Source organism: Ruegeria sp. HKCCA4633, assembly GCF_013034605.1.
Lineage (GTDB): Bacteria > Pseudomonadota > Alphaproteobacteria > Rhodobacterales > Rhodobacteraceae > Ruegeria.
Genome location: NZ_WQGJ01000005.1, coordinates 115343 through 169859 on the forward strand (window position 1 = coordinate 115343; position 54517 = coordinate 169859).

The 54517-nt window shown below is 57.9% G+C and carries 61 protein-coding genes and 1 pseudogene (2 of these 62 cut by a window edge); 34 read left to right on the forward strand and 28 right to left on the reverse strand.

The window, feature by feature from the left end:
- Together pheT and GOV85_RS13565 are read left to right on the forward strand one after the other, a co-directional pair.
- Positions 1 to 1015, forward strand: the 3' end of a protein-coding gene (gene pheT / locus GOV85_RS13560; RefSeq protein WP_171179005.1) for a phenylalanine--tRNA ligase subunit beta. Its footprint begins 1382 nt before the window's first position; 1015 of the gene's 2397 nt are visible here — the last part of the coding sequence; its start codon lies beyond the left edge, outside the window; it ends in the stop codon at positions 1013 to 1015.
- Between the two features lie 82 nt (positions 1016 to 1097).
- Positions 1098 to 1544 carry a YtoQ family protein gene (locus tag GOV85_RS13565; RefSeq protein WP_171179007.1) on the forward strand — a complete coding sequence of 149 codons (447 nt, stop codon included), beginning with the start codon at positions 1098 to 1100 and terminating at the stop codon, positions 1542 to 1544.
- Positions 1545 to 1594: 50 nt separating this feature from the next.
- Here GOV85_RS13565 and GOV85_RS13570 read toward each other — a convergent pair whose 3' ends face one another.
- The gene (locus GOV85_RS13570; protein WP_171179009.1) at positions 1595 to 2293 is read right to left on the reverse strand and encodes a glutathione S-transferase family protein; all 699 of its coding nucleotides are present in this window, start codon (positions 2291 to 2293) and stop codon (positions 1595 to 1597) included.
- A 210-nt stretch (positions 2294 to 2503) separates the two neighbouring features.
- On the opposite strand from GOV85_RS13570, the gene GOV85_RS13575 reads away from it, so the two are divergent.
- The gene (locus tag GOV85_RS13575) at positions 2504 to 3316 is read left to right on the forward strand and encodes a mechanosensitive ion channel family protein (RefSeq protein ID WP_174836591.1); all 813 of its coding nucleotides are present in this window, start codon (positions 2504 to 2506) and stop codon (positions 3314 to 3316) included.
- Positions 3317 to 3502: 186 nt separating this feature from the next.
- Here GOV85_RS13575 and ald read toward each other — a convergent pair whose 3' ends face one another.
- Entirely contained in the window at positions 3503 to 4618 is a 1116-nt protein-coding gene (gene ald / locus GOV85_RS13580) for an alanine dehydrogenase (RefSeq protein WP_171179013.1), read from the reverse strand.
- 135 nt (positions 4619 to 4753) lie between these two features.
- Here ald and GOV85_RS13585 point away from each other — a divergent pair, with 135 nt between their 5' ends.
- Positions 4754 to 5212 carry an Lrp/AsnC family transcriptional regulator gene (locus GOV85_RS13585; RefSeq protein ID WP_171179015.1) on the forward strand — a complete coding sequence of 153 codons (459 nt, stop codon included), beginning with the start codon at positions 4754 to 4756 and terminating at the stop codon, positions 5210 to 5212.
- 3 nt (positions 5213 to 5215) lie between these two features.
- On the opposite strand, the gene GOV85_RS21785 is transcribed toward GOV85_RS13585, so the two are convergent.
- Complete coding sequence (locus GOV85_RS21785; RefSeq protein ID WP_171179017.1) at positions 5216 to 6094, reverse strand: CPBP family intramembrane glutamic endopeptidase; 879 nt, start codon at positions 6092 to 6094, stop codon at positions 5216 to 5218.
- Between the two features lie 251 nt (positions 6095 to 6345).
- Here GOV85_RS21785 and ppk2 point away from each other — a divergent pair, with 251 nt between their 5' ends.
- Positions 6346 to 7263, forward strand: a complete 918-nt coding sequence (ppk2, locus tag GOV85_RS13595) for a polyphosphate kinase 2 (protein ID WP_171179019.1) — start codon at positions 6346 to 6348, stop codon at positions 7261 to 7263.
- A 45-nt stretch (positions 7264 to 7308) separates the two neighbouring features.
- Here ppk2 and GOV85_RS13600 read toward each other — a convergent pair whose 3' ends face one another.
- Both GOV85_RS13600 and rpsU read right to left on the reverse strand, forming a co-directional pair.
- Complete coding sequence (locus GOV85_RS13600; RefSeq protein ID WP_171179020.1) at positions 7309 to 8310, reverse strand: CAP domain-containing protein; 1002 nt, start codon at positions 8308 to 8310, stop codon at positions 7309 to 7311.
- 293 nt (positions 8311 to 8603) lie between these two features.
- On the reverse strand, positions 8604 to 8810 hold the full coding sequence (rpsU, locus tag GOV85_RS13605) for a 30S ribosomal protein S21 (protein ID WP_005614280.1): 207 nt from the start codon (positions 8808 to 8810) through the stop codon (positions 8604 to 8606).
- A gap of 111 nt (positions 8811 to 8921) precedes the next feature.
- Between rpsU and GOV85_RS13610 the strand changes: the two genes are divergently transcribed.
- Together GOV85_RS13610 and GOV85_RS13615 are read left to right on the forward strand one after the other, a co-directional pair.
- The gene (locus GOV85_RS13610; protein WP_171179028.1) at positions 8922 to 9614 is read left to right on the forward strand and encodes a COQ9 family protein; all 693 of its coding nucleotides are present in this window, start codon (positions 8922 to 8924) and stop codon (positions 9612 to 9614) included.
- A gap of 61 nt (positions 9615 to 9675) precedes the next feature.
- Positions 9676 to 10662: an NAD(P)H-quinone oxidoreductase gene (locus GOV85_RS13615; RefSeq protein WP_171179030.1), complete on the forward strand. Its 987-nt coding sequence runs from the start codon at positions 9676 to 9678 to the stop codon at positions 10660 to 10662.
- A 30-nt stretch (positions 10663 to 10692) separates the two neighbouring features.
- Here GOV85_RS13615 and GOV85_RS13620 read toward each other — a convergent pair whose 3' ends face one another.
- Positions 10693 to 11550: a DUF2189 domain-containing protein gene (locus GOV85_RS13620; protein WP_171179032.1), complete on the reverse strand. Its 858-nt coding sequence runs from the start codon at positions 11548 to 11550 to the stop codon at positions 10693 to 10695.
- A 193-nt stretch (positions 11551 to 11743) separates the two neighbouring features.
- On the opposite strand from GOV85_RS13620, the gene GOV85_RS13625 reads away from it, so the two are divergent.
- Entirely contained in the window at positions 11744 to 12727 is a 984-nt protein-coding gene (locus tag GOV85_RS13625; RefSeq protein WP_171179034.1) for a quinone oxidoreductase, read from the forward strand.
- 51 nt (positions 12728 to 12778) lie between these two features.
- Here GOV85_RS13625 and GOV85_RS13630 read toward each other — a convergent pair whose 3' ends face one another.
- The 9 genes from GOV85_RS13630 to GOV85_RS13670 all read right to left on the reverse strand — a co-directional run bounded on the left by GOV85_RS13630 (position 12779) and on the right by GOV85_RS13670 (position 18894).
- On the reverse strand, positions 12779 to 13318 hold the full coding sequence (locus GOV85_RS13630; RefSeq protein ID WP_171179036.1) for an outer membrane protein: 540 nt from the start codon (positions 13316 to 13318) through the stop codon (positions 12779 to 12781).
- Positions 13319 to 13592: 274 nt separating this feature from the next.
- Positions 13593 to 14069, reverse strand: a complete 477-nt coding sequence (locus GOV85_RS13635) for a YHS domain-containing (seleno)protein (protein ID WP_171179037.1) — start codon at positions 14067 to 14069, stop codon at positions 13593 to 13595.
- A gap of 175 nt (positions 14070 to 14244) precedes the next feature.
- A complete protein-coding gene (locus GOV85_RS13640; RefSeq protein WP_171179039.1) occupies positions 14245 to 14520 on the reverse strand; it encodes a hypothetical protein in 276 nt (91 codons plus the stop codon).
- Positions 14517 to 15122: a glycerol-3-phosphate 1-O-acyltransferase PlsY gene (gene plsY / locus GOV85_RS13645; protein ID WP_171179041.1), complete on the reverse strand. Its 606-nt coding sequence runs from the start codon at positions 15120 to 15122 to the stop codon at positions 14517 to 14519. The genes GOV85_RS13640 and plsY overlap by 4 nt, the downstream gene beginning before the upstream one ends.
- Positions 15122 to 16402, reverse strand: coding sequence for a dihydroorotase (gene pyrC / locus GOV85_RS13650; RefSeq protein WP_171179043.1), 1281 nt, complete (start codon positions 16400 to 16402; stop codon positions 15122 to 15124). The genes plsY and pyrC overlap by 1 nt, the downstream gene beginning before the upstream one ends.
- On the reverse strand, positions 16399 to 16785 hold the full coding sequence (locus GOV85_RS13655) for a hypothetical protein (RefSeq protein WP_171179045.1): 387 nt from the start codon (positions 16783 to 16785) through the stop codon (positions 16399 to 16401). Before GOV85_RS13655 ends, pyrC begins: the two co-directional genes overlap by 4 nt.
- On the reverse strand, positions 16770 to 17288 hold the full coding sequence (locus tag GOV85_RS13660) for a hypothetical protein (protein WP_171179047.1): 519 nt from the start codon (positions 17286 to 17288) through the stop codon (positions 16770 to 16772). Before GOV85_RS13660 ends, GOV85_RS13655 begins: the two co-directional genes overlap by 16 nt.
- Positions 17285 to 18220 (reverse strand): aspartate carbamoyltransferase catalytic subunit, encoded by a 936-nt coding sequence (locus GOV85_RS13665; protein ID WP_171179051.1) that lies wholly within the window; start codon positions 18218 to 18220, stop codon positions 17285 to 17287. The genes GOV85_RS13660 and GOV85_RS13665 overlap by 4 nt, the downstream gene beginning before the upstream one ends.
- Before the next feature lie 59 nt (positions 18221 to 18279).
- On the reverse strand, positions 18280 to 18894 hold the full coding sequence (locus tag GOV85_RS13670) for a scavenger receptor class F, member 2 (RefSeq protein WP_171179053.1): 615 nt from the start codon (positions 18892 to 18894) through the stop codon (positions 18280 to 18282).
- An 83-nt stretch (positions 18895 to 18977) separates the two neighbouring features.
- Between GOV85_RS13670 and GOV85_RS13675 the strand changes: the two genes are divergently transcribed.
- From GOV85_RS13675 to GOV85_RS13700, 6 genes are all read left to right on the forward strand, one after another.
- The gene (locus GOV85_RS13675; RefSeq protein WP_171179054.1) at positions 18978 to 19745 is read left to right on the forward strand and encodes a uracil-DNA glycosylase family protein; all 768 of its coding nucleotides are present in this window, start codon (positions 18978 to 18980) and stop codon (positions 19743 to 19745) included.
- A complete protein-coding gene (locus tag GOV85_RS13680) occupies positions 19742 to 20341 on the forward strand; it encodes a metallophosphoesterase (RefSeq protein WP_171179055.1) in 600 nt (199 codons plus the stop codon). The genes GOV85_RS13675 and GOV85_RS13680 overlap by 4 nt, the downstream gene beginning before the upstream one ends.
- A complete protein-coding gene (locus GOV85_RS13685; RefSeq protein WP_171179056.1) occupies positions 20338 to 20958 on the forward strand; it encodes a LysE family translocator in 621 nt (206 codons plus the stop codon). The genes GOV85_RS13680 and GOV85_RS13685 overlap by 4 nt, the downstream gene beginning before the upstream one ends.
- A gap of 6 nt (positions 20959 to 20964) precedes the next feature.
- Positions 20965 to 21507 carry a molybdenum cofactor biosynthesis protein B gene (moaB, locus tag GOV85_RS13690; protein ID WP_171179057.1) on the forward strand — a complete coding sequence of 181 codons (543 nt, stop codon included), beginning with the start codon at positions 20965 to 20967 and terminating at the stop codon, positions 21505 to 21507.
- Between the two features lie 106 nt (positions 21508 to 21613).
- A complete protein-coding gene (locus GOV85_RS13695; protein ID WP_171179428.1) occupies positions 21614 to 23062 on the forward strand; it encodes an efflux RND transporter periplasmic adaptor subunit in 1449 nt (482 codons plus the stop codon).
- 5 nt (positions 23063 to 23067) lie between these two features.
- Positions 23068 to 26469 (forward strand): efflux RND transporter permease subunit, encoded by a 3402-nt coding sequence (locus GOV85_RS13700; protein ID WP_171179058.1) that lies wholly within the window; start codon positions 23068 to 23070, stop codon positions 26467 to 26469.
- Here the strand turns inward: GOV85_RS13700 and GOV85_RS13705 are convergent.
- Both GOV85_RS13705 and GOV85_RS13710 read right to left on the reverse strand, forming a co-directional pair.
- Complete coding sequence (locus GOV85_RS13705) at positions 26466 to 26933, reverse strand: NUDIX hydrolase (protein WP_371813597.1); 468 nt, start codon at positions 26931 to 26933, stop codon at positions 26466 to 26468. The two genes, GOV85_RS13700 and GOV85_RS13705, sit on opposite strands and share 4 nt — an antisense overlap.
- Positions 26890 to 27702, reverse strand: coding sequence for a protein-disulfide reductase DsbD domain-containing protein (locus tag GOV85_RS13710; RefSeq protein WP_171179060.1), 813 nt, complete (start codon positions 27700 to 27702; stop codon positions 26890 to 26892). Before GOV85_RS13710 ends, GOV85_RS13705 begins: the two co-directional genes overlap by 44 nt.
- A 144-nt stretch (positions 27703 to 27846) precedes the next feature.
- On the opposite strand from GOV85_RS13710, the gene GOV85_RS13715 reads away from it, so the two are divergent.
- On the forward strand, positions 27847 to 28401 hold the full coding sequence (locus tag GOV85_RS13715; RefSeq protein WP_171179061.1) for a YqgE/AlgH family protein: 555 nt from the start codon (positions 27847 to 27849) through the stop codon (positions 28399 to 28401).
- Here GOV85_RS13715 and GOV85_RS13720 read toward each other — a convergent pair whose 3' ends face one another.
- A complete protein-coding gene (locus GOV85_RS13720) occupies positions 28402 to 29352 on the reverse strand; it encodes an L-threonylcarbamoyladenylate synthase (protein WP_171179430.1) in 951 nt (316 codons plus the stop codon).
- 139 nt (positions 29353 to 29491) lie between these two features.
- Between GOV85_RS13720 and GOV85_RS13725 the strand changes: the two genes are divergently transcribed.
- From GOV85_RS13725 to GOV85_RS13755, 7 genes are all read left to right on the forward strand, one after another.
- Positions 29492 to 31195, forward strand: coding sequence for an acyl-CoA dehydrogenase (locus GOV85_RS13725; protein ID WP_171179062.1), 1704 nt, complete (start codon positions 29492 to 29494; stop codon positions 31193 to 31195).
- Positions 31195 to 32241: an MBL fold metallo-hydrolase gene (locus tag GOV85_RS13730; RefSeq protein ID WP_171179063.1), complete on the forward strand. Its 1047-nt coding sequence runs from the start codon at positions 31195 to 31197 to the stop codon at positions 32239 to 32241. Before GOV85_RS13725 ends, GOV85_RS13730 begins: the two co-directional genes overlap by 1 nt.
- 6 nt (positions 32242 to 32247) lie before the next feature.
- Entirely contained in the window at positions 32248 to 32700 is a 453-nt protein-coding gene (locus GOV85_RS13735; RefSeq protein WP_171179064.1) for a DUF6173 family protein, read from the forward strand.
- A 56-nt stretch (positions 32701 to 32756) separates the two neighbouring features.
- Positions 32757 to 34598, forward strand: a complete 1842-nt coding sequence (locus GOV85_RS13740) for a glycerophosphodiester phosphodiesterase (RefSeq protein ID WP_348540115.1) — start codon at positions 32757 to 32759, stop codon at positions 34596 to 34598.
- Positions 34585 to 35124 (forward strand): hypothetical protein, encoded by a 540-nt coding sequence (locus tag GOV85_RS13745; protein WP_171179066.1) that lies wholly within the window; start codon positions 34585 to 34587, stop codon positions 35122 to 35124. The genes GOV85_RS13740 and GOV85_RS13745 overlap by 14 nt, the downstream gene beginning before the upstream one ends.
- Before the next feature lie 89 nt (positions 35125 to 35213).
- Positions 35214 to 35348, forward strand: a complete 135-nt coding sequence (locus GOV85_RS13750; RefSeq protein WP_050604020.1) for an aa3-type cytochrome c oxidase subunit IV — start codon at positions 35214 to 35216, stop codon at positions 35346 to 35348.
- 17 nt (positions 35349 to 35365) lie between these two features.
- Positions 35366 to 35998 carry a hypothetical protein gene (locus GOV85_RS13755; protein WP_171179067.1) on the forward strand — a complete coding sequence of 211 codons (633 nt, stop codon included), beginning with the start codon at positions 35366 to 35368 and terminating at the stop codon, positions 35996 to 35998.
- On the opposite strand, the gene GOV85_RS13760 is transcribed toward GOV85_RS13755, so the two are convergent.
- The gene (locus tag GOV85_RS13760; protein WP_171179068.1) at positions 35987 to 36319 is read right to left on the reverse strand and encodes an AzlD domain-containing protein; all 333 of its coding nucleotides are present in this window, start codon (positions 36317 to 36319) and stop codon (positions 35987 to 35989) included. The two genes, GOV85_RS13755 and GOV85_RS13760, sit on opposite strands and share 12 nt — an antisense overlap.
- Positions 36316 to 37029, reverse strand: a complete 714-nt coding sequence (locus GOV85_RS13765; RefSeq protein ID WP_171179069.1) for an AzlC family ABC transporter permease — start codon at positions 37027 to 37029, stop codon at positions 36316 to 36318. Before GOV85_RS13765 ends, GOV85_RS13760 begins: the two co-directional genes overlap by 4 nt.
- On the opposite strand from GOV85_RS13765, the gene GOV85_RS13770 reads away from it, so the two are divergent.
- From GOV85_RS13770 to GOV85_RS13790, 5 genes are read left to right on the forward strand one after another with little or no spacing between them, the layout of a single operon-like run.
- A complete protein-coding gene (locus tag GOV85_RS13770; RefSeq protein WP_245223238.1) occupies positions 37028 to 37969 on the forward strand; it encodes a formate dehydrogenase accessory sulfurtransferase FdhD in 942 nt (313 codons plus the stop codon). The two genes, GOV85_RS13765 and GOV85_RS13770, sit on opposite strands and share 2 nt — an antisense overlap.
- Positions 37962 to 38618 carry a molybdenum cofactor guanylyltransferase MobA gene (gene mobA, locus GOV85_RS13775; protein ID WP_171179070.1) on the forward strand — a complete coding sequence of 219 codons (657 nt, stop codon included), beginning with the start codon at positions 37962 to 37964 and terminating at the stop codon, positions 38616 to 38618. Before GOV85_RS13770 ends, mobA begins: the two co-directional genes overlap by 8 nt.
- Positions 38615 to 39106 (forward strand): molybdopterin-guanine dinucleotide biosynthesis protein B, encoded by a 492-nt coding sequence (gene mobB / locus GOV85_RS13780; RefSeq protein ID WP_171179071.1) that lies wholly within the window; start codon positions 38615 to 38617, stop codon positions 39104 to 39106. Before mobA ends, mobB begins: the two co-directional genes overlap by 4 nt.
- 20 nt (positions 39107 to 39126) lie before the next feature.
- Positions 39127 to 41172 carry a gephyrin-like molybdotransferase Glp gene (glp, locus tag GOV85_RS13785; protein WP_171179434.1) on the forward strand — a complete coding sequence of 682 codons (2046 nt, stop codon included), beginning with the start codon at positions 39127 to 39129 and terminating at the stop codon, positions 41170 to 41172.
- Positions 41169 to 41762 carry a GNAT family N-acetyltransferase gene (locus GOV85_RS13790; RefSeq protein WP_253282890.1) on the forward strand — a complete coding sequence of 198 codons (594 nt, stop codon included), beginning with the start codon at positions 41169 to 41171 and terminating at the stop codon, positions 41760 to 41762. Before glp ends, GOV85_RS13790 begins: the two co-directional genes overlap by 4 nt.
- Here the strand turns inward: GOV85_RS13790 and GOV85_RS13795 are convergent.
- The 3 genes from GOV85_RS13795 to GOV85_RS13805 form a co-directional block, all read right to left on the reverse strand.
- Positions 41759 to 42754 carry a hypothetical protein gene (locus tag GOV85_RS13795; protein ID WP_171179073.1) on the reverse strand — a complete coding sequence of 332 codons (996 nt, stop codon included), beginning with the start codon at positions 42752 to 42754 and terminating at the stop codon, positions 41759 to 41761. The genes GOV85_RS13790 and GOV85_RS13795 overlap by 4 nt on opposite strands.
- Positions 42755 to 42768: 14 nt before the next feature.
- A complete protein-coding gene (gene greA / locus GOV85_RS13800) occupies positions 42769 to 43239 on the reverse strand; it encodes a transcription elongation factor GreA (protein WP_171179075.1) in 471 nt (156 codons plus the stop codon).
- A gap of 234 nt (positions 43240 to 43473) precedes the next feature.
- Positions 43474 to 43854 carry a VOC family protein gene (locus GOV85_RS13805; protein WP_171179077.1) on the reverse strand — a complete coding sequence of 127 codons (381 nt, stop codon included), beginning with the start codon at positions 43852 to 43854 and terminating at the stop codon, positions 43474 to 43476.
- A gap of 82 nt (positions 43855 to 43936) precedes the next feature.
- Between GOV85_RS13805 and soxR the strand changes: the two genes are divergently transcribed.
- From soxR to GOV85_RS13825, 4 genes are all read left to right on the forward strand, one after another.
- On the forward strand, positions 43937 to 44392 hold the full coding sequence (gene soxR / locus GOV85_RS13810) for a redox-sensitive transcriptional activator SoxR (protein ID WP_171179080.1): 456 nt from the start codon (positions 43937 to 43939) through the stop codon (positions 44390 to 44392).
- A 136-nt stretch (positions 44393 to 44528) separates the two neighbouring features.
- Positions 44529 to 46178: an electron transfer flavoprotein-ubiquinone oxidoreductase gene (locus tag GOV85_RS13815; RefSeq protein ID WP_171179081.1), complete on the forward strand. Its 1650-nt coding sequence runs from the start codon at positions 44529 to 44531 to the stop codon at positions 46176 to 46178.
- 104 nt (positions 46179 to 46282) lie between these two features.
- Complete coding sequence (locus GOV85_RS13820; RefSeq protein WP_371813598.1) at positions 46283 to 47995, forward strand: tetratricopeptide repeat protein; 1713 nt, start codon at positions 46283 to 46285, stop codon at positions 47993 to 47995.
- Positions 47985 to 48806, forward strand: a complete 822-nt coding sequence (locus GOV85_RS13825) for a 4-(cytidine 5'-diphospho)-2-C-methyl-D-erythritol kinase (protein ID WP_171179083.1) — start codon at positions 47985 to 47987, stop codon at positions 48804 to 48806. Before GOV85_RS13820 ends, GOV85_RS13825 begins: the two co-directional genes overlap by 11 nt.
- On the opposite strand, the gene GOV85_RS13830 is transcribed toward GOV85_RS13825, so the two are convergent.
- Positions 48799 to 49797 (reverse strand): polyprenyl synthetase family protein, encoded by a 999-nt coding sequence (locus tag GOV85_RS13830; protein WP_171179085.1) that lies wholly within the window; start codon positions 49795 to 49797, stop codon positions 48799 to 48801. The two genes, GOV85_RS13825 and GOV85_RS13830, sit on opposite strands and share 8 nt — an antisense overlap.
- A 56-nt stretch (positions 49798 to 49853) precedes the next feature.
- On the opposite strand from GOV85_RS13830, the gene GOV85_RS13835 reads away from it, so the two are divergent.
- From GOV85_RS13835 to GOV85_RS13845, 3 genes are all read left to right on the forward strand, one after another.
- Positions 49854 to 50069, forward strand: coding sequence for a DUF2007 domain-containing protein (locus tag GOV85_RS13835; protein WP_050604033.1), 216 nt, complete (start codon positions 49854 to 49856; stop codon positions 50067 to 50069).
- Positions 50066 to 50830 (forward strand): tRNA1(Val) (adenine(37)-N6)-methyltransferase, encoded by a 765-nt coding sequence (locus GOV85_RS13840; RefSeq protein ID WP_171179087.1) that lies wholly within the window; start codon positions 50066 to 50068, stop codon positions 50828 to 50830. Before GOV85_RS13835 ends, GOV85_RS13840 begins: the two co-directional genes overlap by 4 nt.
- A 132-nt stretch (positions 50831 to 50962) precedes the next feature.
- Complete coding sequence (locus tag GOV85_RS13845; protein ID WP_083445267.1) at positions 50963 to 51127, forward strand: YdcH family protein; 165 nt, start codon at positions 50963 to 50965, stop codon at positions 51125 to 51127.
- On the opposite strand, the pseudogene GOV85_RS13850 reads toward GOV85_RS13845, so the two are convergent.
- The 4 genes and pseudogenes from GOV85_RS13850 to GOV85_RS13865 form a co-directional block, all read right to left on the reverse strand.
- A pseudogene (locus GOV85_RS13850) lies at positions 51124 to 51336 on the reverse strand (EamA family transporter); the annotation flags it as partial. The gene GOV85_RS13845 and the pseudogene GOV85_RS13850 sit on opposite strands and share 4 nt — an antisense overlap.
- A gap of 140 nt (positions 51337 to 51476) precedes the next feature.
- Positions 51477 to 52424, reverse strand: a complete 948-nt coding sequence (locus GOV85_RS13855; protein WP_171179089.1) for a transcriptional regulator GcvA — start codon at positions 52422 to 52424, stop codon at positions 51477 to 51479.
- A gap of 298 nt (positions 52425 to 52722) precedes the next feature.
- The gene (gene phbB / locus GOV85_RS13860) at positions 52723 to 53445 is read right to left on the reverse strand and encodes an acetoacetyl-CoA reductase (RefSeq protein WP_171093728.1); all 723 of its coding nucleotides are present in this window, start codon (positions 53443 to 53445) and stop codon (positions 52723 to 52725) included.
- A 187-nt stretch (positions 53446 to 53632) separates the two neighbouring features.
- Positions 53633 to 54517: the 3' portion of an acetyl-CoA C-acetyltransferase gene (locus GOV85_RS13865; RefSeq protein WP_171093726.1), read on the reverse strand. It continues 291 nt past the right edge of the window; the window shows 885 of its 1176 coding nt (coding positions 292–1176); its start codon lies off the right edge, out of view — the gene reads right to left on this strand; the stop codon is at positions 53633 to 53635.

Genomic DNA, 54517 nt, shown 5'->3' on the forward strand with positions numbered 1-54517 from the left:
GGAAGAGGTCGCGCGGATTGCGTCGCTGACCAAGTTGCAGGGCAAACCGCTGCCACGTGTGACGGATGGAATCCCGAAGGCGGTTATGACACCGACGCAGCGCCGCCAGTCCATGGCGCGCCGCACCTGCGCGGCGCTGGGCTACAATGAATGCGTGTCTTACACCTTCATCGATCAGGCGTCCGCAGCGCTGTTCGGTGGTGGCGACGATGCAACCCAACTGGAAAACCCAATCTCTTCCGAGATGAGCCACATGCGCCCGGATTTGCTGCCGGGTCTGTTGCAGGCCGCTGCCCGCAATCAGGCACGCGGCTATGCAGACGTGGCTCTGTTCGAGGTTGGCCCGGTGTTCCATGACGGTGAACCCGGCGACCAGAAAACCCAGATCACCGGCTTGCTGGTTGGGCGCTCCGGCCCCAAGGATGTGCACGGTGCTTCGCGGCCGGTGGACGTGTTTGACGCCAAGGCAGATGCTGAGGCTATACTGGCTGCCATCGGTGCACCGGCGAAGGTACAGATCCTGCGCGACGGGGATGCCTGGTGGCATCCGGGGCGTCACGGCAAGATTTGTTTGGGTCCGAAAAAGGTGCTGGGTGTGTTCGGTGAATTGCACCCGCGTGTGTTGCAGGCGATGGACATCAAGGGCCCAGCGATGGCGTTTACCATCTGGCCTGACGAGGTGCCTCTGCCCCGCAAATCAGGTGCCACCCGTGCCGCTTTGGAGCTGCGAGATCTGCAAGCGGTCGAACGTGACTTTGCCTTTGTCGTCGATGAAGGCGTCGAGGCGCTGACGTTGGTGAATGCTGCAGCGGGTGCTGACAAGGCGCTGATCGAGGATGTACGTGTCTTTGACGAATTCATCGGTGGCAGCTTGGGTGAAGGTAAGAAATCTCTGGCCATCACTGTGCGGTTGCAACCGACGGACACGACGCTGAAAGAAAAAGACATCGAGGCGGTGGCCGAAAAGATCATCGCCAAAGTCACGAAGGCGACCGGTGGCGTCCTGCGCGGGTAACTCAGGATCGCCATCGGCGATAGTATTCTTAAAAAGATGAAGGGGCCGACGACGCCTTTTCTGCGTTTGCGGAGGACTAAAGATGCTGAACGTTTACCTCTCGGGCGAAATTCACACCGACTGGCGGGAACAGATCATTGAGGGCGCGCAAGGGTTGGATATGACATTCAATAGCCCTGTGACCGATCATGCCGCCAGCGACGATTGCGGTGTGGCCATTCTAGGGGCCGAGCCGAACAAGTATTGGCATGACCACAAGGGCGCGATGGTCAATGCGATCCGCACACGCAAGGGGATTGCGGATGCGGACGTGGTGGTTGTCCGCTTCGGCGACAAGTACAAACAGTGGAACGCCGCCTTTGACGCAGGTTATGCGGCGGCGCTTGGCAAGTCGATCATCGTGCTGCACGGCCCTGATCATCAACACGCGCTGAAAGAAGTTGATGCTGCCGCGCTGGCCGTTGCTGAAGAACCTGCTCAGGTCGTTGAAATCCTGCGCTATGTTCTCATCGGCGCTTTGCCGGGCTGAGCAATGCGAGAAGGGTGCCGGCCAAGGCACCCTTTCATCTGCCAAGCCATTTAACCGCGCGCAGGTATGTTTTTGCCGCGTTGCACTGCCGGGCGCTGCATAAATCGGTCGACATAGGCGACGACATTGACGTGGTCGTCCCAGCCGACAACGTCTTTTGCGCCGTAGAAATCCAACGCATTCAGCCACGGGGCAAGGGCGATGTCTGCGACGGAAAACTCGCCAGCGATCCAGTCCTGCCCCTCCAACTGGGTGTTAACAACGTTTAAAAGGCGCTTGGCTTCGTTGAAATAGCGTTCGCGTGGGCGTGGATCTTCGATCTCGCTGCCTGCGAATTTGTAAAAAAAGCCAAGCTGACCGAACATTGGCCCAACGCCGCCCATCTGAAACATCAGCCATTGGGTGATACGGTGCTTGTCAGAGGCGCTTTGTCCCAGCAACTTTCCTGACTTCTCAGCTAGATACAGCAGGATCGCACCGCTTTCGAACAGGGCAAGCGGTTCACCGTCCGGGCCGTTGGGGTCAATAATGGCAGGGATTTTGTTGTTCGGATTCAGCGATAGAAACTCGGGGCTTTTGACATCTGCATCCGCGAGCGTTACCAGATGAGCCTCATAAGGCAGGCCGGTTTCCTCAAGCATGATCGATGCTTTGACGCCGTTTGGTGTCGGATAGGAGTAGAGTTGGATCTTGTCCGGGGATTGGGCAGGCCAGCGGGCCATAATCGGATGAGCTGTGTTGTCCGCCATTGGGGGCTCCTGTTTGAATATCTGTTGAAAGCTAGGGGCCAATCCGCCGTCATGTAAGCCCTTTGCCCTGTGCATCTCCGGTCAGGCCGTGTTTTTTGACGAACAACGGGGAAATCCGGCGAAACTCGCACCTAGACCGAAACGCAATCTTAGCTCACAATCCGGTGACCCCCCGCGAAAACCTCGCGGGTTTCTTGCTGTTGAAAGGAGATGCGCGTGGATGAGGTCGTAACACAGGTGGGCGAGTACGCCCCGCTGATCATGAATGCGGTCAAGGCGCTTGTCGTTCTGGTTCTGGGCTGGATTGTGGCTGGGGCAGTCGGAGGCATGGTGCGGCGTCGGATCAATTCCACTCCACATATCGATCCCACACTCGGGAACTTTATGGCGAGCCTTGTCAAATGGGCCATTCTGGCCATGGTTCTGGTTGCCGTCTTGGGCATATTCGGAATTCAGGCCACCAGTATCGTCGCCATTCTGGGTGCTGCGTCGCTGGCCATCGGTCTGGCGCTGCAAGGGACGCTCAGCGATTTGGCGGCTGGCGTTATGCTGGTGGTGTTCCGACCCTACAAGCTGGGCCAGTATGTGGATATCGGTGGCACGGCGGGGACGGTGAAGGACCTGAACCTCTTTACCACCGAGCTAGTGACACCAGACAATGTGCAGATCATCGTACCGAACGGTCAGTCCTGGGGTTCGATCATCACCAATTACTCTGCCCATGACACACGGCGTGTCGATCTGGTGTTCGGTATCGACTATGGCGACAGCGCTGACAAAGCGATGCAGATCATTCTGGATGTGGCCAAAGCTGACAGCCGTATTCACAGTGATCCTGAACCATGGGTCAAAGTCACGAACCTGGGCGACAGTTCGGTCGATCTGACGGCACGCCTTTGGTGCGATGCCGCCGACTATTGGGATGCGAAATTCGAGCTGACCAAAGCGATCAAGGAAGCCTTTGACGACAAAGGCATCTCGATTCCCTATCCCCACGCGGTGGAGATCCAGAAACAAGGCTGAGGGCTTCCGCCCGTCGATTGGGCGCTGGGATACTTTCGTTCCTTTGAGGCAGGCACCGCGCATTGGCGCGGTGCTTTTTTTGTGAGTTGCGGTGAATCAAAAAAGCGCCGCGCATATGGCGCGACGCTTTGCTCTCGTCTGAAAGGCGCCCTGGGAGAAGAGGCGCGGTCAGAGGCAGGAGCGTTCTTAGTTGAGCAGCGTTGTCGGGTCGACAACGTCAAGGTTTAGGGCAGTGCCAACCGCTTCGTAAGTCAGCTTGCCGGCGTGAACGTTCAGACCAGCCAACAGGTGCGCGTCGTCTTTGCAAGCCTGCTTCCAGCCCTTGCTTGCCAGCGACAGCATGAACGGCATGGTCGCGTTGCCCAGTGCAATGGTGGATGTGCGAGCAACCGCACCGGGCATGTTGGCGACGCAGTAGTGCATGATGCCGTCAACTTCGTACACCGGATCGGCATGCGTGGTGGCTTTGGACGTTTCGAAACAGCCGCCCTGGTCAATTGCGACGTCTACCAGAGCCGCGCCGGGCTTCATGGTTGACAACTGTTCGCGCGAGATCAGTTTCGGAGCTGCTGCGCCGGGGATCAGAACCGCACCGATCACCATGTCGGCTTCCTGAATCAACTCGGCGGTGGCACCGGCGGTCGAATACTGATTCTTGAAATGTCCGCCAAACACGTCGTCCAGATAACGCAAGCGCGGCAGCGAGCGGTCCAGGACGGTGACGTCAGCACCCATGCCGGCTGCGATCTTGGCTGCGTGCGTACCAACAACGCCGCCACCGATCACGATGACTTTGGCAGGGCCCACACCGGGTACGCCGCCCATCAGGACGCCGCGGCCGCCATTGGCCTTCTGCAGGGTCCACGAACCGACCTGAGGTGCCAGACGGCCCGCAACTTCGGACATTGGTGCCAGCAGAGGCAGGCCACCATTTGCATCGGTTACGGTCTCATACGCGATTGCGGTACAGCCCGACTCCAACAGGTCATGGGTCTGAGCCGGGTCGGGAGCCAGGTGCAGGTAAGTGAACAGCAACTGGCCTTCGCGCAGCATCTTGCGTTCAACGGCCTGAGGTTCCTTAACCTTTACGATCATGTCAGCCGTGGCAAACACTTCCTCTGCGGTGTCGATGATGCGCGCTCCTGCGGCAATGTAGGCGTCGTTGTCAAAACCGGCGCCGATACCTGCACCGCTTTCGATCAGTACTTCGTGACCGCGTGCGACCGCTTCCTGAGCAGCGTTGGGGGTCATGCCGACGCGAAATTCCTGGGGTTTGATTTCCTTGGGGCAACCGATTTTCATTGGGGTCTCCGTTCATAAGCTGCCTAAATTATGGGCAGTTTGGCTTGCAATTTCTGTGAAAGAAAACCTGCCATGGGAATTTTCTTTGGAAGAATTTCCTGTATATAGTAAAATTGTTGCAAAGGAATTGCGCGAATGGGCTTAGACACGACTGATAGAAAGATTCTGGCTGCTCTGCAGAAAAATGGCCGGATGTCGAACTCGGAGCTGTCTGACCAGGTCAACCTGTCCCCCTCCGCATGCCACCGGCGCGTTCAGCGTCTCGAGGTCGAAGGGTTCATTCGCAACTATGTGGCGTTGCTGGATGCTCGCAAGATGAACGTACCGACGACCGTCTTTGTCGAGATTACCCTGCAAGGCCAGGCCGAAGAGGTTCTGGATTCGTTTGAAAAGGCTGTAGCGCGTATCCCTGATGTATTGGAATGCCACCTGATGGCGGGAACTGCCGACTATATCCTGAAGGTGGTGGCAGAAAACACCGAGGATTTTGCGCGTATTCACCGGCAATACCTGTCGCGGTTGCCCGGGGTGGCGCAGATGCAAAGCTCTTTCGCTTTGCGCACTGTGTTCAAAACCACTGCACTGCCAGTCTGATCTTCAGGCTGGTCCAGGGTAGGTGAACATTATCAGATGCAACAGATTGAACCCGAAATGCATCGCAACCGGCACCCAAAGCCTCTGGGTTGCATAATACCCCAGCCCGCAAGCCAGCCCCAGGATGGAGGCAAAGATCACCAGCGCCGGACCTCCACCGAAATGAGCCAACCCGAACAGCACGCTGGCCGCGAGCATTCCGCCAGTGGCGCCCAGACGTGACGTGATCGCGGATTGCAGGTAGCCGCGAAAAAAGGCTTCCTCGGTCAGGCAGGTCAGAAACAGATTGGTTAGGGCAAAGATCAGCCACCAGGGCGGGATCGAAAATTCTGGTTGTATCGCATCCAAGGCCAAGCCCAAAACAAACAGTCCGGGCAAAAGCAACAGCCCTGCCATCAAAGCGCCAGTTTTGGTCGGAATCGCGTTGTGGAGAATGGCGGGCCAAGCCAGAAGAACGGCGAAGAAGACCATCGGCTTGTCCAGATTCAGATACATTGTGAAGCTCGCGCTGCCGGCGCCAGCCTGCACCTGATCCAGCACTTTCAGGTTCTGAAAACCGGGCAGAAGGTGCGCCCCCATGGCCAGACACCACAGGATTAAAAGCGCGTGTCCGGCGACCGCGATCCGGCCTTTCAGGTGCGGTAGAAAGGCGGCTCCGGCCAGTCCAAGGACCACTGCGGCAATCACCAAAGGTGACATCAGGTCAGTGGTCGATGCAATACTCACAAATAGAGCCAGCAGGGAGAGCGCAATAGCAGCGCGGCCTGCAAGCGCCATCACTTGTGCTGCGATCAGGATGAACCACGGCCAAATTACCGATAAAATAGAAAGAAAGAACGTCACGTGCTTTAGACCCTGTAAATCCAGACCGTCTTGCCGCACAAAATCGTGGCAATGCAAGCGTTCAAAGGAAGGCGCACTCTGCCATACCGCCTTGCGTCAATTCTTACGCTTGTATCCTTTGGTCCGGGCGTTCACATTCAGAGGAAAGACCATATACCCGCGCCCGTCTGAAATTTCAGAGGCTTCGGCAGATTTGGGCGTTGGTGCCTCTGTATCAATTTTTCTGATGACATCAGGCGTTTACACAGGCCCGATATGGTTCGAACCCGATAACAAAAAAGGAGCTGACCTTGGCTTACGAAAACAACGGTGGCACCAAAGACTGGCTTGAAGCCGAACTGGAAGACACGCTGGACGAAGATTTTGAGATCGAGTTCAGCGAGCCGATGTTGTCGATGGAAGTGCGGAAGATTTATCGGGAACAACACCCCGACATGCTGGACCGCAAGGTCTATTTCCGTAACCTGCTGCGTCTGCAGGCCGAACTGATCAAAGTGCAGGATTGGGTTCAGCACACCGGTGCCAAGGTTTGTATATTGTTCGAAGGTCGTGACAGCGCGGGCAAGGGGGGCGTTATCAAACGGATCACCCAGCGTCTGAACCCACGTGTCGCGCGTGTGGTCGCTCTGCCCGCGCCCAGCCGTCGCGAGCAGAGCCAGTGGTATTTCCAGCGTTACGTGCCGCATTTGCCTGCTGCGGGTGAGATCGTGTTGTTCGACCGGTCATGGTACAACCGCGCAGGCGTCGAACGGGTGATGGGTTTCGCGTCCGAGGATCAAGTTGAGCAGTTCTTTCAGGACGTTCCCGAATTCGAACGAATGCTGGTTCGCTCAGGGATTATCCTGCTGAAATATTGGTTCTCGATAACGGATGAAGAACAGCAATTGCGATTCCTCATGCGCATTCACGACCCGATGAAACAGTGGAAGCTGTCGCCGATGGATCTGGAATCCCGCATCCGTTGGGAATCTTATACCAAGGCGAAAGAGGATATGCTCTTCCGGACCAACATTCCTGAAGCCCCTTGGTACATTGTCGAAGGCAATGACAAAAAGCGCGAGCGGCTGAACTGTATCGAGCATCTTTTGACCAAAGTTCCATACACGGATGTGCCGCAGGAAAAAGTCAATCTGCCTGACCGCCGATATAACCCGGAATACGAGCGTCGCGTTTTGCCGGATGAATTGTACGTGCCAAAGATTTACTGAGAGCGCCATGCGGGGCGAGCCAGCCGCCCCGCATTTCAGGAACTATCAGGCTGCTTCCATCATGCAGCCTGTGCCATAAAAATTGAGCACATAGATATCGGCGTCATCGTTGCCGTCCAACCCGAAACAGGAGTCATCAGGCGCATCGATCGGGGCCGTGTCATCGACTTCAACGATGTCCACCTCGTCGGTGTCTGAAACCTGGATGTTATTCTCGGCCATGTCCGGCGGCGTCATGTCGTCCGTTTCCAAGTGGAACTGATCAATCTGCGCCAGAACTTTATCCAGGAAAACTTCCAGTTCGACCAAGAAGGCTGCCACGTCGAAACATCCGTCGGGTTCTTCTCCGACAGGTGTCTCGGAGGTTGGCTCTGCGACGTCAGCGCCGGGTGATTCAGTGCCCGGTTCTTCGGGCTCAGTCACGTCAACGCCGGGTGATTCAGTGTCCTGTTCTTCGGGCTCAGTCACGTCAGTATCGGGCGTTTTGGTGACCGGATCTTCGGGTTCGGTCAAATCGGTGTCAGGCGTCTCGGCGTCCGGGTCTTGGGGGTCCGCCACATCGTCCACGGGTGGAATCGGAGCGTTGCCATTGTCCAACATCACAGCGCTGTCAGTGGCGGCGAAATTCTGAGTGACCATCACCGCGTCGAAACCTTGCATGTCACCTGTTTCAATGCCGATGCCAATATATTCGAAATCAGGGTTCAGGATGTTTGCTCGATGTCCCGGGCTGTTCATCAGGTTCTCGTGCAACTGCGCGACGTCATCACTGATGCCGGGCTCGCCGCGTTCTGATTGCCAGGCGATATTCTCGCCAGTGCGCCAGCTGCCGGACAGATCAAAACCTGCATCCTGCACACGCTGTGTCGCGCTGGAACCGCCCTGACCTGTATGGCTGAACGTGTCTGTGTCCAGCATCCAGCTGCTGTGATCTTCGGATGAGTCGTTCAGCTGTGTTTCAAGTTGCAGCGGGGTAAGCCCGCGTGATGTGCGTTCGGCGTTGATCAGCGCCAGCATTTCTTGCTCGATTTGACTTGCAGTCGACATGGTAGCCTCCGTTTGTAAGTGTCGTCCGGTTGGACGTCGCCAGTTACAAGCGGCTTGCTGAGGTCAGATAGAGGCGCAGAAATATTAGGCGAATTCTGGCGGGGCAATGCTACCAGAGCGGGATTCGCTGCGCTGCAAAATGCCGGGCAAAATGTTGCTGGTGGGGAAATGGCGGCTTGTCGCACACCTAGTACCACGAGTCGGCGAAAAAACCCGCCCCTGAAACGACAAACCCCCGGGCGGGGCCTCGGGGGTCGTCAAATAGTGTCATCCAAAACTGGATGAGGAAAGTCTTAGAGCAGACCTTCGCGCTGGGCTTTCTTGCGTGCCAGTTTACGGGCACGACGAATCGCTTCAGCTTTCTCACGCGCTTTTTTCTCGGACGGTTTCTCGAAATGTTGCTTCAGCTTCATTTCACGGAACACGCCTTCGCGCTGCAGCTTTTTCTTCAGGGCACGAAGCGCCTGATCGACGTTATTGTCGCGAACACTAACCTGCATGTGGTTGTCACCACCTTTCTAGATAGAGTTGCAAGGAAATTGCAGGAAGTGGCCGTATAGCAAAGCCGCCCTAACTTGTCTAGTACTGGTCCCGACAACCGGAGAACTGCCATGACGACCACTTATGAAGATGCAAAACAGCAGCTTTTGGATGCGATGCTGATCCATGTTCCCTTCGACGGCTGGTCGGAAACCAGTTTTCGCGCCACTATTTCCGATTGTGACCTGGATGATGGTCTGGCCCGTGCGATTTGTCCACGCGGGGCGGTTGATCTGGCGCTGGCCTATCATGCACGCGGCGATCAGGCGATGCTGAATCGCATCAAATCCGAAGATCTGAGCGACTTGAAATTCCGCGACAAGATTGCTGCGGCGGTTCGGTTCCGGTTGCAGGCTGTCGAAGACAAAGAGTTAGTGCGCCGTGGCATGACCCTGTTTTCCCTGCCGACCCATGCGGCGGATGGGGCCAAGGCGGTTTGGCAAACCTGCGACCTGATCTGGGATGCGCTGGGCGATACCTCGGACGATGTGAACTGGTATACCAAACGGGCCACTCTTTCGGGGGTTTACTCGTCGACGTTGCTGTTTTGGCTGGGCGATGACAGCCCCGATCACCAGCGCACCTGGGAATTCCTGGACCGCCGGATCGCAAATGTCATGGAGTTTGAAAAGCTCAAGGCGCAGGTACGCGACAATCCGGTGTTGAAACCGTTCTTGGCCGTTCCAAACTGGTTGGCCGGTCAAGTGAAGGCACCCATGAAAATGCGGGCTGACCTTCCGGGGATGCTGAACCCTCGAAAGTAGCGCATCTTGGCGCTAGGCCCCGGCCCGTATGCCTGCTAGGCATTGCGCAAAGGAGGTGCCTATGACCCAGATGATGCGCGCTGTTGAGATCACCAAACCGGGTGGTCCTGATGTTTTACAACTGACTGAACGTCCTGTTCCCGAGCCGGGTAACGGACAAGTTGTGCTGAAAGTAGCTTATGCCGGTGTGAACCGTCCTGATGCGTTGCAGCGCGCAGGGGCCTATGATCCGCCTCCGGGTGCCAGCGACCTGCCAGGGCTTGAGGCGTCGGGCGAAGTGGTCTCGGTCGGTGCGGGGGTCGAGGGGTTGTCGGTCGGCGACAAGGTTTGCGCGTTGTTGCCGGGTGGGGGTTATGCCGAATACGTGGCAACGCCCGCCGCGCATTGCCTACCGATCCCTGCAGGGATGGGAATGAAAGAGGCTGCTTGCCTGCCGGAAACCTTTTTCACCGTCTGGTCCAACGTGTTCACACGTGGTGGTCTGAAAGCGGGTGAGCGGTTTCTGGTCCATGGCGGCTCCAGCGGGATCGGGACAACGGCAATCCAACTGGCCAATGCTTTTGGTGCACGTGTCTTTGCGACCGCTGGGTCCGATGAGAAATGTGAGGCTTGCGTCAAGCTGGGTGCGGAAAAGGCAATCAACTATCGCGATGAAGATTTTGTGGCCACCATGCGGGCCGAGGGCGGGGCGAACCTGATCCTTGATATGGTGGGTGGGGATTACATCCCACGCAACGTCAAAGCATTGGCCGAGGATGGACGTCTGGTACAGATCGCTTTCCTGCAAGGTCCGAAGGTCGAGCTGAACTTTGCGATGATGATGGTCAAACGTTTGACCCTGACTGGCAGTACCCTGCGCCCGCAGAGCGATTTGGCCAAGGCACAAATTGCGCAGGATCTGCGCGAAGCCGTTTGGCCTCTGCTCGACGCTGGCAAAGTTGCCCCAGTTATGGACAGTGAATTTGAACTGGCCGAGGCGGCGGCAGCCCATGCGCGCATGGAAAGCTCTGGCCACATCGGCAAGATCGTCCTCAAGGTTGCGGACTAAGTGTCAAATGCGCGGGCTTGTCCCGCGCCTTCACGCAACCGCGCGGCGGTATAGATGCCATGTGGCGTGGCCCAGAACGGGTACTACCACGATCAGACCCAATAGCATCGGCAAGGCGCCCAGAAACAGCAGCGCCGCCACGGTGAAGCCCCATGTCAGGATGACGCCGGGGTTCTCACGCAAGACACGAAACGATGTCACAACCGCCACTGGCAGCCCCACCTTGCGGTCCAGCAGCAATGGAAAGCTGACAACGCTGACTGCCAATGCGCACAAGGCGAACACAAAACCAACAGCGGTTCCCGCGACAATCATCGTCCATCCCGCAGAAGTGGTGAGAACCTGTGTGGCAAATGCACTAAGGGATGCGGGTACTTCAGGGCCCATTGTATTAGTATGAATGGCTTGTGCGACCATCAGCCAGACCAAAAGCAGCATGACGAGGTAGAAGCCAAGTACCAGAATTGCACCGAAGGACGGTGATCTGAAGACACCGAACGCATCCAACCAATGCACTGCGCTGCCCTGTTCACGCTTGCGGCTAATCTCATAAAGCCCCACGGCGGCGACTGGCCCGATCAAGGCAAAGCCGGCGACAAGTGGAGCCAGAAGCGGCACCAGATTCATGTTCAAAGCAAAGCCGAACATCAAGAGCCCTGCGATCGGGTAGATCAACACGATGAACACGGCATCCGCCCGTGTTTCGAGAAAGTCGTCATAGCCCGCGCGCAGACAGGCGCGCAGGTCTTGCAGCGTCAAGGTTTGCACCATTGGCAGCTCTTTGGTGTCCGCGCTGCCCAGGCGCGAGACGCTTTCCGAGACATGATCACCTGCCGCCCCGAGATTTCGGGCGGTCCAGCTGATCGGGTTTCCGATTGTTTTGGCCATTTTCCTCCCCTTCCCTGGCGAAAACTGCGCCGCGGGGCGGATCCGGCATCACGTTGCCCGTGGCCGGACCAGCCGGCAACGCCTGACCCTAGTATAGCACAGATTTTCCAATTCCCGATCAATAGTCTGGCATCGGACGGATTGCCCTGCTTCGAAGTCATGTTAGCTTGAAATCCGGCAAGAGGAGGTCAGTATGCAGCAAACAGCAAAGACGGTCATGATTCACGAGTTTGGCGGCCCCGAAGTTTTGCGGATCGAAGACAGGGCAGTAGGTGAGCCTGGACCGGGGGAAATCCGCATTCGCCACGAAGCCTGTGGTTTGAACTTTATCGATGTTTATCAACGTACTGGCCTGTACCCCCTTGAGCTTCCTCATGCACTGGGCATGGAGGCGGCAGGTGTCGTTGAAGCTATTGGCGAAGGTGTAACGCACCTGCAGCCCGGACAACGGGCTGCGTATGCTTCAGCCCCGTCCGGTGCGTATTGCGAGGCCCGAGTGATGCCGGCAGCACAGGTTTGTCCACTGCCGGATGGCATTTCCTTTGACGCCGCCGCGGCGATGATGTTGAAGGGATTGACGGTAGAATATCTTTTTCACCGAACCACTCCGCTGAAACGGGGGGATACGGTGCTGTTTCACGCAGCAGCCGGTGGGGTAGGGTTGATCGCCTGCCAATGGGCGAAATCCGAAGGGATCACACTGATCGGGACGGCAGGAACGGATGAAAAATGCAGTCTGGCCCGGTTCAACGGGGCTGCGCATTGCATCAACTACCGAACCGAGAATTTTGCTGAGCGGGTAGCCGAGATTACCAAGGGCCAGGGTGTGGATGTGGTCATGGACTCGGTCGGGGCGGACACATTCGAAGGCTCGCTGGATTGTTTGAAACCGCTTGGCATGATGATTTCGTTCGGCAATGCTTCAGGCCCTGTGCCCCCCTTTAATATCGGTGTTCTGGGCCAGAAAGGATCACTGAAGATCACGCGCCCCACCTTGTTCACGCATATCGCGGATCATACGGTGTGTCAGGCAATGGCCCGCAGGCTATTCGGAAAGGTCGAAGGCGGAGAGGTCAAAATCCACGTGGATCAACGCTTTGGGTTGGATCAGGTGGCAGACGCGCATCGTGCGCTTGAAGCGCGACAGACAACCGGCAGCACGATATTGGACATCTAAAGAGCGACCCGGCTTAAAAAAGCCGGGTCCAACTTGCTTATTTGATATGCGTCAGAACCGATAGGAAGCCCGGATTTGCAGAGTCGTTGCATCAACATCGACGCCGCTTCCGTTGAAGTTGCTGAACTCGTGGTAAAGCAGTTCTCCACCGATGCTCACATTGGGCGCCACGATCTGTTCGTAGCCAGCACCAATAAACCAACCATCATCGCTTCCGAGGTTGTCTGTTCCCGCTTCGGCGTAGCCCGCAATTCCGTAGAGCAGGCCCTGCGGGTTCACTTTATAGCCCGCCCGCGCTTTCAAACGCCATACATCTTCCACTGTGACTGGAACGTTGGACAAATCCACGTCCGTCCAGTCATAGTCAAACCCGCCACCGACGACCCAGTCGCCCAAATCATAGTCGTAACCTAGGATAATACCGCCGATCACGCCATCTCCGTCGACCCCGGACACGCTGGTGTCCACATCGACATAGCCCAGTTGCAGACCGCCGTAGAACCCTGTCCAGTTGCCCGAGGATTGCGCCATGGCTGATCCTGCAACAACGGTCGCTGCGGTAGTGATGAGAGCCAGTTTCTTCAATGTCATCTCATTTCCTTTCGCTTGTCACTCTGCTCCAGTGAGGCATTGCCCACTTATGAGGGTGGATACGATCCGGACGGGAAGCCGGATCATTCATATATATACATTCGGAAAGTGGAATACAAATTTGTATCCCAACGTCTCAACTTGGGTGAAACGTTGACGCTCTTAAAAGACCGAGCGCGTTTGGTGCTAAAAAGATAGGAAGAGAAGAGGGATATTCAAACGACATGCGGCGGCGGAACGCTCCGCCGCCGACACGCCTGACATTTTCAGCGGATTATTGCTCTTGCAGTTCCGCGGGGGTCTTGTCTGAGATGTTTTCCCAGTTCGCGCTTGCGCTTTCAATGAAACCCGGGATGTCGCCTTCCCAGCGTTCCTGGATGTCTTGCGACAGGTTCAGGTACAGTTTGTTGTCGACGATTTTCCAGTGGTTCGGGTCGCCGTCGAACTTGAAGCCCATGGCTGCGCCGAAGGCACAGTAGCCGCCGTATGCGGGCAGGTAGGCTTCGGGGTTGGCTTCAAAGGCAGCTTTGTTTTCTTCCGACGAGAAGCGGTACATCGCGTCGTTGTGCAAGGTGGTGATGCGGTAGTCGCCTTTGGTTGCTTCACCGGCGGTAAAGTAGGCAACCGGGTCATAGCCCTGCATCGCCAGACCAGTCGAGCTTGCGTTGATTTCCACACCTGCGGCCAGCGTCGAAGTTGCCAGCGCGACGGACAGTGCGACGCCGCCGATCAGAGATTTAAAAGTGTTCATTGCTTCACCTTTCGTGAATGGAGCCTCGTCAAAGCGAGAGCGAGGGCCCCGGTTGTTGTCCTGTGCGGACCGTAATTGACCGTCACGACAGCGATCTGGGAAGCGGGGCGATCACGTTCAAAACAATGAATTGTGAATGTGCAGCAGCAAAGATGTTCTGTTCAAAATTGCAGGGTTAGCTGTTTGCGTCGGGCACAAGATCCAGAACAAAAGCGATGACTTTGCTGGCGGGCATTTCGCAGGGCCGCAACAAAGCGCCGCTGTTGCGGGTCTGGTACAGGTTCAGGCTGATGTAATCGGAACCGCCACGTTCATGGGCCACCAGCTTGTGTGATCTGCCGCCTGCCATGCGTTGACGCACGACACCATAGCTTCGACCGTGCGACGTGCCGGTGAAACTGCCCTCTGGCAGAGCATGAAACGCAGACAAAAATGCGTCGGTGACGGTCACGGTTTCCCGATTTTCGGTTCCGTTCCGGCCTTGATCCGCGCCACGTTCGAACTGTGCCGCCAGTAGATCATAAGCGTCAGGATGATCCCCAGTATAAAGGTCGAACCGTTTGTTAGCACCAACACCCAGGTGGTCGACAGCGCCGCTGCCGCAAGTGCGCCGACGGAAGAAATCCGCCAGATTGCCGCCGCAACCAGCCAGCTCAGGCAGCAGGCCACGCCAACGCGCCAATCCAGCGCCAGCCAAAGCCCCAGAAAGGTAGCCACACCTTTGCCGCCCTTGAAGCCCAGCCACATCGGGAAGCAATGCCCCAAAAACGCCATCAGCGCCGCGATCTGGGCCGCGTCTTCTCCGGCATAGGCGCGTGCGATCAGAACGGCAGCCGCCCCCTTGGCAGCATCAAATAGCAGCGTCAGGGCCGCAGCGGCCTTGTTGCCGGTGCGCAGAACATTTGTGGCCCCAATATTGCCCGACCCAATTTCGCGCAGGTTGCCCAGCCCCATGACTTTGGCCAGGATCAGCCCAAACGGAATGGACCCAAACAGGTATCCAATCACTGCCCAAAAGAACAAGTCTTCTGCCGTATTTACGATAATGGGCATCAGGGTCTCCGAAACACTGCTTGGCCAGCTACATAAGTCGCAAGGACCTTACCTTGCATCCGCTGGCCGTCAAATGGCGTGTTTTGCGATTTGGATTTTAGGGCGAACCGATCAAGCACAAAAGGCACATCCGGGTCGAACAGAACCAAATCTGCCGGGGTGCCATTGGACAGGCGACCACTGTCCAGTCCCAACCGCTTTGCAGGGTTGAGCGCCAAGGCCTTAAACAGTGTCGGCAAGTCCAGTTGATCTGCGTGATACAAGCGAAGTGCTGCGGGCAGCAGCGTTTCCAATGCCACTGCACCCGAGGCCGCTTCTTCAAATGGCAGGCGCTTGCTTTCTTCGTCCTGTGGGGTGTGCATCGAACTGATGATGTCAATCAGCCCTGTTCGAACTGCCTCGATTGCCGCTTGCCTGTCGTCCTCGGAGCGCAGCGGCGGCTTGACCTTGAAGAAGGTGCGATAGTCTGCCACGTCCAACTCGTTCAGGGTCAGATGGTGGATCGACGTGCCGGCAGTGATGTCCAGTCCATTGCACTTGGCGCGCTCCAGCGCGGGCAGGGCGCGGGCAGTTGTGATCTGATCAGCATGGTAAGCGGCCCCGGTCATTTCCAGCAGGGCGATGTCACGGTCCAGACCCATACGTTCGGCCATTGGCGACACGGCGGGCAAGCCGCGGAGGGCCGCGAACTTGCCGCTGGTCGCAGCCGCCCCTGCGCTGAGCCCCGGTTCCTGCGGGTGGGCAATCACCAGCGCGCCGCAGGACTTCGCATAAGTCAGCGCGCGAGAAAACACCTTGGTATTGGTGATGACGTGATCGCAATCGGTAAAGGCCACGGCACCCGCATCCTGCAAAAACCCGATCTCGGTCATCTCGCGCCCCTCGCGCCCCTTGGTCAGGGCGGCCATCGGCAGCATATTGACCGGAGTATCGGCTTGCGCCCGGCGGGTGATGAATTCCAGCGTTTCCGGCGTATCTATCGCAGGGCTGGTGTCTGGCCGGGTGACAATGGTGGTCACCCCTCCGGCCGCAGCGGCCAGGCCAGCGGATTTATAGCTTTCCTTATGGCGTTCACCGGGTTCGCAGACTTTCACACCGATATCTATGATGCCCGGCGCCAGACACTTGCCGTTGCAATCGATGATCTGCCCGTCTGAACCCGGCGCGTTTCCTTCCCCTCGGGCAACAATCCGGCCATCGGCCACTTGAAGCCAGCCCGTCGAGGTCGTACCGGCCTCAGGGTCGATCAGGCGAGCGTTGGTGAAGAGAACGGTGCTCATGGTATGGCCCTTTCGATGGTGGCTTTGGTGGCGGCAGGGTCGGCCTGATATTTGATCAGGTGCTTATCGCCGCTTTTGGTGACGACTTGAACAAAGCTGCCCATGGTGTTGACCGCTTGGATCTGATTCAGAGGCACCTTGCGTGGACCAGGTCCGGTCAGGGTCGTGTCCGACATTTCCCAATTGGCGACCAGCTCTTCCGAGGCCAGATACCAGGCGCGGATGCCAATGGCGGCCAGACCTGCGGGTGCTCCGGTCCAGATATAAGGATTTCCGATCAGCCACAGAACGAGCATGGCACCGGCCATGCCAAAAGCGGCCAGCCATGCGTTGGTACGGAAATAGGCCCCTTTATCCGGGGCGAAGATCACAGAATCAGCCATAAGATGCCTCCGATGGCCACAAGCGCGGCCAATGCCAGGATAGCTGACCCGATACGGCGGGGCTGGTCATCCGTTGGAGCGGCTTGCGGTGCCGAAAAAGGCTTGGCGCTTTCGGTTTCGATGACCCCTCCGGTCCAGTTTGAGGTCTCTTCTGTGAACAGGCCGATCAGCCGCAGACGAGGGTCTGGCTTCAACATCGCCGGGCGTCCTTGGAACGCAGCGCTGCGCAAGACTATAACCCAGCCGTCTATCGCGGACAGAGCGTCCTTATCCAACTGATCTGCGGACACGCCGCAGCCTTCGGTCAGATAGCCATACAGCCCTAGGTCTTCCAGATCGGAGACCGGGAATATATCGATCTGCGCGGGGTCCAGCCCGTCCACCCCAAGCACCTGATCGGCGGCACCCGGTTCGCGCAGGAACTTTGCCTCTTCCGGGCGCATGTCCAGCCTGAACAGGCGCAAGACGCCGCGTTCGTGGGGGGCGACGGTCAGATCGCTCATGCGGCCTCGCGCAGGTTGCGTGCCAGCAGATCCATCGCGGCCATACGAACGGCGACGCCCATTTCCACCTGTTCCTGAATGACGGACCGGTTGATGTCATCGGCCAGCGTGCCGTCGATCTCAACGCCTCGGTTCATCGGGCCGGGGTGCATGACAATGGCATCAGGCTTGGCTTGCGCCAGCTTTGCGGCATCCAGACCATAGCGGTGATAATATTCGCGTTCCGAGGGGATGAACCCGCCATCCATCCGCTCTTTCTGAAGACGCAGCATCATGACGACATCGACGTCCTTTAGACCCTCGTTCATGTCGCCATAGATCTCGGCCCCGAACTCGGCAAACTGGTTGGGCACCAGTGTCGGCGGGCCAATCAGGCGAATACGGTTTTCCATTTTGCCCAGCAGGATCAGGTTTGATCGCGCGACGCGGGAATGGGCCACGTCGCCGCAAATCGCAATATTCAGCCGGTGCAGGCGTCCCTTGGCGCGTCGGATGGTCAAGGCGTCCAACAGGGCCTGTGTGGGATGCTCATGCTTGCCGTCGCCCGCGTTCAGAACAGCGCAATTGACCTTTTGCGCCAGCAGATCGACCGCGCCGGAATGCGGATGCCGTACCACCAGCAAATCAGGATGCATTGCGTTCAATGTCATCGCCGTGTCGATCAGGGTTTCACCCTTTTTGATCGAGCTGGCCTGCATTGCCATGTTCATCACATCCGCACCCAGGCGCTTGCCTGCCAGTTCGAAACTGGCTTGCGTGCGGGTCGAGTTTTCAAAGAACATGTTGATCTGGGTCAGCCCCGACAGAACGTCCGAATGCTTGGTCGACTGGCGGTTCATGTCGACATAGGTCTCGGCCAGATCCAGAATTTCGGTGATATCGGATTGGGACAGATGCTCGATGCCAAGAAGGTGACGATGGGCGAAACGCATGGGCGGGCTCCTGTCTGACAATCGGGCCGCTTATAGGAAGCTGTGCGGCCCAAGGCAACCTAAGGTTCCGTGCCCTCTGGCAGTTTTTCGCAGCCGCCCTCGGGCAGGCATTGTTCACCCGGCTTGCACCATTTGCCATAACCGCAGTCGATGGCCTTGATCGGCACGCAGCCCTGATGGGCCGAACATTTGAAGCCGGGGCGGCATTGCGACCCGGTTTCTTCGCACAAGAACCACCCCGGGCGGGAACAGCCCCCGCCGGGCAGGCAGGACGAGCCACGCGCGCAGGTGCGGCCATCGTCGCAAGTTTTAGGCGGTGTTGTGTCCAGGTCGGGTTTGATCCGCTCGCATTCGCCGCGCCCGTTGCAAAAGCTGTTGCCGGGGCAATCCAGACGAGATGTGCATTTGTCTGCACCAGCGGGCGCGCATCTGGTTCCGCCCGCCACGCAGCGCTCGAACGGGCCACAGCTGCGCCCACCACCGCAATAGGTTCCGCCCAGTGGAATGCAGTGACCATCAAAGCTGCATCTTTGCCCGCCCGAACAGCAGGTGCTGCCGCATTTGAACTGACCGGCACGGCACTGCCCATGTGTGTCGTGAAACGTCGCCAAAGCCGGATCGCCGGTAAGGGCCACCACAAACCCGAGCAGGAGGAATCGCAGAATTCTGAGCATCGCGCGCTGATGGTCGGCGCGACAGAGCGACCGATCAAGCCCTATTCGCTTTCCCTCAGCGTTTAGGCAGGTAAATTATCCGTATGGAATCGGGCTTGGACTATTACTCTGCACGGGCGCTGCTGGAATGGCAGATCGAAATGGGCGCGACCGAGGCAATCGGGGATGCGCCCGTGGATCGGTATGCCTTGCCCGACACCACGCCCAAACCCAAGAAAGCAGAAGCAGCTTCTGTGGCCCCGGCAAAACCTAAACAGGTTGATCCGGTTGCTGTTGCGCAGGCTGCCGCGCAAGGGGCAGGGTCTCTGGATCAGTTGCGGATAGTGATGGAGGCTTTTGATCACTGCGAACTTAAACGCGGGGCACGACAATTGGTTTTTGCCGACGGTACCCCCGGCGCAAAGGTGATGATCATCGGCGAAGCCCCTGGCCGCGATGAAGATCGTGAAGGCAAGCCCTTTGTCGGTCGCGCCGGTCAATTGCTGGATCGGATGCTGGCAGCGATCGATCTGGACCGTCGCGAGAACGTCTACATCACCAACGTACTGCCATGGCGGCCTCCGCAGAACCGCGATCCCAAGCCCGAGGAAATCGGGATGATGAAGCCTTTCCTTGAGCGCCATGTGGCGTTGGCCAAGCCCGAAGTTCTGGTGGTGATGGGCAATATTAGCTGTCAGGCGGTGCTGGGAAAACGAGGTATCACCCGTTTGCGCGGCAATTGGGATCAGGCGATGGATCTGCCTGTGATCCCAATGTTCCACCCGGCCTTCCTGTTGCGTCAGCCGCAGATGAAACGGCAGGCTTGGGCTGATCTGCTGGACCTCAAGGCGCGGCTTGGAGGTGGCGCATGAAGGTTCTGGCTTTTTCCGATCTTCACATGGCGCGCAACCGCGCCGCAGATTTGGTGGCCGCCAGTGCGGAGGCTGATCTGGTCATTGGCGCAGGCGACTATTGCAACATGAGGCAGGGTCTGAATTCGGCGATGCAGATGCTTTCGGGGATCGCAGCGCCCTTGGTCCTGATCCCCGGAAATGCCGAAAGCTCAGAAGAACTGAGTGACGCTGCCCCAGAAGGTGTCCATGTCCTGCACGGGTCCGGTATGACACTCGACGGGCTTCGCCTGTTTGGATTGGGTTACGGCGTGCCGCCCACGCCGTTTGGCGACTGGTCCTGTGACTTGACCGAAGGCGCGGCGACCGAGATGCTCGACCGATGCGACGCGGCTGACGTCCTGATCGTGCATTCTCCGCCCAAAGGCTACGGGGATCAGACCTCGCAAGGTCTGTCGGTAGGGTCGACCGCTGTGCGCGACGCAATAGAGAGGCTTCAGCCAGGTCATGCTGTCTTTGGACACGTACACGAAAGTTGGGGCTATCGCGGAACGCTAGGCCGAACGCAATTGGCCAATCTTGGGCCGAAACCGAATTGGTTTGAGGTGTCTGCGTGATCGAACTTCAGACTTTACTGGTTTTCATTCCAGCCGCCTTGGCACTGAACCTGACGCCCGGTGCCGATATGATGTTCTGCTTCGGCCAGGGTCTTCGGTCGGGCGCATGGCCTTCAGTCTCGGCAAGTGCCGGGGTGTCTGTAGGAACCATGATTCATGTCCTGTTTGCTGGTCTGGGACTTGGGGCTGCGGTATCGGCGCTGCCCTGGCTGTTTGAAGTGATCCGCTGGATCGGCGCGGCATATCTGCTTTATTTGGCGTGGGGGGCTGTTAGAAACGGCGCATATGTGGGTGACACGCCTGTGCGATCCACCCGCATGGCGTTTCGAGACGGAATGTTGGTCAACTTGACCAACCCCAAGGTCATTCTGTTTGTCCTGGCCTTTATCCCTCAATTCGTCGACCCGACTGCAGGCTCGGTCCTGCTGCAGTTCCTGATCTTTGGGTTGATCATCGCGTTTGGCGGGTTTTTGGTGAATGGTTTGGCGGGTGTCTTCGCCGGAAGCGCTGGCAGAGTTCTGATCGGCAACCCGCGCGCCTCAGGTATTATCGGCTGGATCACGGGTGGGATTTTTACCGCCCTCGCGGTTCGGCTTGTCATCATGGAAAGGGCCTGACGCAAGATGTCACGCATTGACGAAAGCAAAAAGTTCATCGCGGTTAAAATTGCCGTGTTGACAGTCTCGGATACCAGATCACTGGACGAAGATCGCTCGGGCCAAACTCTGGTGGACCGGATTGAAAAGGCGGGGCATGTGGTCGCTGATCGCAAGATTGTTCGCGACGAACGCGATCAGATTGCCGATCAACTGCGCGCCTGGGTGGCGGACGATCAGATTGATGTCGTGATCTCGACCGGGGGCACAGGTCTGACTGGGCGCGATGTGACCGTCGAGGCCCATCGGGACGTCTATGAAAAAGAGATCGACGCTTTCGGCACCGTGTTTACACTTATCTCGAAGGAGAAAATCGGCACCTCGGCGGTGCAGTCACGTGCGACGGGGGGTGTTGCCGGTGGTACATACCTGTTCGCACTGCCCGGCAGCCCGGGCGCCTGCAAGGATGCGTGGGACGGGATACTCGAAAAACAGTTCGATTATCGCCATCGCCCCTGCAATTTTGTGGAAATAATGCCCAGATTGGACGAACACCTGCGACGGAAGTAGACTGGTCGTACGTTCAAATCCGTGTAACCGCTTTGTGGCTTGGCATAATTCGTGATCCAGCTACATGTTAGGAACGGCAGCTTGATGCAACCGGGGTAACTGATTGATGCGATTTTTGCGGCAAAGTCTGGTCGGTATTTTTCTGGCGTTTCTAACGCTGGCTTTGCTGTTTGTTGCGACACAAATCATCGTGGGCGCGGTGCAGGACGCTCTGACGCGTGACGACGCAGCGCCACCCGCGCGCGAAAGGGTTTTTGCAGTGTCGGTTATTCAAGCTGAAGCGGAAACCGTCACCCCCTATCTTGAAGCGTTTGGAGAAGTCCAAAGTCGTCGCAGATTGGAATTGCGTGCGGCGCTGGGCGGGCGCGTGGTTGCGCTGGCCGAAGACTTTGAGGATGGCGGTACCGTCTCGGTGGGTGAGGTGCTGGTTGAACTGGACCCGGCGGATGCGCAATCCGCGTTGGATCGGGCTAAATCCGATCTTTTGGATGCTCAGTTTGAAGAACGCGATGCCGAACGCTCGTTGCTACTGGCGCAAGACGAGTTGAAATCAGCCGAGGCGCAGGCGGACCTGCGTGAACGGGCGTTGCAACGCCAACGTGACTTGCAATCCCGCGGGGTTGGTGCCGCTGCCAGCGTGGAAGAAGCTGAGCTGGCAGCGACTTCAGCGCAGCAGGCAGTTCTGGCCCGCCGCATCGCGCTGGCGCAAGCGGAATCGCGTGTTGATCAGGCTACGACTTTGCAGGCTCGTGCGGTCATCACATTGGAAGCGGCGGAACGCGATCTTGAAGATATGACAATTCGGGCTGGGTTTAGCGGCACTTTGACCGATGTTACCTTGGTGGAAGGGCGTTTGGTATCTGCCAATGAAAAGCTGGCCGAACTGGTCGACCCCAACGCGCTTGAGGTGGCTTTCAGGGTATCGACGGCGCAATATGTTCGACTGTTGGGTGAAAATGATCTTCTGATCAACGCACCCGTGACAGTGTCGTTGGAAGTCACCGGCGCTGATCTGAGCGCAGCCGGTCAAATCAGTCGCGACAGCGGCTCTGCCGGAGAAGGGCAAACCGGGCGGTTGATCTATGCCCGCCTGCAAGCGGCTTCGGGCTTCAAGCCGGGCGATTTTGTTACTGTTTCGGTGCAAGAGCAGCCGGTTGAAAACGTCTATCGCCTGCCATCGTCTGCACTGGATGCGTCGGGCACGGTTCTGATCTTGGGCGCGGATGACCGGTTGGAAAGCCTGCCGGTGCAGTTGGTCCGCAGGCAAGGGGATGAAGTTTTGCTGCGGGGTGACGGGCTTGAGGGGCGCGAAGTTGTCATTGGACGCACGCCTCTGCTGGGGTCCGGCGTGCGCGTAAGACCGTTGCGCGTAGAAGCCGGGGCGGATCCAGACATGGTTGAGCTAAGCCCATCGAAGCGGGCCGCACTGGTGGCCCAGATCGAGGCCAGCGAGACAATGCCGCAGGACGAGAAATCACAGCTTCTGGGCCAATTGCAGGAAGCGCGCGTGCCGGCCTCGTTGGTGCGTCGCCTTGAAACCAAGGCCGGGGGCTAGGCGCCATGATGCGCGAGATACCCGGCGCAGCGGGCGGCATTCTCAGTTACTTCACGCGCCATCGGACCGTTGCCAATCTACTGTTGTTGGTCATGCTGGTTCTGGGCGCGGCGGCCATTCCCAACATGCGGGCGCAGTTCTTTCCCGATGTGGTCTTGGAGCGCGTGGATGTCACCGTTTCGTGGGACGGTGCCGGGCCGGAGGACATGGATGCCGGCATTGTACAGTTGCTGGAGCCTGCACTGCTGGCCGTTGAAGGGGTGACCAGTACCGAGGCTAGCTCCCATCCGGGTTGGACCCGTGTCAGGCTGGAGTTCGAGCCAAACTGGGACATGTCCCGCGCGGTCGAGGAAGTCAGAACCGCCGTAGACGGTGTGTCGGACCTGCCGGAAGGGTCAGAAGAGCCCGAAATCAAACGCGGTGCCTGGCGTGACCGCGTAACGGATCTTGTCGTCAGCGGTCCCATTGATACCAATCAATTGGCGAAGATGACGGACGAGTTGATCAATCGTCTTTTCGCTGCAGGTGTGACCCGTACGACCATCCGGGGCATTGCGGCACCACAGATCATCGTTGAAGTCACGACCGCGCAGTTGATTATCAATGACATCTCCATGGCAGATATCGCCGCGGCGATTGAGTCCGAAGTAAATACCGATCCTGCCGGAGCAGTGGAGGGCGCCGGTGCGCGTATACGGGCGGGAACAGAAAAACGCACACCCGAGCAAATCGAAGGTATTGCGCTAAGGACAAATACAGATGGATCGAAACTGAAGGTCGGCGATATCGCGACGATTCGGGTCGAAGGGGTTACACGGCAACGAAGCTATTTTGTTGGCGATGATCCAGCTATGTCGATCCAAGTTGACCGGTCAAACCAGGGCGATGCTATCGAAATCCAGCACACGGTTGAAGATGTCGCCCGCGAGATGCAGGCCAGTGTGCCCGAAGGTGTGAAGATCGAGTTGATCCGTACCCGGGCCCAGGCCATCACCGACCGGCTGAACATTCTTGTCGACAATGGGCTGATGGGATTGGGCCTCGTGGTCTGCCTGCTGTTCCTGTTCCTGAATGCCCGCATTGCCTTCTGGGTTGCTGCGGGTATTCCCGTGGCCATGTCGGCTGCCATTGCGCTGATGTATCTTGGTGGGTTGTCGTTGAACATGGTCTCGCTGTTTGGCCTGATCATTACCCTCGGTATCGTGGTGGATGATGCCATCGTGGTGGGCGAACACGCCGATTTCCGAGCCCGTCGTCTGGGCGAGCCGCCTGTGGTAGCCGCTGAACGTGCCGCCCGGAGGATGGCGATGCCAGTTCTGGCGGCGACCGTCACGACGGTGATTGCGTTCTTTGGTCTGACCCTGGTGGGTGGTCGGTTCGGAGAGCTTATCCGCGATATTCCGTTCACGGTGATTGCGGTTCTTATTGCGTCGCTGGTTGAATGCTTTCTTATTCTGCCCAACCATATGGCGCACGCGATTGCGCATTCTGCCAAGGAACACTGGTACGATCTACCGAACCGTGTCGTAAACCGGGGCTTCCGCTGGGTGCGGGACCACTTGTTCCGTCCGTTGATCGCCTGGGTAATCTGGGCGCGATACGTTGTTGTGGCTTTGATGATCGCTATTCTGGCCAGTCAGGTTGCGTTGTTCATCCGTGGCGATGTGAACTGGCGATTTTTCAACGCGCCTGAACGTAGCTCAGTCAGTGGCGGGTTCATCATGCGCGAAGGCTCGACTCGGTCGGATACGCTGGAAATGATGCGCATTTTGCAGGACGCCACCGACGAGCTGGGCCAGATTTATGAAGAACGCTATGGCCAGAATCCGATTGAATTTGTTCTGGCCGAGGTCGGGGGCACCGCGGGCCGTGGATTGGCGGCGGCAGACGGCAAAGACGGCAGCGTGCTGGGCGGGATTTCGATCGAATTGATTGATGCCGACCTGCGGCCCTATTCCAGTTTTGAGTTTGTGGGCGAATTGCAGGACTTCGTTCCACGGCACCCGAATGTCGAAGTGTTGACTTTCCGGGGCTGGCGGTCCGGCCCCGGCGGCGACGCCATTGACGTACAATTCTATGGTTCTGACGTGAATGTCCTGAAGGCGGCGTCAGAAGATCTGAAGACCGCATTGTCGAAATTCCCCGAGGTTTCGGCGCTGGAAGACACTCTGGCCTATGACAAGGAAGAGTTCATTCTGGATCTTACGGCACAGGGGCAGGCCCTGGGCTTTCGGATCGAAACGCTGGGCCGCGCGTTGCGCAACCGCCTGAACGGGATCGAGGCCGCCACCTTCCCCGATGGCCCGCGCAGCACTGAAATTCGGGTTGAATTGCCTGAGGGCGAGTTGACTGCAGACTTCCTTGAACGCACCCTTATGCGTTCGCCTGATGGGGTTTATGTGCCGCTGGCTGACATCGTTTCCGTCGAACGCAAAACCGGGTTTTCCGTCGTCCGGCGCGAGAATGGCCTCAGGGTGGTTTCGGTCACAGGTGATATTTCCGAGGACGACCCGGCGCGTGCGGCTGAAATCGAACGCATCATGCAGGACGAAATCCTGCCCAACATTGCCGCCGAACGTCAGGTCGAATGGCGTATGTCGGGTCTGAGCGAGCAGGAGAACGAATTCCTGGCCGAAGCGCGCACCGGGCTGATCCTGTGTCTGACCGGAATCTACCTTGTTCTGGCCTGGGTGTTTGCAAGTTGGTCGAGGCCGTTGGTGGTCATGGCGATCATCCCCTTTGGCCTCGTTGGGGCGATCTGGGGTCATTACATCTGGGATGTTCCGCTTAGCATGTTCACGGTGGTTGGATTGCTTGGAATGACCGGTATCATAATCAACGACTCGATTGTTCTGGTGACAACGATAGATGGGTATCAGCAGGACCGGGGTCTGGTGCCGTCAATTGTCGAGGGCACAGCCGACAGGTTGCGGCCCGTAATGCTGACCACGCTGACCACGGTTCTTGGACTTGCGCCGCTGCTTTATGAGGGATCGCAGCAGGCGCAGTTCCTTAAGCCGACCGTGATCACTCTGGTCTATGGGCTAGGATTTGGGATGTTGCTGGTCCTGATCCTCGTGCCTGCCCTGCTGGCGATCCTGAACGATTTTGCGCGTCCGATGACCGCCATGCGCCGCGCCGCGCGCGCGCCAGATCGGGTGGTTCGGGTGGCATTGATAAGCACAGGCGCTGTATTGGCGATTTGGTTTGGTTTGACGATGGTCTGGCCCGCTGTCACCGGCGCGCCGCTTGGAGTGTTGCAGGGTCTTTACCCCGGTGCAGAAGGAATTGCAGCTTTGCAATTGGGGCTGGGCGCATTTCTGGCCGGGGCCGTGCCGATTCTGGGACTAAGCGTATTGTTGTCCGGATTGCTCTACGGGCGGCTCAGCCGGTCAGCAGGTGTTTAACCCGCGCACAAAGCATATTCCATAAGATCGACAACCCGTGCGCTCGTCGGCAGGTCGCCCTTGCGTATCTGGTCAATCGGAAACCAACGTGCATCCAGCGCATCATCACCGGCCTTGGGCGTGCCTGAGAGATACTGGCAGGCAACACCGACCAGAAGATAATGAGACAAGACCTGACCTTGTGGATCGCTTCGCAGCAAGTCCAGATTTTTCAGGTAGTGCAACGGCTCTGCGATCACCGAGGTTTCCTCCTGCAACTCACGTTGCGCGGCTTTCAGAACGGTTTCACCCCATTCCACATGGCCGCCCGGAAAGCCCCACAAACCGGCATCTGGCTGTTTGCTGCGTTGCACCAGAAGAACCTGATCCTGATGCAGAACAACTGCCAAGGCACCGATCTTAGGAGTTCGGGTCACAAGCTCAGCCCGCGCTGCAGCCCAGAATATCGACCGCGTGATTGGCACCCAGAACGGTGATCCGAATCTCGGACCGGTCCAACGCAAACGGCGCGCCTGATGCGTTTACGATTTCGGATTGTGCCACCAACGTATCGCCTTCGCGCTGTGAGACCGGCTGCGAGGCCCAGAGAACAGGATTTCCCGGCTCGATCACAGCGACTTCGCGCCCCCCTGCAGAGGGCATCGTCACCCGAGCCTCGATCTGTATTCCGTCCTGCGTCGGAGTTAGGTTACAGGTGGCTTTGCTCACCCGGGCTTCTTGTGCTGAGTAGGGGCGTTGCGCCATAGCCGCAGCAATTGCGGGGTTGCGACCGGCATCACCGTCCAGCGTGTGGTCAAAATCCAGACGTTCGGGGATGCACACGTCCTTGCAAACGCCCAGGTCCATCTCACCTTGCAGGCGGACGGGTTTCGCAGGGTTTCGCGGTGTAATTTCAATCGGCAGGATCAGCTGGTTTTCATAGCCGATCGACTGCAAGCCATTCTGGTCAAAAATCTCGGGCGCGGGCCAGGTGATGTCCACATGTCCAACGTTGCTTGAGCGTTTCCAATCGAACTGGGGTGGGATGCCCGCATCACCGGGCGCCCGCCAATAGGTTTTCCAGCCGTCCTTCAGGGTCAGCTTCAACGCGCTCAGATAGGTGCCGTTTGCGGTTCGACCGCCATCCAGAACATCCAGTTGCACCACTCCATCCAAACTCTGCGCGGTGGCAGGAGAGGATAGGGTCAGGCAAGCAAACGCAACGGCGGCTGTGGATTTGATCGACATCTTCATACACCATACATGCGCGGGCTGGGGCCGGATTCCAAGTCACGATCCGGTCACTGCAATGAAATCTGTCGAATTACCCGTTGTTCTCTTGCAAACACAGGGGTGGCGGGGCCATTGTTGACGTAATTGAGAAAGAGATGGCGGCCCATGGATCTGACCGGAAAACTGTTGATTGCGATGCCCGGTATGGGCGATCCGCGGTTCGACCATTCGGTGGTTTATATGTGCAGCTATGGCGATGACGGCGCGATGGGGCTGATCATCAACAAACCCTCGGACCTGCGAATAAAGACTTTGCTTAGCCAATTGGACATCGCGTGTCGTATTCCGGTTGTTGGCGAGCGATTGGTTCATTTTGGGGGTCCCGTCGAAATGTCGCGCGGCTTTGTTCTGCACAGCGCCGACTATGAAGCTAACCTTCATTCGATGCAGATTTCGGAAGAATTCAGCATGACTGCCACACTGGATGTTCTGGAAGACCTTGCTTCGGGGACAGGGCCACTGAATTCGATGTTGGCGCTGGGCTATTCCGGCTGGGGTCCGGGGCAGCTGGAAGATGAAATCGCCATGAATGGCTGGCTGACCACCGAAGCAACATCAAAGCTGGTCTTTGACGTGCCCGATGATGAGAAATGGGAAGCCGCTTTGGCCACTTTGGGCGTGGACCCTTTGACTTTGTCCGCCAGTGCAGGTCGCGCCTGATCAGCTGTCACGTGGCGCTGCAGCGCGGCGCAATCGGTCGTTGATGGCCGCACCAAGCCCGGCATCTGGAATCGGAGAAACCGCAATCGGTCGCCCGGACTTGTTCAGCTCATGCAGGGATGCAAAGAGGTTTGCAGCGGCCTCGGTCAGGTTGGCGTTCACGGACAGGTTCAGATCACAATCCACCGGTCCAAAGCCCAGCAAGACCTCCTCGCCGTGACGCGACGCGGCATTCAGGCGGACCGGCGCATCCGGCGCGTAATGCGATTGAAGCTGACCCGGAGCAGTCAGAAGATCACCGGACTGATGCACGTGCAGATGCACCCCCAGTTCCTGTTCGATCTGTTCCAGAGCGACCCCGCCGGGACGCAGCAAGGTAGGTTCTCCGGCCAGTCCGACGATGGTGGATTCCAGCCCGACGCCGCACGGTCCGGCATCTAAAACTGCAGCGATCTTGCCACCCAGGCCCGCCCATACATGATCGGCTGTTGTGGGGCTGATCAGACCTGACGGATTTGCCGAAGGCGCAGCGACCGGCCCATCAAACGCAGCCAACAAAGCTCGTGCGGTGGGATGCGCGGGTACGCGAACCGCCAACGTGTCCAACCCCGCCGTTACAAGCGCGGATATTCCGTGCCCTTCGCGTAGTGGCAGAACAAGTGTTAGTGGACCGGGCCAGAAAGCTTGAGCCAATTGCTCGGCCTGATCTGACCATTGCACAAACCTTTGCGCTGCACTGACCGAGGCGACATGGGCGATCAGCGGGTTGAAGCTGGGCCGACCCTTGGCCTCGTAAATCGACGCGACCGCCTGGCCATTGCGCGCATCGCCGCCCAGTCCATAGACTGTCTCGGTCGGCAGGGCGACCAGAAGGCCCTGACGCAGCAAGTCCGCCGCCCGTTCGATTCCGTCGGGATTCGCCGTCAATTCCTGAGTGCCGGATGAGATCATATCTGGTGACGCCGCGTTTTGGTTGCCTGAAAAATTTGGAAGAGTACGTAATCGGTTCAGACCAACACGCTTACCGGCGCTTGCGTTTGATTCCAAGCCCGCCGATGTATTCTGATCCTCTAGACGTTCGAGAGTTGTCATGCCCTACCGCGCCCCAATCTCTGATTATCAATTTCTGCTGGACCATGTGGTCGGGTTCGATCAGGTCGCCGCCACAAAAACATTCGCGGATGCCAGCGCGGATGTGGTGAGCGCCATACTGTCTGAGGCTGGCAGGATGTGCGAAGAGGTACTGGCCCCGTTGCAACGCGCCGGTGATCTGGAGCCTGCGCGGCTTGAGAATGGTGTGCTGCGCAGCTCTCCGGGATACGCTGGCGGTTGGAAAGCGATTGCCGAAGGTGGCTGGGTCGGGATCAGCGCCGATCCTCAACATGGCGGTATGGGCCTGCCGATGACTGTCACCACTGCTGTGAACGAGATGATGAGCGCCTCGTGCCTGTCGTTGCAACTGGCACCGCTGATGGCACAGGGCCAGATTGAAGCGTTGGAGCATCACGCCAGCGACGAATTGAAGGCGCTGTATCTGCCTAAGATGATCTCTGGCGAATGGTCGGCCACCATGAACCTGACCGAGGCTCAGGCCGGATCGGATGTGGGTGCGCTGACGTCGAAGGCTGAACCGAACGGGGACGGCACATATTCGGTAACCGGGCAGAAGATTTTCATTTCCTGGGGCGACAACGACTTTGCCGAGAATATTTGCCATCTGGTTCTGGCGCGATTGCCCGATGGGGTACCCGGCACAAAGGGTATTTCGTTGTTCCTGGTGCCGAAATACATCCCGGATGCGGATGGCAATCCGGGCGTGGCCAATGATCTGAAAGTGGTTTCGGTTGAGCATAAAATGGGGCTGCACGGCTCACCCACCTGTGTGATGCAATATGACGGGGCCAAAGGCTGGCTCGTCGGCGCGGAACACGGTGGCATGGCTGCGATGTTTACCATGATGAACAATGCGCGTCTGGGTGTTGGCGGTCAGGGTGTTGGCGTTGCGGAAGGCGCTTATCAGCACGCATTGGCCTATGCGATGGACCGCAAACAGGGCAGGACGCCCTCGGGTACGATCATAGATCACGCCGACGTGCGCCGCATGATCATGGATATGCGGGCTGACATATTTGCGGCGCGCGCGATATTGCTGGCCAACGCAACCGCAATTGATATGGCGAAAGCAACTGACGACGCCGATTGGGCTGCGCGTGCGGCGTTGCTGACGCCAATCGCCAAGTCCTTCGGCGCGCGCACCGGTATTCGTGTGGCAGAAACCGGGGTGCAGGTGCATGGCGGCATGGGGTTCATTGAAGAAACCGGCGCGGCCCAGTATTCGCGCGATGTACGCGTCACGGCGATTTATGAAGGCACCGACGGCATTCAGGCCATGGACCTTGTTGCACGCAAGATGATGGACGGGGGCGAGGCCGCATCGAACCTTCTGGACGAGATCGAAGATCAGGCCGAGCGCGCCCGGGCAACAATGCCCGATTTGGCCGGTCCGGTCTGGGAAGCCAGCGAGACCCTGCGCGAAGCGACCGAGTGGCTGGTGGCGCAGAGTGATATGAATGACCGCTTTGCAGGCGCAACAGCTTATTTGCAGGCGTTTGCCCGGGTGTTGGGCGGGCATTACCACCTGACCGCAGCTCTGGCCGATCCGGATGGACCACGGGCCAAGTTGGCGCGATACTATATCTACGCCTTGTTGCCGGAACATTCGGGTCTTCTGGCGCGGGTGCAAAGCGGGGCGGATAGTCTGTTCGCGCTCAGCCTGGATGAGTTGGCCGCCTGATGGACGGGGATCGCGTTTTGGGAATCAGATATCCGTGGGACGAACCTCCCGCGACAGGCGAAGCCATCCAGATTGCCGAGGGGGTTTTGTGGATGCGTCTATCCCTGCCGATGGCTCTGGATCACGTCAATATCTACGCTCTGGATGACGGCGACAGTTGGACGGTGATCGACACCGGCCTGTCTTCGAACAAGACGCGGCGCATCTGGGAAACCCTGATGGGTGGCCCTTTGGCAGGCAAGCCAATCAGACGGGTGATCGTGACCCACCACCATCCCGATCATGTCGGCAATGCCGGATGGTTTCAGTCGGAACACGGGGCGGAGCTGGTCACAAGTCGCACTTCGTGGCTGTTTGCCCGGATGCTTACGCTGGATGTTCAGGAAACCTGGCCGCAGGAGACCTTGGATTTCTATCTCAGCGCGGGTATGGCGCCCGAGGTGCTGACCGCACGGATGAACGATCGCCCCTTCAATTTTGCCGATACGGTCTATCCCATGCCGCTGGGCTTTACGCGCATACAGCAGGGCGACGTGATCCGCATGGGCGGGCGGGACTGGGATGTGCATATGGGCAATGGCCACGCCCCGGAACACGCCACTTTCTGGAGCCGCGACGACAATCTGGTCCTTAGTGGCGATCAGATCCTCAGCTCGATCAGCCCTAATTTGGGTGTCTATGCAACCGAGCCCATGGCCGATCCGGTTTCGGCCTGGATGGAGGCGTGCGAGCGACTTCAGACACTGGCCCGGCCTGATCATCTGGTACTGGGTGGGCATAAGCTGCCCTTTACCGGACTGCCGCTGCGCATGAAGCAGTTGATCGAGAATCACCATAGCGCGTTGGAGCGTCTGCTGGACCATCTGGACGAACCCAAAGCTGCGGCCGACTGTTTCCTTCCACTGTTCAAGCGCACGATCCGCGAGGGCGAATACGGCCTCGCACTGGTCGAGGCGGTTGCACATATGAATCATCTCTACCACATTGACGCTGTGATCCGGACGCAGCGCGCGGACGGGGCTTGGCTGTATCAGCGCAAAGGGTAGAAAAGAATGCAGGACCAGATTGAAACCTCGGCCGAGGCCGCCGAAGCCGCCGCCTTGCCACGATGCCATGAGGTTCATGCCGATCCAAATGCTGAATCCGGCACTAAAACCCTGCCTGAGCCATTGAACAAGCCGGTTGAAACCAAAAGCCCCGCCCAATGGGCGTATGAGCGACTGATCATGTACATCCAGAACTTTGAAAAGACGCTGGATGGCGACCACGAGGTCGCAATGGGCTTTACCGGTGGGGATGCCGGCGTGATGCGGATCGAAGGCATGGGATATTTCGACCCCGATATGATCACGTTCTATGGTTCGGACGGGGCAGGGGCCCGCACGCAATTGGTGCAACATGTCAGCCAGTTGAACGTGATGCTGCGCGCATTGCCCAAATCGGTTGAAGACAAACCCGCCAACCGTATCGGGTTCCGTTTGGCGGCCGATCTGGAAGACAGCTGACTTGCAATTCACGCTTGCGCGCCTTTGAATGAATGCATCATTTCGGAGGCCACAGCGTGAGCAGATTTTTTCAAGCCGTTTCACATGCCTATGCCGGGGCATGGGCCCGGCGTACAGTCTTTGTCCCGATCTATATTGCGGTGCGCCTGCTGCTGATGGCGTTGATTGCGCCGGGTGTCGCAGTGGCGGTCAACCTGGCTGTGTCTTTGTCGGATCAGACGGCGCTGACGGATCAGGACATTGCAATGTTCCTGCTGTCTCCGGCCGGGTTCATCGCGGGTATCGCAGTGCTCAGCCTGTTTTTGCTGGCTGAGGTCTTTGTGTTCTCGGTTATGGCCGGGTCCTTGCGCATGGGCGAAAGCGACCCTTGGCGCGCTGGAAGCGCGGCGCTCGCATTGAACCTGTCCCGCTTTCCGGCGCTGTTTGGGTTTGCGGTGCGGTTTATTCTACGCGTCTTGCTGCTTGCCCTGCCATTTGTGGCCGTTGCAGGGCTGATCGCTTGGTGGACGTTGACGGAATATGACATCAACTACTACCTGACCTTCCATCCGCCCGCCTTTCAGGTGGCGGTGGTCCTCATCGGATTGGTGGTTCTGGCGTTGGCTTGGGTTTTGATCCGGCGTCTGTCCGGTTGGGCGCTGGCGCTGCATCTGGTGCTGTTTGAAGGTGCGTCGCCTCGAGTGGCTTTCTCGCAAAGCGAGCAGAGGATGGAAGGTCAGCGTGGGCGATTGAAGGTCGAACTTGCCCTGTGGCTGGCGACGCGGCTTGTTATTGCGGCTTTGATCGCAGGGGTGGCCAGTCTTTTGTTTGCGCTGGTACCGATACAGGAAGGCGGCAGCCTAAAGCTTGCCTTGATCTTTAGCCTAATCATCGCAGGGCTTTGGTCTTTGGCGGGGTTGGTTCTGGCGGCGACTGCGTTGGGCGCACTTGCCGTTTTGCTGGATGGGTTTTTTGATTCAGACGCCAAGGAAGTTGCTCACCCTGAACCCAGGAAAATCCGCGCGCCCGTGTTTGTAACTGTCGCAGCGGCTCTGGCCGCATTGGGTATTGGCCTTTGGTTCGGGCAGGGCCTGCTGGAACGTGTGCAGGCGCCGGATCATGCCGAGGTGATCGGCCACCGGGGCGCTGCGGCCATACGGCCGGAAAACACCATGGCCGCAGTTCTGAAAGCCATTGAGGATGGCGCGGATTGGGTCGAGATCGACGTGCAGGAAACGGCAGATGATGTGGTCATCGTGGCCCATGACAGCGACTTCATGAAGCTGGCTGGCGTCAACCTGAAGGTCTGGGACGCCACCATGGAGGACGTGGCTGACATCGATATTGGCAGCTGGTTCGGGCCGGAATATGCCTCGGAACGCACACCGACCCTGCGCGAGGTGCTGGAAGCGGCCAAAGGCAAATCCAAGGTTCTGATTGAACTGAAATATTATGGTCACGATGTCGATCTGGAAAATCGGGTGATCAACCTGGTGGAAGAGCTGGGGATGCAGGATGAAATTGCCACAATGTCGCTGAAATACCCAGCCGTGCAAAAGATGAAAAAGCTGCGCCCCGACTGGCGGTCTGGCGTGTTGGCGGCCACTGCCGTTGGGGACCTGTCGGGCCTGGAAGGTGAATTCGTCGCGGTCAATGCAGGGATGGTGACACCGGGGCTGATCCGAAAGGTGCAGGACGCGGACAAGGATATCTATGTCTGGACGGTGAATGACCCGTTGCAGATGTCCAAAATGGCCTCGATGGGTGTAGACGGGTTGATCACCGACCGCCCGGCCATGGCTAACGAAGTTCTGCGCGTGCGTGCTGAAATGGGGCCAGGTGAGCGATTGTTGCTGTGGCTGGCAACAACGTTTGGATTGCAGGTCGATACCGAGGCAATGCGTGATGAAAGCCCTTAATTTAGCATTATTCGTATCATTGCTGCCGCTGCCTGCCTTGTCTCAGGATCTGATGCGCAGTTTTGAGTTGCCGTCGCACCGTGCCCTTGTGGACCAAAGTCTAAGCGCCGAATTGACCGCGTTTGAAACCGACGGCTGTTCGGGCGGACTTTCGGCCAGTTGGCGCTGGGTCGCCAAGCAGTTCCCCCAAGTCGGCGAGCTGTATGAAGAGCACCCGCCATGGGAATATTGTTGCGTGACCCATGACCAAGCCTATCACAACGCGGGCGGCGCGGTGACGGCAGAGGAAAGCTATGACGCGCGTCTTGCAGCGGATGATGCCCTGCATGCTTGTGTGGTGGAACACGGAAATCGTTACGCTGAAGATTATGCCGAGCGTTACGAGATGACACCCAAGCAAATCCGTGACGTGCACGCGATCACTGCGGATGCGATGTATGGCGCCGTTCGATTCGGCGGTGGGCCATGCAGCGGCTTGCCGTGGCGGTGGGGGTTTGGGTATCCGGGGTGCTCGATCCTCAGGTAAGTATACCCTGCGCGCGAATGACGTGGTGACAGGCGTCTGGTTTTCTATTATCCAACAGATCAAACACGCGAACTGGGATTCTGAGACTCATGGCTGAACACAAGCACGGCGAAATGGACATCACCGTCCAAACCAAAACTTTCAACGGTTTCATCAAAGCCACCACATGGTGCGTGGTTGCGATTGCCTTTTTGTGCCTGTTCCTGGCGGTCTTCGCCTCCTAAACAAATCGGGGGCAACTTTGCTCAGGATTTTGATCGCCTGCCTTTTGGTAGCAACCGTTGCGGGCTGTGCGGGCTCTAATCGTCCGCAAGCCGATCAGGCGGAGATTGTCTCGAGGTCTTATAGCGATCCCGGGCCGTCCACGCTGACGCTGTACACAATGATCAATACGCGCACCGGTTCTGGCGCGCACACCTCTTTGATGATTGGCGCAAGCGAACGTGTGATCTTTGATCCGGCGGGGTCGTTTCGAGCTGATGTCGTCCCTTTGAGGAACGATGTTCTTTACGGAATAACACCGGCTGTTGAACGCGCGTATCGAAGTTCACATGCTCGCGAGAGCCATTATGCGCGCATCCAGACGCTGATTGTCACGCCGCAGCAGGCAGAGATAGCGTATCAACTTGCCAAGCAGAGCGGTCCGGTTTCCAGCGCGTTTTGCGCGAATTCAACGGCCCGTCTGTTGCAGCAAGTTCCCGGATTTGAACAGATCGATGTCACTTTCAGCCCGGTAAAACTTTCCGATCAATTTGGGCAGATTCCAGGTGTCGTAACGCAGGAATATCGCGAAAATGACGATGCCGATCTGCAAAAAGGGTTGGCTGCAAACAACGCGCTTCTCAATCAGTTGGACGCAGGTTCAAGTCAGTAGATAGAGCAGTCCGTAAAGCGTGGCGGCCCCTGAAAAGATAGCCGCCAGGACGTTCTTGCTGATCAGACCCACAAGCAACGCAACCGCCGCCGCCGACATTCGGGGGATATCCGGTTGCCCGCCGGTCGCAGAAGGCCACACCACCAATGGTGTGATCAGTGCGGGTATAATCGCAACAGCCGTATAACGCAGATGCCGCAGCAGCCAGGGCGGCATAGGGCGATCGCCCACAAGCCCGATAAAGGTAAAGCGCAGTGCGTAACTGCCCACTGCCAGGCCCACAATAATGATCCACATGGTGGTCGGGTCGATCTGGGTCATGACGGCGACCTCCGTTCCAGCATCAGTTCGGCTTGTGCACCGGCCATCATCCCGGCCATCCCGGCAATCAACAGACCCAGATTGTACGGCACACCCACCGTCAGAAGCGCGACGACTATGGCGACCAGGGCCGCAATTACATGTGCCAGGGTGCGCATCATCGGACCGACCATGGCCAGAAAAGTAATCGGCAGAGCAAAATCCAACGCCCAGCTTTCCGGGATTTGTGCCCCTAGGACAGCGCCGATGATGGTCGCCAAGATCCAAAGCGGCGTGATCGGTGTAACCGAGCCGAAAAAATATGCCATGCGCTGTGGGATCGTCAGGTCAGGTTCTTTCTCGAACCGCACAATCGAACAGGCATAAGACTGATCGACGATCAGGTAGGCGGCACAGGCGCGCTGCCAAAGTGGGGCCGCACCCAGATAGGGCGTGAGCGACGCGGAATACATCGCGACCCTCAGGTTCACGGCCAGTGCCGAGATCAACACGATTATTGTTGGAGTTTGATCCTGTAAAAGTTGCAGCGCCGTGAACTGGGCGGCTCCGGCAAAAACGGTGGCCGAAAAGGCGATGGTTTGAACAATATCCAACCCGGCTTCGGTCGCGAAAACGCCGAACAACAGGCCAAAAGGGACAGCGACAAAGACAAAAGGCGTCCCGTCCCGAAAACCTTTCCAGAAGTATGACTTGGATGTGGCAGCGGCCATGGCTAAATCCTATGGTGACGCCAGCAGCAGTAACTGTCTTGGGAAGGGGTTGCAATTGGCCACGAAATTCGACCTGTCGGACTATCTTATCGCCCCTGATCCGGGCGCTGCTCGCCTGACCCGAGCGGTCGAGGGCACAGACCAGAACGGCGAGGCCAGCCAGATCTCGGTGGTCGAAGAACGCCCGTTGACGATTTTCCTCAATTCCCAGGAAATCGTGACGGCGATGACAATCGGCGACTATCCCGAATATCTGGCGCTGGGCTTTCTGCGCAACCAGGGGATGCTGTTGGCGGATGATGAGATTACCCGCGTGGACTACGACGACGATCTTGAGACCGTTGTTGTGCGAACAGCGCGTGAGACATCGTATGAGGACAAGCTGAAGAAAAAGACACGCACCAGTGGGTGCGCCGTTGGAACGGTGTTCGGCGACATGATGGAGGGGCTTGAGGACGTGCAATTGCCGCAGGTTCAGGTGCGGACCTCATGGCTCTACGATCTGGCATCCAAGATCAATCGCACGCCGTCGCTGTATCTTGAGGCGGGCGCAATTCACGGCACGGTCCTGTGCCGCGAAAACCGCCCGCTGGTCTATATGGAGGATGTGGGCCGCCACAACGCCGTTGACAAGATCGCAGGTTGGATGTTGTCCGAAGGCGAAGGTGCGGCGGACAAGATCCTTTACACCACCGGTCGCCTGACATCCGAGATGGTGATCAAAACGGCTATGATGGGTATCCCTGTATTAGCGTCTCGTTCGGGTTTCACCGCTTGGGGCGTCGAGATCGCGCGCGAGGTTGGCCTGACCCTAATCGGCCGGATGCGCGGACAGCGCTTTGTCTGCCTGTCGGGCGAGGACCGCCTGCTGCGCGACGTGGACCCGTCAACCGTAGCGGTCGAGGAAAAAAAACATCGTCGGAAGAGTGCCAATGAGTGATAAGATAAAAAAACCTCTGGGCATCATCCTCGCAGGAGGACAGGCGACCCGGATGGGCGGTGGTGACAAGGGCCTGTTGCAGATCGATGGGCAAAGCTTGATCTCTCATGTGATCGAACGCCTGTCCCCACAGGTCAGTGGGCTGGCTCTGAATGCCAATGGCGACCCCGAGCGGTTTTCCGACCTGAACCTGACTGTGCTTCCTGACACAATCGAAGGGTTCGCGGGGCCTTTGGCCGGGGTGCTGGCCGGGCTCGATTGGGCGGCAGAACAAGGCGCGGGCAGCATTGTGACCGCTGCTGCTGACACGCCGTTCTTCCCACGCGATTTAGTGGTGCGATTGCAAGATGCGGCAGAGGGGCAGGTGCACCCTCTGGTTTTGGCGACGACTCCGCGCACCGGCGACGAGGCGCTGAAATCTGGCGGCGGCAAACGGGTCAACCGGCATCCGACCTTTGGCCTCTGGCCAGTCGCGCTGCGCGATGATCTGCGAGCGGCGCTGACGGATGGGCTGCGCAAGGTGGTGCTGTGGACCGATAAACATGATGGGCGAGAGGCTTTGTTCGATGCTGACCCGTTTGACCCGTTCTTCAACGTCAATACGCCCGAAGATCTGGATCGCGCCCGAACATTGTTGGAGCAGGCATGAGGGTCTTTGGCGTCACTGGCTGGAAGAATGCTGGCAAAACCGGACTGATGGAACGGCTGGTGGCCGAGATCACAGGCCGGGGCTTTACGGTGTCGACTGTCAAACATGCGCATCACAGTGTCGATGTGGATCAACCCGGCACCGACAGTCATCGCCACCGCATGGCTGGGGCCAGCGAAGTGCTGCTTGCCTCAGGTCAGCGAATTGCCGTGATGCAAGAGCTGCGCGGCACGCCAGAGCCACCTTTGGCCGATCTTTTGGCCCGGCTTTCACCGGTTGATCTGGTGCTTATTGAAGGTTTCAAGCGCGAAGATCACCCAAAGGTCGAAGCTTTCCGCGCTGTGGCGGGCCATGCGCTTATGGCCCCCGAGAACGCGACCATTAGGGCAGTGGCCAGTGACATTCCGCTGGACTTGGATCGCCCGGTTCTTGATCTGAATGACACGGCAGCGATCGCGGACTTCATCCTGAAAGAGGTCGGTTTGTGAGCTTGTTCCAGACCTTTGCCATGGTGGATTGGTCTGGTGGAAACGACACCGGGCCGACCCCGCGCAAAGATGCAATTTGGGCCTGTACTGCGCGCGAAGGGCACGTTTTGCAGCCTGAATACCAGCGCAACAGGATGGTCGCCGAAAAGTGGCTTGAGGCTCTGATCCGTACCGAGCTTGAGGTCGGTCGTCGCCTGTTTTTGGGGTTTGATTTCCCGTTTGGCTATCCGGCAGGGTTTGCCCGGGCGATGACGAGTGCAGACGATCCACTGGCTTTGTGGGATTGGTTCGAAGGGCATGTCGAGGACACACCCAAGGCGAACAACCGTTTTGATCTGGCAGGCCGGATTAACCTGAAGTTTGGCGGAAAAGGCCCGTTCTGGATGAACGGTTTGCGTCGTGACATCAATGGTCTGCCGCGCAGGAAAACCGACTATTCCAACCCTTTCCCGGACCGTCGCGTTGTAGAAACCCTGGCCAAGGGCAGCTTCACCTGCTGGCAGATGGCAGGTGCGGGGGCTGTTGGCGGGCAGGTGATGATGGGGCTGCCGGTTCTGAACCGCCTCCGCCGTCGGTTTGCGGGGAAGATCGCGGTCTGGCCGTTTGAGCCATTGGACAAACCGGTTGCCTTTGTAGAGATCTGGCCGTCTCTGACCCTTGGAGCGTCGCCAGCGGGGCAGATCAAGGATGCCTGGCAGGTCGAACAGGTCGCCTTGACTCTGTCACGTTTGACAGAGCAGGAGTTGGATGCGCAATTGAATGTCTCAGCGGCAGAGGAAGGTTGGATATTGGGTGTAGCTCAGGACAAGCCGAACATAGCCCCGTCGCCATTGCGAAACAATTGTTTCGCGTTGCCTGCCGGGGTGGAGTGGACACCTGTAGACGAGGCATTGGCCTATCTGCGCGACAGATTGCATCCGATCACGTCAGTGGAAACGCTTGAGCTGTCCAAGGCAAGTGGCCGCATTCTGGCCGAGGATGTGATCGCCCAACGCTCAAATCCGCCCCAGCCTAACACGGCAGTGGACGGGTTCGGGTTTGCGGGTCCCGTCCCGGATGGCACGCAGGTCATGCCGTTGATTGATGGGCGCGCGGCGGCGGGAATACCGTTTGACGGTTCAGTCCCCGAAGGTCGGGCTTTGCGTGTCCTGACGGGCGCAGCACTGCCTGATGGTGTGGATACGGTTATTCTGGAAGAGGATGTCACGGTCAAAGACGGGCATATTGCCTTCCGCGGTCCGCTGAAAAAAGGCGCGAACACGCGGCGCGCGGGTGAAGATGTGATGGCAGGTGATGTGGCTTTGCCCGCCGGGCGTCGGTTGACTCCTGCCGATCTCGCGTTGCTGTCTGCTGTGGGTATCGCGCAGGTGAATGTGCGTCAGCCGTTGTGTGTGGCGGTGGTCTCGACCGGTGATGAGTTGATCGAACCCGGAGAAAGCGCAGGTCCGGGACAGATTTTCGATGCCAACCGCCCGATGCTGCTTTCGTTGATCGAACGCATGGGATTTGTGCCTGTTGACATGGGGCGTGTTGCAGATGATCGGAATGCTTTGCGGGACCGGTTGGACCAAGCCTCAGCACAGGCTGATGTGATCCTGACCAGCGGAGGCGCATCAGCAGGCGATGAAGATCATGTGTCCGCCCTGTTGCAAGAGGCGGGGGCGATGCAGCACTGGCGGATCGCGTTAAAGCCGGGGCGCCCGCTGGCTTTGGGTTTGTGGGCAGGCGTGCCGGTGTTTGGCCTTCCGGGCAACCCGGTGGCTGCCATGGTCTGCACCCTGATCTTTGCACGCCCCGCTCTGGGCCTGATGTCGGGCGAAGGCTGGGCGGAACCGCAAGGGTTTGAGGTTCCGGCCGCCTTTGAGAAAAGCAAAAAACCTGGCCGCCGTGAATACCTGCGTGCAAAGGTGCGAAATGGGAGGGTCGAAGTGTTTCATTCGGAAGGCTCGGGCCGGATCAGCGGGCTCAGCTGGGCCGAAGGACTGGTTGAAATCGAAGATGGTGCGCGGCACATCAAACCGGGCGATACAGTGCGTTTCATTCCGTATGGGAGCTTTGGTATTTGACCATTGCGATTTCATCAGGCTTTGCTGATCACGAACGCTTGCATGCAGCGGCGCTGTTCTGGCAGGCGTTCTCGCCCAAGCTGTACAAGGTCATGGGGCCAGATGAAAAAGGTTTGGCTTTCTTTGAAATCGCTTTGAACCCGAATTTCGCGCTCGTCGCGCGAGATGAAACAGGCCGTATGTTGGGGCTGGCAGGGTTCAAAACGCGCGATGGCGGTTTGGCCGGTGGCAGTATGTCTGATCTTGCGGGAACCTATGGCTGGTTCGGGGCAGTGTGGCGCGCCTGCATATTAAGCCTGCTGGAACGTGAACTGAAACCGGGGGTATTTCAGATGGATGGCATATTTGTCGCCGCTGATGCCCGTGGCAAAGGTGTGGGTACGGCCCTTTTGAATGCTATTAAACAAGAGGCCAGAGGCCAGGGCATGTCAGAGGTTCAGCTGGATGTGATCGATACAAACCCGCGTGCACGCGCTTTGTACGAGCGCGAAGGATTCCGGCCAGTGGGTGAGGAAAAAACCGGGCCGCTCAAATACCTCTTCGGCTTTAGCAGCGCGACAAAGATGTCCTGGCCTGTGGAAACGTCCTAGTCGAAGGTTCCGGCCACACGGCCCAGCAACATAAAGGCCCTTGCAGTACGCGTTTCACCCAGCGCGCTCAGTTCTGCATCGCTTGCGGTGGGTTCGAACTCGGCCATCATCTTGTCGAAGCGACGCAAGAAGTGATGGGCTGCATCGCGGAAAATCGGGTCCTGTTTCATCCGTGCTGCGGTCAGCGCCAGCGAGGATCTGTCGCGCACGCCCCCCAACGCGGCAACCGCGCGACCACGTGTACCTTGGGCAAATTGGCGCCAGACTTCTGGCCGGGCCATATCGGGGCGCAGGTCATCCATATAGATGCCTTCCTGGCTGAGCAGCGTCAGAACATCCTGTGAGGCTTGTACAATTTGCGCTGTCTTTCGATCTTTTAGCGCCACACGCAGTGCATTGAACCCTTCGGTGTCATCCTGTGTTTCTGGAAAGTTCAGTGCGCGTAGAAAGACCGGGGTGCTGAGCGGCGGTGCGATCTCTTCCGCAGGCGTTCCCAGTTCCAGTGAGGTCTGATCGCCCGGAACGGGCGCTTGCCCCGATCTTGCAGTCGGAGCAGCGCGCTTGGTCGAGAACGTCGCCAGCGCATTTTCGGTTTTCCGGGTGGTCGCCGCGATCTCGTCCAGCTTTTTCGTCACCGCTGGCTCATAGGTACTAGAGGCCCGCTGTTGCTGCGCGACATACGCCTGCCGAATGGCATCAATCGCTGTTTGCAGCCGTGCGCTTTCTTCACGCATGACCCGGCTGGCACGCATTGCCGTGGCCGCAACCCAGATCATGGCCACGGGCATGAACACCGCCAGGAAGGTAACAATAAAGCCACCGTTTTGGCCCTGTTCCGGAAGCACCAGAAAAACGACCGACACCACCAGCCAGATCAGGCTGAGCACCAGTGCGGCAATCTCAATTTCAGTGACGGCCGACGCTTTCGGGCGATCATAAATGCCCAGCGAGGTCGGTTTTTCGGTTTCCGGGTCAGGATTGGGCGCGGACATTTCATGCGCTCCGGTTAGGTGTACTCGATACTCAGGATTTCATAAGAACGCACGCCACCGGGGGTACGCACTTCGACACTGTCCCCTTCCTCTTTACCAATCAGGGCACGAGCGATGGGGGATTTGATGTTCAGCAGGCCAGCTTCGATATTGGCTTCGTATTCGCCAACGATCTGCCAGGTCTTTTCCTCATCGGTGTCCTCGTCGACCAGAGTCACCTTTGCGCCAAACTTAACAGAACCGGACAGCTTTGCCGGGTCAATGACATCGGCCAGCGACAGGATACCTTCCAATTCCTTGATGCGGCCTTCGATGAAACCCTGCTTTTCACGTGCCGAGTGATATTCAGCGTTTTCCTTCAGGTCGCCCAGCTCGCGTGCCGAGGCAATCGCCTCGATGATCGCCGGGCGTTCAACGGATTTGAGGTTCTTCAGCTCAGCCGCAAGCGCGGCATTGCCCGCAGGCGTCATCGGGATCTTTTCCATACTCTCTACGTCCACGCATAAATTGAGTCGCCCCGCCGCACAGAAGCGTCGGGGCGAATATTAGGTTGGCAATTACCTGACCCAAATACCACGTGAATTGCAAGAGGTGACAGTGGTTACAGCGATCAATTCGCGACTTCGCGCCGTCGTGCGGATTTTGGGTGCGGTCTGTGGCGATGATCAGGGTGCCGAGACCTGTGCCATCGCTGGGAAGGGGCGTAAAGCCACATCATCTCAATCATATTGCACAACCTCGAATTCGATGCCGTTGTCGTCGCGGAAATAGAACCGACGCCCTGGTTCATAATCCGCGTGGTTGTGCGGCTCGAACCCAGCAGTTCGAACCTTGGCTTCGGTCGCATCGATATCTTCAACCAGAACGCCCACATGATTGAGGCCGCCAATGACATCATAGCTGCTTTCGCCCGAAGGTTTCGGTTCATCCGGTTTGTACAGCGCCAGGTAAGTATGGGCCGATCCGACATGAACCGTGTAACCACCTGCAATTGCGGGGCCTTCCCATCGGGTTTTCCAATCAAAGACCTGCTCCATCCAAGCGGCTGAAGCCTGCGGATCGCGGACTGTGAAATTTGTATGCTCAAGCGTTGCCATCATGGGATCTCCTGTTTTTAGGCTTGTCCCGACTCAAGCTAATTTCTAAACCTAACTTTAGGTCAAGGTATTTTTTGAGGATGTGATGGCTGTTTCAGAAGGGCTGGCAATCGGCGCATTGGCCCAGCGTACCGGGTTGGCAGTATCGGCTATCCGGTATTATGAGGCGCAGGGTTTGATATCGCCCTGGCGCAACTCGGGCGGGCAGCGGCGCTATCAGCGAGCCGACATTCGGCGGTTGAGCTTTGTGATGATTGCGCAGCAGTTCGGTTTGACCCTGCCGGAAATCCGCGAAGTGTTGTCGGTCCTGCCGGGAAACCGTACGCCGACACCGCAGGATTGGAAAGCCATCGGCGTTCAGCTTCGTGCCCATCTGGATCAACGAATCGATACGTTGACGCGGTTGCGCGACAATCTGGATGGGTGCATCGGATGCGGGTGTCTTAGCCTGCCGAAATGTGCGCTTTACAACCCCGATGACCGGGTAAAATCCAATGGTAGCGGTCCCAGGTATCTGATGGGGGACACACCAGAAGCTTGAAGTGTCGAATAGCGGCATTGTTACGCCGTGTTTCGATTGACCAAGGTCTTTGCAACCATGTAATCAGCCGTGAAACAAAATTGCGCCGACCACATGTAGAAAGCGCCAATTCGGAAAGTTAGCTAAGGAGCCCGCAATGGCCGAGATTGAACGCGAAGCGATGGAATACGATGTGGTGATCGTGGGTGCAGGCCCCGCGGGCCTGTCGGCGGCCATCCGTCTGAAACAGCTGGATGCCGACCTGAACGTCGTGGTTCTGGAAAAGGGCTCGGAAGTTGGCGCGCATATCCTGTCGGGTGCGGTGCTTGACCCCTGTGGTCTGGACGCGCTGATCCCGGACTGGAAGGAAAAAGGCGCTCCGCTGAACGTGCCCGTGCACGAAGACAACTTCTTCATGTTGGGTGAAGCGGGCAAACTGCGCATCCCCAACTTCCCGATGCCGCCGCTGATGAATAACCACGGCAACTACATCGTTTCGATGGGCAATGTCTGTCGCTGGATGGCAGAGCAGGCCGAAGAGCTTGGCGTTGAAATCTTCCCGGGAATGGCGTGTTCGGAACTGGTCTATGGCGAAAACGGCGAAGTCAAAGGCGTTGTCGCCGGTGTCTTTGGCCTGGAAGCTGACGGCTCGTACGGGCCTAACACCGAGCCGGGGATGGAGCTGCATGGTAAATATGTCTTCCTGTCGGAAGGCGTGCGCGGCTCGCTGTCCAAAGAAGTTATCGCCAAATATGAACTGCAAGCTGGTAAGGACGTGCAGAAATACGGCGTTGGCATGAAAGAGATCTGGGAGATCGACCCGGCCAAGCACAAGGAAGGTTCTGTCACGCACACGATGGGCTGGCCGCTGGGCAGCAACGCGGGTGGCGGATCGTTCATCTATCATCTTGAAAACAATCAGGTCTATGTCGGTTTCGTGGTTCACCTGAACTACAAGAACCCGCATCTGTATCCCTACATGGAATTCCAGCGCTTCAAGCACCATCCGATGGTTGCCGATCTGCTGAAGGGCGGCAAGCGCGTGGCCTACGGTGCGCGTGCTATTACCGAGGGCGGATATCAGTCGATGCCGAAGCTGGTCGCACCCGGTGTGGCACTGCTGGGCTGTTCAGCTGGGATGGTCAACGTGCCTCGCATCAAGGGCAACCACAATGCGATGCTGTCGGGCAAGGCAGCGGCAGAGGCTGCCTATGACGCGATCAAGGCTGACCGTTCGGGTGACGAGTTGACCGCATACGAGACAGATGTGCGCGACGGTCCGATCGGCAGCGATCTGAAAAAAGTGCGCAACGTCAAGCCGATCTGGTCGAAATGGGGTCTGACCGCATCGCTGATGTTGGGTGGTCTGGACATGTGGACCAATACCATGGGCTTCTCGATGTTCGGGACGGTCGGACACGGAAAGAACGACGCAGACTCGACCGAAGATGCCAGTAAGCACGCGCCCATCGACTATCCCAAACCCGATGGTGTGCTGTCATTTGATCGCCTGACCAACGTGTCTTTCGCGGCGACCAATCACGAGGAAAGCCAGCCCTGCCACCTGCGTTTGGCCGACCCCGAGGTGCCGGTCAAAGTCAACCTGCCCAAGTTTGACGAACCAGCGCAGCGCTATTGCCCCGCTGGCGTATATGAGGTTGTCGAGGACGAAACTGCGGGCCCGCGATTCGTCATCAACTTTCAGAACTGCGTGCACTGCAAAACCTGCGACATCAAGGATCCCAGCCAGAACATCACCTGGACAACGCCGCAGGGTGGGGATGGCCCGAACTACCCCAACATGTAAGCAAAAAAGCGGGCACTGGCAGGGTCGTGAAGGCTCTGCCATTGCCTCTTGCCAGCCGAAGCCCTAGCTTGATGGTCAGTCAATGATAGCAAGGCAGGATTTCGGTGGTTTCCCTGGTTCGTCGCGCGGCGCTGTCCGTGCTTCTCATGTCGTCGGTCGCAGTTCCGGCGTTCTCTGACTCGGGCGCAGGGTCGTATCTGGCCGGGCGACAGGCGATCTACGAAAGTGATTATGCCGCAGCCGAGCGCTATTATGCCCAAGCCCTGAAGTTCGATTCCCAAAATCCGCTGCTGTTGGAAAGCGTTGTCGTGGCGCGTTTGGCGTTGGGCGAAGTTGATCGTGCCTTGCCGGTTGCCGAGCAGATCGAACAGGCAAATCTGCCCAGTCAGGCCGCGCGTATGGCAATTGCGGCAAATCTGATTGTAGATGGCAAATACGACGTCCTTTTAGCGCGGAACCCCGAAACTCAGGGTGTCGGGCCGTTGGTGGATGGGTTGATGACCGCCTGGGCTCATTTGGCGCAGGGCGAAATGACAAAGGCGATGGAACAGTTCGAAACCGTTGCCACGCAAGACGGACTGAAAGAGTTTGCGTTGTACCACAAGGCAATGGCATTGGCCTCGATCGGCGACTTTGAAGGCGCCGAGGTGATCTTTGCGGACAATGAAGGTGCGGTGGCGCGTTTCACGCGTCGTGCGGCTTTGGCGCGAACCGAGGTGCTGTCTCAGCTGGATCGGAACGAAGACGCCTTACAGTTCCTCGAATACGTCTTTGTGGCGGGTAGCGACCCGACAATAGAAACCTATACCAGCCAACTTGAGGCAGGTGAAACGCTGCCCTTCACGCATGTCCGTTCTGCGCAGGACGGTATGGCCGAAATTTTCTTTTCCGTTGGGGCCGCGCTGAACGCTGAGGCGTCGCCGGACTACGTTCTTCTTTTCACACGGTTGGCCAGTTTTCTGCGCCCCGATCATGTGGACGCCATTTTGCTGAGTGCAGATCTTCTGGATCAACTGGAGCAGTATGATCTGGCAGTTGCCGCCTATCGCATGGTTCCGGCAGACAGCAATGATCACCACGCGGCCGAGCTGGGCCGGGCCGAGGTTCTGGACCGCTCAGGTAAAACCGATGCTGCCGTGGAAGTGCTGCAAAATCTGGCGGCGCAGGATCCTGACCTTCCGGGTGTGCATGTGGCCTTGGCTGACCTGCAGCGGCGTCAGGAAAACTATCAGGCGGCAGTAACGTCCTATGATACGGCGATTGCGCTGACCGATAACGCGGCGGGGGGTAACTGGTTCCTGCATTATGCCCGTGGCATCAGCCATGAGCGGTTGAAGCAGTGGGACCAGGCCGAAGCTGATTTCCGGCGCGCGCTTGAGCTGAACCCGGATCAGCCGCAGGTGTTGAATTATCTGGGCTATTCCCTTGTTGAGCGCAAAGAGAAGCTGGATGAAGCGCTGGACATGATTCAACGCGCTGTGGCAGCCCGCCCGGACAGTGGCTACATCGTCGACAGCTTGGGCTGGGTCCTGTTCCGTCTGGGTCGTTATGACGAGGCTGTTGAACAGATGGAACGCGCCGTTGAGCTGATGCCGGTCGATCCGGTGGTGAATGATCATCTGGGCGATGTCTACTGGGCCGTGGGACGGTCGCGTGAGGCCGAATTCCAATGGAAGCGGGCCCTGTCTTTCATTGATCCCGAAGATACAGATGGTGAAGCCGACCCTGAGCGCATTCGCCGCAAGATCGAGGTTGGGCTGGATGCCGTTCTGGCCGAAGAAGGTTCGGAACCTTTGAAGGTCGCCAATGGCAACTAAGGCGTTTGCGCCCGCCAAGATCAATCTGACCCTGCATGTCACTGGCCGTCGAGATGACGGCTATCATCTGTTGGATTCTCTGGTAGTTTTTGCGGATTTGGGTGATCAGCTGACATTTAACTCCGGCCCTGTGCTTTCCATGGAGGTGGGCGGAGAATTCGCCGATGGGGTACCCAAGGACAAACGCAATCTGGTGTGGAAAGCAGCCGAGGGCGTCGGGTGGACCGGGCAAATCGAGCTGCGCAAATCTCTGCCCCACGGGGCGGGGATCGGTGGCGGTTCGTCGGACGCCGCCGCAACGCTTTGTGCCTTGGCGCAGCAAGGCCATGCCGTTCCACCGGATTTACCCTTGTCACTGGGGGCAGATGTGCCCGTCTGTCAGAAGGGCCGAGCGATCAGAATGCAAGGCATTGGTGATCAACTGGTTGCTGTAAACCTTCCGCACTTGCCCGCTTTGTTGGTCAACCCGAATGTGCATGTGCCAACGGGGGCCGTGTTCAACGCTCTGGCGAGCAGAGACAATCCGGCTATGCCTGAGAACATCCCCGAGTTTCAAAACGCCAACGACTGTGCCTTGTGGCTAAGCGATCAGCGAAACGATCTGGAAGTGCCTGCCATGGGCGCTGCGCGCGAGATAGAACAGGTTCTGGACGAGCTGCAATCGACCAACCGCGCCCTTATCACGCGTATGTCGGGGTCGGGGTCAACCTGCTTTGCGCTGTATCCGACGATGAAAGACGCGCATTTCGCTGCTTATGAGATTGGCGCAGCCCATCCTGATTGGTGGTGCCGCGCCACTCAGCTTAACTGAGGCGCGAAACCACGTAATCTGCCAGTTCTCGCAGCAGGCTGCGAATCTCATGATCCGGCAGAACCTCAAGCGATGCCTTGGCTTTGTTGGCCCAGCCCAAGGCGTCTTGCCGGGTTTGTTCCAGCGTGGCATATTTGCCCATTAGCCCCAGCGCGTGATCAAGATCGCCGTCCTGTTGGCGGCCTTTTTCAATCGTGCGCTCCCAGAACGCGCGTTCTTCGGGCGTCGCTTGGGCCACGGCTTTGATCACCGGAAGAGTCAGCTTACGCTCGCGGAAATCATCACCCACGTTCTTGCCGGTTGCCTTGCTGTCTCCCTGATAGTCCAGCAGATCATCCGCAATCTGGAATGCAATGCCCAGTGAGTCGCCATAGTCGAACAATGCTTTGACCTGTTCTTCCGACGCGCCAGCGATCACACCACCGACCTCAGTCGCGGCGGAAAACAGTGCGGCTGTCTTGCCACGTACGACCTGCAGATAAACATCTTCGTCCGTACGCAGATCAGTTGCAGCGGTCATTTGCAGCACTTCACCTTCGGCAATCGTAGCCGAAGCGTTGGCAAGAATGTCCAAAACGCGCAGCGACCCAGTCTCGACCATCAGCTGGAAGCTGCGAGAAAATAGGTAATCGCCGACCAGAACGCTGGATTTGTTGTCCCACAGCAGATTTGCGGTCGGGCGACCGCGCCGCTGGGCGCTTTCGTCAACAACGTCGTCATGCAGCAGTGTCGCGGTGTGAATAAACTCGACCGTGGCGGCAAGGCGCACGTGGTGGTCGCCGGTATAGCCAAACAACTGCGCGGCGGCCAATGTCAGCATTGGGCGCAGACGCTTCCCACCTGCTTCCACCAGATGCCGGGTAACTTCCGGAATACGCGGCGCGTGGTCCGACGCCATTCGCGTACGGATCAAGCCATTCACGGCCTCCATCTCACCCGCCAAAAGTTCAGCGAGGCGCTCATGCGGTTTTGAGATCACGTCGACGGTCATCAAACTCCTGATACAAGGCTCGACTTCCACCTCGCCTTGCCCTTACATCCATCCCCATGAAAGAACTACTGCGCAGTACCGATCCGACAATCCTGGCCTTTGCATCCGCTCTCCTTGAAGGCGAGGATATAGACTGCTTTCAGATGGACGTAAATATGAGCATCCTCGAAGGCGGTATCGGAATCTTCCCCCGGCGCCTCATGGTGCGGGCCGAGGATCTGACCCGCGCTGAACGTGTTATGCGCGATAATGAGATTCCGCTGGGCCGATGACCCGCTTTGATGACAATGATTTGACCTGCAACGATTTCCTGGGTGGCCGGATTCGACTGCTGCAACCCGCCTCAGGTTATCGCGCCGGAATAGACCCGGTTTTACTGGCGGCATCAGTGCCGGCCAGTGCCGATCAGTCGGTTTTGGAGCTGGGATGTGGCGCGGGCGCCGCCATTCTGTGCCTGTCTGCGCGGGTGCCGGGCCTGCACCTGACAGGAATTGAATTGCAGCCTGCGTATGCCGATTTGGCGCGCCGGAATGCGGAAATGAACAGCGTGAAGCTGGATTTGATTGAGGCTGATCTGACCGCCTTGCCGACCGAGATTCGACAGCGCCAGTTTGATCACATCATTGCCAACCCCCCATATTACCGCGCCGGAGCGCATAGCCGGGCCAGCGATGCAGGACGAAGCATTGCTTTGGGCGAGGACACCCCTCTGAGCGACTGGATATCAGTGGCGGCCAAGCGTCTGGCCCCGCAAGGGTATCTGCACATGATTCAAAAGGCAGACCGCTTGCCGGATATGATAGTGGCCTGCGCGGATAAACTGGGCTCAGTTGAAGTGTTGCCGCTCTGCGCGCGCGCAGGTCGACAGGCGGAATTGGTCATTTTGCGGGCCCGCAAAGGGGGGCGTGCGGCATTTCGCCTCCATGCGCCATTGATTCTGCACGCGGGCGAGCGCCATGAAATGGACGGCGAAAGCTATACAGACCAGATCGTGGCAGTCCTGAGACACGCCGCGCCGTTGCCCCGGTTCTGACGGCGATCGGCAATGACCAGCCGATTTTGTCGGATTTATTACAGATTCTGTGCTTGTGCAGCGTGACAGGGTGGAAACGATGTGGTCAACTTCTTACGTGAACTACAGACACGTAAACCAAGGAGGATCGCAATGAGCGTGAGCGCACATCTGACGGAACTGAAGAAAAAGCACGAATCTCTCGGTCTCGAAGTGGAACAAGCCCAACGCTCGCCGGGCATTGATGATCTTCATATTGCTCAGTTGAAAAAACAGAAACTTAAGCTGAAAGAAGAGATCGAACGCCTGTCTGCCTAAGATTTCAGGCTGGAGCGGGCCGCGATCAAGGCCCCGCCAGTGATCAACAAGGTCGCGATCGCAAGCCCTCAGGATGAGGCGGCGGTCCCGGCCACAACTAAAGCCAGCGTTGACAACAAAGAGGCCGCGTAAGACGAGGCTCCAAGAATTTGAATGTCGCCTTGCATGACCTCGACGTCCCGCACATAGAACGCTAGCCCGACAGGCCCAGCGCACTCCAATCGTTCCGTCAATCGCGAAGCAGGTCGTGTTCCATAGTAGGGTTGGCGCAGGTTCGGATTCGAATGTGAATTTGTCAAATAATGCCCATAATAAAGCGGCCAAAAATCCGATTTCCGCTGCATTTTAGTTACGAGGTGGAAACCTCTTTAATCGGTATGATTTCAAACTCATCTGATATATGCGCGGTTTTTTCGATCTCGGTCAGGAACCAATCTCGGAAGGCCGCGATCTGAGGCTTTTTCTCGGCTCCAGGCAGGCATAAAAACCGGAATCGGCCTTGTGTTTCCAAGGCCACTTTGAAGGGTGCGACCAAGCGGCCTTCGGTCAGATCTTTGAGAATCATGGCGCGTCGTCCAAGCGCCACTCCGACACCGGCGACAGCGGCGTCAATTGCGTGATCGGCATTTGAAAAATGCGCGCCATGAGTCGGGGTGAAATCGACCCCCATGGCGCGGAACCAAGCGGGCCAGTCGCAGGGCGGGGTCAGAAAACTGATCGAATCGTCATGGATCAATGGGGCGTGTCGCAGGCTTTCCGGGGTGTCGAATTGTTCCGCCAGTTCTGGTGTCATGACCGGGGTTAGCCATTCTTTTCTGACCGGTACGGAATAAAGCCCTTCATCTGCAGAATTGCCAAAGCGGATGGCGACATCCACATCGTCCCGCTCAAGGTCCATGTTGCGCAGCGTGGCCGAGAATTTCAGATCGATCTCAGGATGGGCGCGGGCAAACTCGTAGAGCCGTGGTGCCAGCCATTTGGCCGTCAATGCAGGACCGGCTGTGACGGTCAAGCTGGTGTCGTTCTCTTGCCTGCGCACGGCGCGCCACGCAGCTTGCAATGCGGCAAAGCCTTCCGCTGTACCGGGTGCCAGGGTTCGACCGGCCTCAGTCAGCTCTACGGCGCGGTTCAGTCGGTGAAACAGAGGTCGGCCCAGATGTTCTTCAAGCGATTTGATCTGAAAAGACAGGGCCGCTGGCGTCACATGCAGCTCTGCCGCCGCCTTCGCGAAAGACATATGCCGGGCTGCGGCGTCAAACGCACGGAGCGCGGTCAGCGGGGGAAGATAGTCGCTCATAGTGAAGTAAAACTTAACTGAAAGTCCAAGAAAGCTCGTTTGTAGCTTTCATAAGTAACCTTCATATTCGCCTTAGGTCAAATAAAACTGATTTGAATAGGAGACAGCCATGATCGAGATGACGACAAATCCCGCCGCGCAGATGGCGATCCTGCGCGCCCATCAAGAACGCAGCCGTGTCATTTGGCAATTCTGGAAGCGCATTTTCGGTTCCCGCTGATCGCAGCGCGCGCGATCTTACGGGATAGAAAAGGGCCGGTCCAAAAGGACCGGCCCGTTTTGTCTTCTGACAAATGAATCAGACGAAGAACTGCGCACCGTTGGCCGAGATGGTCGAGCCATTGATGAATTGGGAATCGTCCGAGGCCAGGAACGCCACGCAGCGTGCGATTTCCTCAGGTTCACCCAAACGACCTGCCGGAATCTGACCGATGATGGATTCGCGGACCTTTTCCGGTACGGCCATAACCATCTCGGTTGCGATGTAGCCGGGGCAGATTGCATTGGCTGTAATACCCGCGCGCGCACCTTCCTGCGCCAGGGACTTTACGATGCCCAGGTCGCCAGCTTTGGTCGCGGCATAGTTCACCTGAGCAAACTGACCTTTCTGACCGTTGATCGAGCTGATGACGATGACGCGGCCAAATTTACGCTCGCGCATGCCGGGCCAGACGGGGTGTACGGTGTTGAAGACACCGGTCAGGTTGGTGTCAATCACGTCTTTCCACTGATCGGGCGTCATTTTGTGGAATGGCGCATCGCGCGTAATGCCTGCGTTGGCAACAACGATGTCGATGGGGCCAACCTCGGCTTCGACTTTCTCGATACCCGCTTTGGATTCGTCATAATCGGCGACGTTCCACTTGTAGGTCTTGATGCCGGTTTCTTCGGTGAATTTCGCGGCGGCTTCGTCATTGCCTGCATAGGTAGCGGCAACATTGTATCCTTCGGCTTTGAGCGCCTTGGAAATTGCTGCGCCAATGCCGCGGGAACCGCCGGTGACGAGTGCTGTACGTGCCATTTATGACTCCTTCAATTTTAGTCGTCTTGGTAATGCTGTTACTCTGAGAGGTGATCGTGCGCAATATTGTTTCGTTGTGGATTTGACCTTTTTAGGTAGCAATATCGTCGCATCCAACGGGTAAGACCCTGTTGTAACAAAAAAGGGCGCCCAAGGGACGCCCTTTGTTATTCAGGTGTCAACGCACTTAGTCGCGCTCCACACACAGGGCGACACCCATGCCGCCACCGATGCAAAGGGTCGCCAGACCCTTCTTGGCATCGCGGCGCTTCATTTCGAACAGAAGCGTGTTCAGGACACGGCAGCCCGACGCGCCGATCGGATGCCCGATGGCGATTGCGCCGCCGTTGACGTTAACGATCGACGGATCCCAGCCCATGTCCTTGTTTACGGCGCAGGCCTGCGCGGCAAAGGCTTCGTTGGCTTCAACCAGATCCAAATCGTCAACCGACCAGCCTGCCTTTTCCAGCGCCTTGCGCGAGGCATAGATCGGGCCAACACCCATGATCGACGGGTCCAGACCGGCGGTTGCGTAAGAGGCGATGCGGGCGAGGGGCTCGATCCCACGCTTTTCGGCGTTTTCTGCTGACATCAGCAGGGTCGCTGCCGCGCCGTCATTCAGGCCGGAAGCGTTCGCCGCAGTAACCGAGCCATCCTTTGTGAAGGCCGGGCGCAGCTTTGCCATGGCTTCCATGGTTGCGCCGTGGCGGATGTATTCGTCCTTGTCCATCACGATATCGCCCTTGCGGGTCTTGATGGTGAAGGGCACGATTTCATCTGCGAATTTGCCAGCCTTTTGGGCGGCTTCGGCCTTGTTCTGCGAAGCAACAGCAAATTCATCCTGCATGTCGCGGCTGATCTGCCATTTTTCGGCAACGTTCTCGGCAGTCTGACCCATGTGATAGCCGTTGAAGGCATCCCACAAACCGTCGCGGATCATCGTGTCGATATACTTCATGTCGCCCATCTTGTGACCGGCGCGCAGGGCAGCGGCATGGGGCGACAGTGTCATGTTTTCCTGACCACCGGCGGCAACGATCTCGGCGTCACCCAGCTGGATGTGCTGGGCACC

Bases quoted from the DNA above. Each gene is read 5' to 3' on its own strand.
- GOV85_RS13565 (WP_171179007.1), top strand. From the start codon at position 1,098: ATGCTGAACGTTTACCTCTCGGGCGAAATTCACACCGACTGGCGGGAA.
- GOV85_RS13570 (WP_171179009.1), bottom strand. From the start codon at position 2,293: ATGGCGGACAACACAGCTCATCCGATTATGGCCCGCTGGCCTGCCCAA.
- GOV85_RS13575 (WP_174836591.1), top strand. From the start codon at position 2,504: ATGCGCGTGGATGAGGTCGTAACACAGGTGGGCGAGTACGCCCCGCTG.
- ald (WP_171179013.1), bottom strand. From the start codon at position 4,618: ATGAAAATCGGTTGCCCCAAGGAAATCAAACCCCAGGAATTTCGCGTC.
- GOV85_RS13585 (WP_171179015.1), top strand. From the start codon at position 4,754: ATGGGCTTAGACACGACTGATAGAAAGATTCTGGCTGCTCTGCAGAAA.
- GOV85_RS13600 (WP_171179020.1), bottom strand. From the start codon at position 8,310: ATGTCGACTGCAAGTCAAATCGAGCAAGAAATGCTGGCGCTGATCAAC.
- rpsU (WP_005614280.1), bottom strand. From the start codon at position 8,810: ATGCAGGTTAGTGTTCGCGACAATAACGTCGATCAGGCGCTTCGTGCC.
- GOV85_RS13610 (WP_171179028.1), top strand. From the start codon at position 8,922: ATGACGACCACTTATGAAGATGCAAAACAGCAGCTTTTGGATGCGATG.
- GOV85_RS13615 (WP_171179030.1), top strand. From the start codon at position 9,676: ATGACCCAGATGATGCGCGCTGTTGAGATCACCAAACCGGGTGGTCCT.
- GOV85_RS13620 (WP_171179032.1), bottom strand. From the start codon at position 11,550: ATGGCCAAAACAATCGGAAACCCGATCAGCTGGACCGCCCGAAATCTC.
- GOV85_RS13625 (WP_171179034.1), top strand. From the start codon at position 11,744: ATGCAGCAAACAGCAAAGACGGTCATGATTCACGAGTTTGGCGGCCCC.
- GOV85_RS13630 (WP_171179036.1), bottom strand. From the start codon at position 13,318: ATGACATTGAAGAAACTGGCTCTCATCACTACCGCAGCGACCGTTGTT.
- GOV85_RS13635 (WP_171179037.1), bottom strand. From the start codon at position 14,069: ATGAACACTTTTAAATCTCTGATCGGCGGCGTCGCACTGTCCGTCGCG.
- plsY (WP_171179041.1), bottom strand. From the start codon at position 15,122: ATGCCCATTATCGTAAATACGGCAGAAGACTTGTTCTTTTGGGCAGTG.
- pyrC (WP_171179043.1), bottom strand. From the start codon at position 16,402: ATGAGCACCGTTCTCTTCACCAACGCTCGCCTGATCGACCCTGAGGCC.
- GOV85_RS13655 (WP_171179045.1), bottom strand. From the start codon at position 16,785: ATGGCTGATTCTGTGATCTTCGCCCCGGATAAAGGGGCCTATTTCCGT.
- GOV85_RS13660 (WP_171179047.1), bottom strand. From the start codon at position 17,288: ATGAGCGATCTGACCGTCGCCCCCCACGAACGCGGCGTCTTGCGCCTG.
- GOV85_RS13665 (WP_171179051.1), bottom strand. From the start codon at position 18,220: ATGCGTTTCGCCCATCGTCACCTTCTTGGCATCGAGCATCTGTCCCAA.
- GOV85_RS13670 (WP_171179053.1), bottom strand. From the start codon at position 18,894: ATGCTCAGAATTCTGCGATTCCTCCTGCTCGGGTTTGTGGTGGCCCTT.
- GOV85_RS13675 (WP_171179054.1), top strand. From the start codon at position 18,978: ATGGAATCGGGCTTGGACTATTACTCTGCACGGGCGCTGCTGGAATGG.
- GOV85_RS13680 (WP_171179055.1), top strand. From the start codon at position 19,742: ATGAAGGTTCTGGCTTTTTCCGATCTTCACATGGCGCGCAACCGCGCC.
- moaB (WP_171179057.1), top strand. From the start codon at position 20,965: ATGTCACGCATTGACGAAAGCAAAAAGTTCATCGCGGTTAAAATTGCC.
- GOV85_RS13695 (WP_171179428.1), top strand. From the start codon at position 21,614: ATGCGATTTTTGCGGCAAAGTCTGGTCGGTATTTTTCTGGCGTTTCTA.
- GOV85_RS13700 (WP_171179058.1), top strand. From the start codon at position 23,068: ATGATGCGCGAGATACCCGGCGCAGCGGGCGGCATTCTCAGTTACTTC.
- GOV85_RS13710 (WP_171179060.1), bottom strand. From the start codon at position 27,702: ATGAAGATGTCGATCAAATCCACAGCCGCCGTTGCGTTTGCTTGCCTG.
- GOV85_RS13715 (WP_171179061.1), top strand. From the start codon at position 27,847: ATGGATCTGACCGGAAAACTGTTGATTGCGATGCCCGGTATGGGCGAT.
- GOV85_RS13720 (WP_171179430.1), bottom strand. From the start codon at position 29,352: ATGATCTCATCCGGCACTCAGGAATTGACGGCGAATCCCGACGGAATC.
- GOV85_RS13725 (WP_171179062.1), top strand. From the start codon at position 29,492: ATGCCCTACCGCGCCCCAATCTCTGATTATCAATTTCTGCTGGACCAT.
- GOV85_RS13730 (WP_171179063.1), top strand. From the start codon at position 31,195: ATGGACGGGGATCGCGTTTTGGGAATCAGATATCCGTGGGACGAACCT.
- GOV85_RS13735 (WP_171179064.1), top strand. From the start codon at position 32,248: ATGCAGGACCAGATTGAAACCTCGGCCGAGGCCGCCGAAGCCGCCGCC.
- GOV85_RS13745 (WP_171179066.1), top strand. From the start codon at position 34,585: ATGAAAGCCCTTAATTTAGCATTATTCGTATCATTGCTGCCGCTGCCT.
- GOV85_RS13750 (WP_050604020.1), top strand. From the start codon at position 35,214: ATGGCTGAACACAAGCACGGCGAAATGGACATCACCGTCCAAACCAAA.
- GOV85_RS13760 (WP_171179068.1), bottom strand. From the start codon at position 36,319: ATGACCCAGATCGACCCGACCACCATGTGGATCATTATTGTGGGCCTG.
- GOV85_RS13770 (WP_245223238.1), top strand. From the start codon at position 37,028: ATGGCTAAATCCTATGGTGACGCCAGCAGCAGTAACTGTCTTGGGAAG.
- GOV85_RS13765 (WP_171179069.1), bottom strand. From the start codon at position 37,029: ATGGCCGCTGCCACATCCAAGTCATACTTCTGGAAAGGTTTTCGGGAC.
- mobA (WP_171179070.1), top strand. From the start codon at position 37,962: ATGAGTGATAAGATAAAAAAACCTCTGGGCATCATCCTCGCAGGAGGA.
- mobB (WP_171179071.1), top strand. From the start codon at position 38,615: ATGAGGGTCTTTGGCGTCACTGGCTGGAAGAATGCTGGCAAAACCGGA.
- glp (WP_171179434.1), top strand. From the start codon at position 39,127: ATGGTGGATTGGTCTGGTGGAAACGACACCGGGCCGACCCCGCGCAAA.
- GOV85_RS13795 (WP_171179073.1), bottom strand. From the start codon at position 42,754: ATGTCCGCGCCCAATCCTGACCCGGAAACCGAAAAACCGACCTCGCTG.
- greA (WP_171179075.1), bottom strand. From the start codon at position 43,239: ATGGAAAAGATCCCGATGACGCCTGCGGGCAATGCCGCGCTTGCGGCT.
- GOV85_RS13805 (WP_171179077.1), bottom strand. From the start codon at position 43,854: ATGATGGCAACGCTTGAGCATACAAATTTCACAGTCCGCGATCCGCAG.
- soxR (WP_171179080.1), top strand. From the start codon at position 43,937: ATGGCTGTTTCAGAAGGGCTGGCAATCGGCGCATTGGCCCAGCGTACC.
- GOV85_RS13815 (WP_171179081.1), top strand. From the start codon at position 44,529: ATGGCCGAGATTGAACGCGAAGCGATGGAATACGATGTGGTGATCGTG.
- GOV85_RS13825 (WP_171179083.1), top strand. From the start codon at position 47,985: ATGGCAACTAAGGCGTTTGCGCCCGCCAAGATCAATCTGACCCTGCAT.
- GOV85_RS13830 (WP_171179085.1), bottom strand. From the start codon at position 49,797: ATGACCGTCGACGTGATCTCAAAACCGCATGAGCGCCTCGCTGAACTT.
- GOV85_RS13835 (WP_050604033.1), top strand. From the start codon at position 49,854: ATGAAAGAACTACTGCGCAGTACCGATCCGACAATCCTGGCCTTTGCA.
- GOV85_RS13840 (WP_171179087.1), top strand. From the start codon at position 50,066: ATGACCCGCTTTGATGACAATGATTTGACCTGCAACGATTTCCTGGGT.
- GOV85_RS13845 (WP_083445267.1), top strand. From the start codon at position 50,963: ATGAGCGTGAGCGCACATCTGACGGAACTGAAGAAAAAGCACGAATCT.
- GOV85_RS13855 (WP_171179089.1), bottom strand. From the start codon at position 52,424: ATGAGCGACTATCTTCCCCCGCTGACCGCGCTCCGTGCGTTTGACGCC.
- phbB (WP_171093728.1), bottom strand. From the start codon at position 53,445: ATGGCACGTACAGCACTCGTCACCGGCGGTTCCCGCGGCATTGGCGCA.